Source organism: Streptomyces sp. NPDC017676 (assembly GCF_044329325.1).
In the GTDB taxonomy this organism is placed as follows: Bacteria; Actinomycetota; Actinomycetes; order Streptomycetales; family Streptomycetaceae; genus Streptomyces.
The window spans coordinates 233,178-285,681 of record NZ_JBIRJA010000013.1 but is presented as its reverse complement, the minus strand read 5'-3'; the positions used below and the strand labels follow the sequence as shown (position 1 = coordinate 285,681).

The 52,504-nt window shown below is 71.3% G+C and carries 47 protein-coding genes and 1 pseudogene; 25 read left to right on the top strand and 23 right to left on the bottom strand.

Features of this window, described 5'->3' with window-relative positions; genetic code table 11:
- From ACH4LD_RS28250 to ACH4LD_RS28235, 4 genes are all read left to right on the top strand, one after another.
- Positions 1-515 (top strand): alpha-glucosidase C-terminal domain-containing protein (locus ACH4LD_RS28250; protein ID WP_356132224.1); only part of this gene is annotated, 515 nt, incomplete at its 5' end.
- 97 nt (positions 516-612) lie between these two features.
- The gene (locus ACH4LD_RS28245; protein WP_398055975.1) at positions 613-2,007 is read left to right on the top strand and encodes a maltokinase; all 1,395 of its coding nucleotides are present in this window, start codon (positions 613-615) and stop codon (positions 2,005-2,007) included.
- Positions 2,004-4,424, top strand: coding sequence for a 1,4-alpha-glucan branching enzyme (glgB, locus tag ACH4LD_RS28240; RefSeq protein WP_398055977.1), 2,421 nt, complete (start codon positions 2,004-2,006; stop codon positions 4,422-4,424). The genes ACH4LD_RS28245 and glgB overlap by 4 nt, the downstream gene beginning before the upstream one ends.
- 67 nt (positions 4,425-4,491) lie before the next feature.
- Positions 4,492-4,983 (top strand): lipoprotein, encoded by a 492-nt coding sequence (locus ACH4LD_RS28235; protein WP_398055978.1) that lies wholly within the window; start codon positions 4,492-4,494, stop codon positions 4,981-4,983.
- A gap of 66 nt (positions 4,984-5,049) precedes the next feature.
- On the opposite strand, the gene ACH4LD_RS28230 is transcribed toward ACH4LD_RS28235, so the two are convergent.
- The 3 genes from ACH4LD_RS28230 to ACH4LD_RS28220 all read right to left on the bottom strand — a co-directional run bounded on the left by ACH4LD_RS28230 (position 5,050) and on the right by ACH4LD_RS28220 (position 10,002).
- The gene (locus ACH4LD_RS28230; RefSeq protein WP_207928531.1) at positions 5,050-7,281 is read right to left on the bottom strand and encodes an AAA family ATPase; all 2,232 of its coding nucleotides are present in this window, start codon (positions 7,279-7,281) and stop codon (positions 5,050-5,052) included.
- 170 nt (positions 7,282-7,451) lie between these two features.
- Positions 7,452-8,225: a DUF2127 domain-containing protein gene (locus ACH4LD_RS28225; protein ID WP_398055979.1), complete on the bottom strand. Its 774-nt coding sequence runs from the start codon at positions 8,223-8,225 to the stop codon at positions 7,452-7,454.
- Positions 8,226-8,328: 103 nt separating this feature from the next.
- Positions 8,329-10,002, bottom strand: a complete 1,674-nt coding sequence (locus tag ACH4LD_RS28220) for an MFS transporter (protein ID WP_398055980.1) — start codon at positions 10,000-10,002, stop codon at positions 8,329-8,331.
- 138 nt (positions 10,003-10,140) lie between these two features.
- Between ACH4LD_RS28220 and ACH4LD_RS28215 the strand changes: the two genes are divergently transcribed.
- Positions 10,141-10,755: a TetR/AcrR family transcriptional regulator gene (locus ACH4LD_RS28215; protein WP_398055982.1), complete on the top strand. Its 615-nt coding sequence runs from the start codon at positions 10,141-10,143 to the stop codon at positions 10,753-10,755.
- A 132-nt stretch (positions 10,756-10,887) separates the two neighbouring features.
- On the opposite strand, the gene ACH4LD_RS28210 is transcribed toward ACH4LD_RS28215, so the two are convergent.
- A complete protein-coding gene (locus ACH4LD_RS28210) occupies positions 10,888-12,276 on the bottom strand; it encodes a cation:dicarboxylate symporter family transporter (RefSeq protein WP_398055983.1) in 1,389 nt (462 codons plus the stop codon).
- Between the two features lie 154 nt (positions 12,277-12,430).
- Here ACH4LD_RS28210 and ACH4LD_RS28205 point away from each other — a divergent pair, with 154 nt between their 5' ends.
- Both ACH4LD_RS28205 and ACH4LD_RS28200 read left to right on the top strand, forming a co-directional pair.
- A complete protein-coding gene (locus ACH4LD_RS28205; RefSeq protein WP_398055984.1) occupies positions 12,431-14,050 on the top strand; it encodes an ATP-binding protein in 1,620 nt (539 codons plus the stop codon).
- A complete protein-coding gene (locus tag ACH4LD_RS28200; RefSeq protein ID WP_398055986.1) occupies positions 14,047-14,742 on the top strand; it encodes a response regulator in 696 nt (231 codons plus the stop codon). Before ACH4LD_RS28205 ends, ACH4LD_RS28200 begins: the two co-directional genes overlap by 4 nt.
- Here the strand turns inward: ACH4LD_RS28200 and ACH4LD_RS28195 are convergent.
- Both ACH4LD_RS28195 and ACH4LD_RS28190 read right to left on the bottom strand, forming a co-directional pair.
- Positions 14,624-16,807, bottom strand: a complete 2,184-nt coding sequence (locus tag ACH4LD_RS28195) for a tetratricopeptide repeat protein (protein WP_398055987.1) — start codon at positions 16,805-16,807, stop codon at positions 14,624-14,626. The two genes, ACH4LD_RS28200 and ACH4LD_RS28195, sit on opposite strands and share 119 nt — an antisense overlap.
- Positions 16,804-17,361: a hypothetical protein gene (locus ACH4LD_RS28190; protein ID WP_398055988.1), complete on the bottom strand. Its 558-nt coding sequence runs from the start codon at positions 17,359-17,361 to the stop codon at positions 16,804-16,806. The genes ACH4LD_RS28195 and ACH4LD_RS28190 overlap by 4 nt, the downstream gene beginning before the upstream one ends.
- Positions 17,362-17,397: 36 nt before the next feature.
- Between ACH4LD_RS28190 and ACH4LD_RS28185 the strand changes: the two genes are divergently transcribed.
- Positions 17,398-18,246, top strand: coding sequence for a nucleosidase (locus tag ACH4LD_RS28185; protein WP_398055989.1), 849 nt, complete (start codon positions 17,398-17,400; stop codon positions 18,244-18,246).
- Between the two features lie 139 nt (positions 18,247-18,385).
- A complete protein-coding gene (locus tag ACH4LD_RS28180) occupies positions 18,386-20,323 on the top strand; it encodes a tetratricopeptide repeat protein (RefSeq protein ID WP_398056182.1) in 1,938 nt (645 codons plus the stop codon).
- 10 nt (positions 20,324-20,333) lie between these two features.
- On the opposite strand, the gene ACH4LD_RS28175 is transcribed toward ACH4LD_RS28180, so the two are convergent.
- Positions 20,334-20,834 (bottom strand): ATP-binding protein, encoded by a 501-nt coding sequence (locus ACH4LD_RS28175; protein WP_398055990.1) that lies wholly within the window; start codon positions 20,832-20,834, stop codon positions 20,334-20,336.
- Positions 20,835-21,118: 284 nt separating this feature from the next.
- Here ACH4LD_RS28175 and ACH4LD_RS28170 point away from each other — a divergent pair, with 284 nt between their 5' ends.
- The 6 genes and pseudogenes from ACH4LD_RS28170 to ACH4LD_RS28145 all read left to right on the top strand — a co-directional run bounded on the left by ACH4LD_RS28170 (position 21,119) and on the right by ACH4LD_RS28145 (position 26,190).
- Positions 21,119-21,970 carry a helix-turn-helix domain-containing protein gene (locus ACH4LD_RS28170; RefSeq protein ID WP_398055992.1) on the top strand — a complete coding sequence of 284 codons (852 nt, stop codon included), beginning with the start codon at positions 21,119-21,121 and terminating at the stop codon, positions 21,968-21,970.
- A 10-nt stretch (positions 21,971-21,980) separates the two neighbouring features.
- The gene (locus ACH4LD_RS28165) at positions 21,981-22,172 is read left to right on the top strand and encodes a hypothetical protein (RefSeq protein WP_398055993.1); all 192 of its coding nucleotides are present in this window, start codon (positions 21,981-21,983) and stop codon (positions 22,170-22,172) included.
- Positions 22,173-22,279: 107 nt separating this feature from the next.
- Entirely contained in the window at positions 22,280-23,671 is a 1,392-nt protein-coding gene (locus ACH4LD_RS28160; RefSeq protein ID WP_398055994.1) for an extracellular solute-binding protein, read from the top strand.
- On the top strand, positions 23,668-24,531 hold the full coding sequence (locus ACH4LD_RS28155) for a carbohydrate ABC transporter permease (protein WP_398055995.1): 864 nt from the start codon (positions 23,668-23,670) through the stop codon (positions 24,529-24,531). Before ACH4LD_RS28160 ends, ACH4LD_RS28155 begins: the two co-directional genes overlap by 4 nt.
- Positions 24,531-25,358, top strand: a complete 828-nt coding sequence (locus tag ACH4LD_RS28150; protein ID WP_398055997.1) for a carbohydrate ABC transporter permease — start codon at positions 24,531-24,533, stop codon at positions 25,356-25,358. The genes ACH4LD_RS28155 and ACH4LD_RS28150 overlap by 1 nt, the downstream gene beginning before the upstream one ends.
- Positions 25,359-25,567: 209 nt before the next feature.
- A pseudogene (locus tag ACH4LD_RS28145) lies at positions 25,568-26,190 on the top strand (helix-turn-helix domain-containing protein).
- Here the strand turns inward: ACH4LD_RS28145 and ACH4LD_RS28140 are convergent.
- Positions 26,187-27,212, bottom strand: coding sequence for an ATP-dependent 6-phosphofructokinase (locus ACH4LD_RS28140; protein WP_398055998.1), 1,026 nt, complete (start codon positions 27,210-27,212; stop codon positions 26,187-26,189). The pseudogene ACH4LD_RS28145 and the gene ACH4LD_RS28140 sit on opposite strands and share 4 nt — an antisense overlap.
- A gap of 192 nt (positions 27,213-27,404) precedes the next feature.
- Here ACH4LD_RS28140 and pta point away from each other — a divergent pair, with 192 nt between their 5' ends.
- The 3 genes from pta (at position 27,405) to pyk (ending at position 32,227) form a co-directional block, all read left to right on the top strand.
- Positions 27,405-29,507, top strand: coding sequence for a phosphate acetyltransferase (gene pta, locus ACH4LD_RS28135; protein WP_132788701.1), 2,103 nt, complete (start codon positions 27,405-27,407; stop codon positions 29,505-29,507).
- Positions 29,504-30,715 carry an acetate kinase gene (locus ACH4LD_RS28130; protein WP_398056000.1) on the top strand — a complete coding sequence of 404 codons (1,212 nt, stop codon included), beginning with the start codon at positions 29,504-29,506 and terminating at the stop codon, positions 30,713-30,715. Before pta ends, ACH4LD_RS28130 begins: the two co-directional genes overlap by 4 nt.
- 84 nt (positions 30,716-30,799) lie before the next feature.
- On the top strand, positions 30,800-32,227 hold the full coding sequence (gene pyk / locus ACH4LD_RS28125) for a pyruvate kinase (RefSeq protein WP_132788699.1): 1,428 nt from the start codon (positions 30,800-30,802) through the stop codon (positions 32,225-32,227).
- A 97-nt stretch (positions 32,228-32,324) separates the two neighbouring features.
- Here the strand turns inward: pyk and ACH4LD_RS28120 are convergent, their stop codons facing one another.
- From ACH4LD_RS28120 to ACH4LD_RS28105, 4 genes are all read right to left on the bottom strand, one after another.
- The gene (locus ACH4LD_RS28120; RefSeq protein WP_398056001.1) at positions 32,325-33,782 is read right to left on the bottom strand and encodes a hypothetical protein; all 1,458 of its coding nucleotides are present in this window, start codon (positions 33,780-33,782) and stop codon (positions 32,325-32,327) included.
- On the bottom strand, positions 33,772-34,362 hold the full coding sequence (locus ACH4LD_RS28115) for a DUF6114 domain-containing protein (protein WP_103812638.1): 591 nt from the start codon (positions 34,360-34,362) through the stop codon (positions 33,772-33,774). Before ACH4LD_RS28115 ends, ACH4LD_RS28120 begins: the two co-directional genes overlap by 11 nt.
- Positions 34,363-34,479: 117 nt before the next feature.
- On the bottom strand, positions 34,480-35,118 hold the full coding sequence (locus tag ACH4LD_RS28110) for a DUF6230 family protein (protein WP_398056002.1): 639 nt from the start codon (positions 35,116-35,118) through the stop codon (positions 34,480-34,482).
- Positions 35,119-35,742: 624 nt separating this feature from the next.
- A complete protein-coding gene (locus tag ACH4LD_RS28105; protein ID WP_398056003.1) occupies positions 35,743-36,714 on the bottom strand; it encodes a tetratricopeptide repeat protein in 972 nt (323 codons plus the stop codon).
- Between the two features lie 208 nt (positions 36,715-36,922).
- Here ACH4LD_RS28105 and ACH4LD_RS28100 point away from each other — a divergent pair, with 208 nt between their 5' ends.
- Complete coding sequence (locus ACH4LD_RS28100; RefSeq protein WP_398056004.1) at positions 36,923-37,567, top strand: TetR/AcrR family transcriptional regulator; 645 nt, start codon at positions 36,923-36,925, stop codon at positions 37,565-37,567.
- Positions 37,568-37,714: 147 nt separating this feature from the next.
- Here ACH4LD_RS28100 and ACH4LD_RS28095 read toward each other — a convergent pair whose 3' ends face one another.
- The 8 genes from ACH4LD_RS28095 to ACH4LD_RS28060 all read right to left on the bottom strand — a co-directional run bounded on the left by ACH4LD_RS28095 (position 37,715) and on the right by ACH4LD_RS28060 (position 43,400).
- Entirely contained in the window at positions 37,715-39,415 is a 1,701-nt protein-coding gene (locus ACH4LD_RS28095) for a methylmalonyl-CoA mutase (RefSeq protein WP_398056005.1), read from the bottom strand.
- Between the two features lie 75 nt (positions 39,416-39,490).
- Positions 39,491-39,829 (bottom strand): DUF3817 domain-containing protein, encoded by a 339-nt coding sequence (locus ACH4LD_RS28090; RefSeq protein WP_356341732.1) that lies wholly within the window; start codon positions 39,827-39,829, stop codon positions 39,491-39,493.
- A gap of 42 nt (positions 39,830-39,871) precedes the next feature.
- Positions 39,872-40,381, bottom strand: coding sequence for a MarR family transcriptional regulator (locus ACH4LD_RS28085; RefSeq protein WP_132788691.1), 510 nt, complete (start codon positions 40,379-40,381; stop codon positions 39,872-39,874).
- A gap of 167 nt (positions 40,382-40,548) precedes the next feature.
- Entirely contained in the window at positions 40,549-41,199 is a 651-nt protein-coding gene (locus tag ACH4LD_RS28080) for a TetR/AcrR family transcriptional regulator (RefSeq protein ID WP_132788690.1), read from the bottom strand.
- Positions 41,196-41,876: a DUF4166 domain-containing protein gene (locus ACH4LD_RS28075; RefSeq protein WP_398056006.1), complete on the bottom strand. Its 681-nt coding sequence runs from the start codon at positions 41,874-41,876 to the stop codon at positions 41,196-41,198. The genes ACH4LD_RS28080 and ACH4LD_RS28075 overlap by 4 nt, the downstream gene beginning before the upstream one ends.
- The gene (locus ACH4LD_RS28070) at positions 41,873-42,625 is read right to left on the bottom strand and encodes a hypothetical protein (RefSeq protein ID WP_398056007.1); all 753 of its coding nucleotides are present in this window, start codon (positions 42,623-42,625) and stop codon (positions 41,873-41,875) included. Before ACH4LD_RS28070 ends, ACH4LD_RS28075 begins: the two co-directional genes overlap by 4 nt.
- A 140-nt stretch (positions 42,626-42,765) precedes the next feature.
- Positions 42,766-43,059 (bottom strand): MTH1187 family thiamine-binding protein, encoded by a 294-nt coding sequence (locus tag ACH4LD_RS28065; protein ID WP_014675047.1) that lies wholly within the window; start codon positions 43,057-43,059, stop codon positions 42,766-42,768.
- Positions 43,056-43,400: a DUF3817 domain-containing protein gene (locus tag ACH4LD_RS28060; RefSeq protein ID WP_398056009.1), complete on the bottom strand. Its 345-nt coding sequence runs from the start codon at positions 43,398-43,400 to the stop codon at positions 43,056-43,058. The genes ACH4LD_RS28065 and ACH4LD_RS28060 overlap by 4 nt, the downstream gene beginning before the upstream one ends.
- Before the next feature lie 153 nt (positions 43,401-43,553).
- Between ACH4LD_RS28060 and ACH4LD_RS28055 the strand changes: the two genes are divergently transcribed.
- The 4 genes from ACH4LD_RS28055 (at position 43,554) to ACH4LD_RS28040 (ending at position 46,213) form a co-directional block, all read left to right on the top strand.
- On the top strand, positions 43,554-44,186 hold the full coding sequence (locus ACH4LD_RS28055) for an AIM24 family protein (protein ID WP_398056183.1): 633 nt from the start codon (positions 43,554-43,556) through the stop codon (positions 44,184-44,186).
- Position 44,187: 1 nt separating this feature from the next.
- Complete coding sequence (locus tag ACH4LD_RS28050; RefSeq protein ID WP_132788686.1) at positions 44,188-44,838, top strand: AIM24 family protein; 651 nt, start codon at positions 44,188-44,190, stop codon at positions 44,836-44,838.
- Positions 44,835-45,644 carry an AIM24 family protein gene (locus ACH4LD_RS28045; protein WP_398056011.1) on the top strand — a complete coding sequence of 270 codons (810 nt, stop codon included), beginning with the start codon at positions 44,835-44,837 and terminating at the stop codon, positions 45,642-45,644. The genes ACH4LD_RS28050 and ACH4LD_RS28045 overlap by 4 nt, the downstream gene beginning before the upstream one ends.
- A gap of 92 nt (positions 45,645-45,736) precedes the next feature.
- On the top strand, positions 45,737-46,213 hold the full coding sequence (locus ACH4LD_RS28040; RefSeq protein ID WP_103812626.1) for a MarR family winged helix-turn-helix transcriptional regulator: 477 nt from the start codon (positions 45,737-45,739) through the stop codon (positions 46,211-46,213).
- Positions 46,214-46,370: 157 nt separating this feature from the next.
- On the opposite strand, the gene ACH4LD_RS28035 is transcribed toward ACH4LD_RS28040, so the two are convergent.
- From ACH4LD_RS28035 to ACH4LD_RS28025, 3 genes are all read right to left on the bottom strand, one after another.
- Positions 46,371-46,751, bottom strand: coding sequence for a hypothetical protein (locus tag ACH4LD_RS28035; protein WP_398056012.1), 381 nt, complete (start codon positions 46,749-46,751; stop codon positions 46,371-46,373).
- A gap of 27 nt (positions 46,752-46,778) precedes the next feature.
- Positions 46,779-47,735 (bottom strand): methylmalonyl Co-A mutase-associated GTPase MeaB, encoded by a 957-nt coding sequence (gene meaB, locus ACH4LD_RS28030; protein WP_398056013.1) that lies wholly within the window; start codon positions 47,733-47,735, stop codon positions 46,779-46,781.
- Between the two features lie 63 nt (positions 47,736-47,798).
- Positions 47,799-49,007 (bottom strand): acetyl-CoA C-acetyltransferase, encoded by a 1,209-nt coding sequence (locus ACH4LD_RS28025; protein ID WP_398056015.1) that lies wholly within the window; start codon positions 49,005-49,007, stop codon positions 47,799-47,801.
- 149 nt (positions 49,008-49,156) lie between these two features.
- Between ACH4LD_RS28025 and mce the strand changes: the two genes are divergently transcribed.
- Together mce and scy are read left to right on the top strand one after the other, a co-directional pair.
- Positions 49,157-49,597, top strand: a complete 441-nt coding sequence (mce, locus tag ACH4LD_RS28020) for a methylmalonyl-CoA epimerase (RefSeq protein ID WP_030656158.1) — start codon at positions 49,157-49,159, stop codon at positions 49,595-49,597.
- A gap of 206 nt (positions 49,598-49,803) precedes the next feature.
- Positions 49,804-52,504, top strand: a 2,701-nt coding sequence (scy, locus tag ACH4LD_RS28015) for a polarized growth protein Scy (protein WP_398106196.1), incomplete at its 3' end; no start/stop codon positions are given.

Sequence of the window (52,504 nt, the reverse complement as noted above, 5' to 3'; positions counted from 1 at the left end):
ACGAGATCGGCATGGGCGACAACATCTGGCTCGGCGACCGCGACGCCGTCCGCACCCCCATGCAGTGGACCCCCGACCGCAACGCCGGCTTCTCGTCCTGTGACCCGGGACGCCTGTTCCTGCCCGCGATCATGGACCCGGTCTACGGCTACCAGGTCACCAATGTCGAGGCGTCCATGGCCTCACCGTCCAGCCTGCTGCACTGGACCCGCCGCATGATCGAGATCCGCAAGCAGAACCCCGCCTTCGGTCTGGGGTCCTACACCGAGCTGCCGTCGTCGAACCCGGCGGTGCTCGCCTTCCTGCGCGAGTACGAGGACGACCTCGTGCTGTGCGTCCACAACTTCTCCCGCTTCGCCCAGCCCACGGAGCTGGACCTGAGCCGGTTCGGCGGGCGGCACCCCGTCGAGCTGTTCGGCGGGGTCCGGTTCCCGGCGATCGGCGAGCTGCCGTACCTGCTCACCCTCGCGGGACACGGCTTCTACTGGTTCCGGCTGCGCAGGGAACCCGTATAGCGCGGGCCCGGGCGGGGCGGTGCGGCGTTTCCACCGCCCCACCCGGGGCACGCATCAGTAACACCCCGACGCCCCCCGGGGAAAGGACGTGACGCCCATGGCGGAAACGGTCACCTCTTCCGGCACCACCGGTTCAGTCCTCGCCTCGCTCGACCCCCTGCTGCGCACCTGGCTGCCCCGGCAGCGCTGGTTCGCGGGCAAGGGCCGCCCGGTCACCGGGTTCACCCCCGTGTCCGTGACCGAACTGCTGCCGCCCGACGGCCGGCTGGGCCTCTACCACCTGCTGGTACGCGTCCACCAGCCCCCCGTGCCCGGCGCCCCGCCGCACCCCGGTGACTGCTACCAGCTCCTCATAGGCGTGCGCGAGGCGCTGCCGCCCCGGCTGGCGCCCGCGCTGATCGGACACGTGACCGAGGGCCCGCTCGCCGGACGCACGGTGTACGAGGCCCTGTACGACACCCGGCCCGCCGAAGTGCTCCTGGAGGCCTTGCGCACCCAGGCCCGCATCGGCGGGCTGTGCTTCGAACGGGACCCGGCGCAGGAGATCCGGCCCGGCCTCGTGCCCCGGCTGATGACCGCCGAACAGTCCAACTCCTCCGTGGTCTACGGAGATACGTTCATCCTCAAGCTGCTGCGCCGGGTGGTGCCCGGCGTCAACCCCGACCTGGAGCTCCCCCTCGCCCTGGCCCGCGAGGACTGCCCGAGGGTGCCCGCGCCGACGGCCTGGCTGCACGCCGAGGTGGCGGCGGACACCTACGTCCTGGCCGTTCTCCAGCCGTTCGTGAGCGGCGCCGCCGACGGCTGGGAGCTGGCGCTGCGCGAACTGGCCAAGGGCGAGGACTTCGCCGCCGAGGCCCGCGCGCTGGGCCGGGCCACCGCCGAGGTGCACACCGCGCTCGCCCGGGCCCTGCCGACGGTCACCCTCGGCCACGCCCAGCTGGAGGCGCTGGTCGACGGCATGACCGAGCGGCTGGCGGCGGCCGTGCAGGCGGTGCCGGCGCTGCGGCCGTACGAGCGCGGGCTGCGCTCGGCGTACCAGGCGCTCGGCACGCTCGCCGCCGAGGGCCGCACCTGGACCGCCCAGCGCGTCCACGGCGATCTGCACCTGGGCCAGTGCCTGCGCTCGCCGTCCGGCGCCTGGTCGCTCATCGACTTCGAGGGCGAACCGGCCCGGCCACTGGCCGAGCGGCGCATGCCGCAGCCGCCGGTGCGGGACATCGCGGGGATGCTCCGCTCCTTCGACTACGCGGCCCACTCGGCGACCCCGCCCGCCCCGGACTGGGCGCACACCTGCCGGGCCGCCTACTGCTCCGGGTACGCGGAGGTGGCCGGCCGCGATCCGCGTACCGACCCGGTGCTGCTGCGGGCCTACGAGACCGACAAGGCGGTCTACGAGGTCGTCTACGAGGCCCGGCACCGGCCCGACTGGCTCCCCGTGCCGCTGAACGCGGTGCGCCGCCTCGCCCTGCCCGACCAGGAGGCTCGTCCGTGACCCCCAAGGGACACAAGGAATCCAAGGCCCACAAGGAAGCCAAGGCCAAGAAGGAGTCCGCGGCCAGGAAGGAGGCCGCCGCCAGGAAGCCGCCCGCGCGGGAGGTCCCCGCGCAGGCGGCGGCCCCCGCCGCGGAGGCGCCCGCGCAGACCCCGGCCGCGGAGATCCCGGCGCAGGCCCCCGCCGTGCAGGTCCCCGGGCCGGCGCCGGCCCCCGTCGCGGAGGTCGCCGTGTCCCCGGCCGTCGACGCCGGGGACCGCGCACGGCTGCTGCACGGCACCCACCACGATCCGCACTCCGTGCTGGGCGCGCACCCGGTGCCGGGCGGGGTCGCCTTCCGCGCGTTCCGCCCGTACGCGCGGGCGGTCACCGTGGTCTCGGGCGAGCTGCGGGCGGAGCTGCACGACGACGGCGACGGCTTCTTCTCCGGCCTGCTCCCCCTCACCGAGGTCCCCGGCTACCGGCTGCTGGTGACGTACGACGGCACGGTGCACGAGACCGAGGACGCCTACCGCTTCCTGCCCACCCTCGGCGAGCTGGACCTGCACCTGATCGGCGAGGGCCGGCACGAACAGCTCTGGCAGGCGCTCGGCGCACATGTCACCACCCACCAGGGCGTCACCGGCACCCGGTTCGCGGTATGGGCGCCGAACGCGCGGGGCGTGCGGGTCACGGGCGGGTTCAACTTCTGGGACGGCACCGGTTTCCCGATGCGCTCGCTCGGCGGCACCGGGGTCTGGGAGCTGTTCGTGCCGGGCATCGGCGAGGGCGAGCTGTACAAGTTCGAGATCACCCGCCCGGACGGCTCACGCACCCAGCGGGCCGACCCGCTGGCCCGCCGTACCGAGGTCCCGCCCGCCACCTCCTCGATCGTGCACGCCTCGCACCACGAGTGGGGTGACGACGAGTGGCTGGCGCACCGGGCGGACACCCCGGTGCACGAGGCCCCCTTCTCGGTCTACGAGGTGCACCTGCCGTCCTGGCGCCCCGGGCTGACCTACCGCCAGCTCGCCGAGCAACTCCCCGCATACGTGAAGGAGATGGGCTTCACCCACGTCGAGCTGATGCCGGTCGCCGAGCATCCCTTCGGCGGTTCCTGGGGCTACCAGGTCACCGGGTTCTACGCGCCGACGGCCCGGCTCGGCACCCCCGACGACTTCAAGTACCTGGTGGACAAGCTGCACCAGGCCGGCATCGGGGTGCTGATGGACTGGGTGCCGGCGCACTTCCCGCGCGACGAGTGGGCGCTCGCTCAGTTCGACGGGCGTCCGCTGTACGAGCACCACGACCCGCTGCGGGCCGCGCACCCGGACTGGGGCACGCTGGAGTTCGACTTCGGCCGGCGCGAGGTGCGCAACTTCCTCGTCGCGAACGCCGTGTACTGGTGCGAGGAGTTCCACATCGACGGGCTGCGCGTGGACGCGGTCGCCTCGATGCTCTACCTGGACTACTCGCGCGAGCCGGGCCAGTGGACGCCGAACGAGCACGGCGGCCGGGAGAACCTGGACGCGGTGGCCTTCCTCCAGGAGATGAACGCCACCGTGTACCGGCGCTGCCCGGGCGTGGTGACCGTCGCCGAGGAGTCCACGGCCTGGGACGGAGTCACCCGGCCCACCCACCACAAGGGCCCGAGCGGCTTCGGCGGCCTCGGCTTCGGCCTGAAGTGGAACATGGGCTGGATGCACGACTCGCTCCAGTACATGAGCCACGACCCCGTGCACCGCGCGTACCACCACCACGAGATGACGTTCTCGATGGTGTACGCGTACAGCGAGAACTACGTCCTGCCGATCTCCCACGACGAGGTCGTACACGGCAAGCGGTCCCTGGTGTCGAAGATGCCCGGCGACTGGTGGCAGCAACGCGCCGACCTGCGCGCCTACCTGGCCTTCATGTGGGCCCACCCGGGCAAGCAACTCCTCTTCATGGGGCAGGAGTTCGCGCAGGGTGCCGAGTGGTCCGAGGCGCACGGCCCCGACTGGTGGCTGCTCGACCCGGCGTACGGCGCCGAGGCGGACCACCGGGGAGTGCGGGACCTGGTCCGGGACCTGAACGCGGTCTACCGGGCGACCCCGGCGCTGTGGCAGCGGGACACCGACCCGGCGGGCTTCGAGTGGATCACCGGGGACGCGGCGGACGACAACGTCTTCGCGTTCCTGCGCCACGACGCCGAGGGCACCCCGCTGCTCGCGGTCTCCCACCTGGCTCCGGTGGTCCGCCACGACTACCGCCTCGGGGTGCCGGAGGAGGTGCCGGCCTGGGTGGAGGTCCTGAACACCGACGCGGCCCGCTACGGCGGCGGCGACGTCACCCACCCGGACGTCGTCAAGCCCGAGCCCCAGCCCTGGCACGGCCGCCCGGCGAGCATCCGGCTGACCCTGCCCCCGCTGGCGACGGTGTGGCTGCGCCCGGCCTGACCCGGCCTCTGCCCTCCGCCCCGCCCCGCGCCTACGCTCGGCGCCCGGTGGGGCGGAGGTGGAGGACATGCGGCGGGTCGTGGTGGCTCTGGGCGCGGTGGCGGCCCTGACGGGCTGTGCGCAGGGCAGGGCGTGCACCCAGGCGGACATGGAGTCGGGCGTCGCCGTGCTGTGGCGGCCCGCGGACTTCGGTGAGCAGCGGGACGCGGTGACGGTACGGCTGTGCGTGGACGGCGCGTGCGAGGAGCGGGCGTCCGGCGACCCCGGGGACCCGCTCGCCAGGGTGTCGGTGCGGCTGCCGGACGACATCGGCGCGGGCCCGGTGCCGGTGCGGCTCACGGTGGCGTCCAGGAAGGACGGCCGGGTCGTCGTCCGGGACAGCACGCGGGCGCGGCTGCGCGAGCGGCACCCCAACGGCCGCTCCTGCCCGCCCACGGCCTGGACGGCGGCCTTCCGGGCGCGTCCCGGGAAGGGGCTGACGTCGGCCGAGGACATGGACCTGCGCACGACGCCCGGCGCCGCGGAGGAGCGGCACGGAAGCGATCCGTCCGGCTCTTGAGGAAAGGCGATCAGGGCCGAGCGGGGGCCCGGCGGCCGTCGCCCCGGGCCCCCTCCGTCCCCACCGTCACTCCGTGTCGGCCAGACCCGCCGGCAGCGGCCCCGTGTGCAGCACCCCGAGCCGCTGGGTGGCCCGGGTCAGGGCGACGTACAGGTCGCTCGTGCCGTAGGCGCCCGGCTCGACCACCAGCACGGAGTCGAATTCGAGGCCCTTGGACTGCCGGGGGTCGAGCAGGACGACCGTCCGCGTCAGGTCGGGCTCGGCGCCGGCCGTGACGCCGTCCAGGCGGGCGGCCAGGGCGCGGTGCAGACCGCGCGGGGCGATCACCGCGAGCCGGCCCTCGGCCGGGGTGAGTTCGGCGACCGCCTTGGCGACCGCGCCGGGCAGGTCGTCGGTCACCCGCCGCACCCAGGGGCGTTCGCCGGTGGAGCGGACGGAACTCGGCGGTGCGAAGTCCGGGTTCCCGGCGCGGACCACGGCCGCCGCCAGGTCCATGATCTCGGCGGGGGTGCGGTAGTTGACGCCCAGCCGGGTGTGCTCCCAGCGGTCCTCGACGTAGGGGGTGAGGATGTCCGCCCAGGAGCCGACGCCGGCCGCCTCCGCCGTCTGGGCGGGGTCGCCGACCAGGGTCATCGAACGGGTCGGGCTGCGCCGCATCAGCAGCCGCCAGGCCATCGGCGACAGTTCCTGCGCCTCGTCCACGATGATGTGCCCGAACGCCCAGGTGCGGTCGGCGGCGGCCCGCTCGGCGGCGCTGCGGTGGTCGGCCTCCTCGTGCCGCTCGGCGAACCGCTCCGCGTCGATGATGTGGTGCGCGGACAGCACCTCGGAGGCGTCCGGGTCGTCCTCCTCCTTGTCCTCGAACTCATAGGTCCGGGAGGCGTAGGAGACGTCCAGGACGCCCTGGGCGTACGCCACCTGCGTCTCGCGTTCGCGTTCGGCGCGGGCGCGCGCCACCCGGTCGTCCTCGCCGAGGAGCTCGGCCGCCTCGTCCAGCAGGGGTACGTCGGCGACGGTCCAGGCGCGGGTCACCGGGCGGCGGATCGCGTCGGCGTCCTCCTTCGGCAGGTAGCCGTCGGGCTCGGCGAGGAAGTCGGCGACCAGCCGCTGCGGGGTGATCCGGGGCCAGAGCCGGTCGATGGCGTCCCAGACCTCGGGGTTCTCGGCGATTTCGTCGCGGATCTGGGTGATGTCGGAGGCGTCGAGCAGGCTGCTGCCGTCGTAGGGGTCGGTGCCCACGCGCTCGGCGTACAGCTCGGTGAGCGTGTTGAGGATGTGCCCCTCGAAGTACTCGCGGGCGGCGTTGTGGGGCAGCTTGGCGGCGCGGGTGCGCTCGCGGGCGACGTTCACCAGGCCGTCGTCCAGCATGAGCACCTCACGGTCGTGCTCGATCGCGATGACCGGGTCGGGCAGGGCCTGCCGGTCGCGTACGACGGCGGCGAGCACGTCGGCCATGCCGGCGCGGCCCTTGACGGCGGCGGCCTCGGGCGGGTCGGCGGCGGTGGCCTTCACGCCGGGGAACAGCTCGCCGACCGTGGCCAGCAGCACCCCGGTCTCGCCGAGGGAGGGCAGCACCTCGCCGATGTAGCCGAGGAAGGCCGGGTTCGGGCCGACGATGAGGACGGCGCGGCGGGCCAGCAGCTCGCGGTGCTCGTACAGCAGGTAGGCCGCGCGGTGCAGGGCGACCGCGGTCTTGCCGGTGCCGGGGCCGCCCTCCACGACCAGCACACCCCGGTGCGGCGCCCGGATGATGCGGTCCTGGTCGGCCTGGATGGTCTGCACGATGTCGCTCATCCGGCCGGTGCGGGCCGAGTTCAGCGCGGCCAGCAGGACGGCGTCGCCATTGTGGTCCTCGTGCCCGGTGCGGGTGGCGTCGCCGAGGTCGAGGATCTCGTCGTGCAGGGAGGTGACGGTCCGGCCTTCGGAGGCGATGTGCCGGCGGCGGCGCAGGCCCATCGGGGTGTGGCCGGTGGCCAGGTAGAAGGGACGGGCGACGTCGGCCCGCCAGTCGATGAGGACGGGCGTGCGCTCGGCGTCGTCCTCGCGCAGCCCGATCCGGCCGATGTGGTGCTTGGTGCCGTCGGCGAGGTCGATCCGGCCGAAGCAGAGCGAGCCGTCCACGGCGTTCAGCGCGGCGAGCAGTCCGGAGCGCTCGGCGACCAGGATGTCCCGCTCCAGCCGGGCCTGCATGGGCTTGTCGCCCTGGGCGAGCGCGTCGGCGACGGAGGTCTCGGCCTCGCCGCGCAGCACGTCCACGCGCGCGTACAGTCCGTCGATGAATTCCTGTTCGTGCCGGATTTCATCGTCTGGAAAGTCGGTGTTTGACAATTCCGCTCCCGCCCGGATATACTGTGTTCAGTGAATTACTCCGTGACTCTTCCTCAATGAAGTCACGAATCATTGAATATACGCACAGCAATCCCCCGAGCGCAATTGCTCAGGGGATTTTTTGATGGGCGGGACCGGGTCTACAGCGGTGCCGACACCACGCCCGCCGACTCCTCCACCTCCATCAGCGAGGCGCTGTGCCGTTCCTCCTCGAACTTCCGCCGCCCGCCGCGCAGACCGAAGAGCCGCTTGGTCAGGGCGATGTAAAGGACCGCGAGGATGTTCAGCACCAGCGTGGCGATCTTCAGCCAGCTGATGTGCTCGGTGAGTTCGTAGATCTCCAGCGGGAGGAAGGCGGCCGTCGCGACCACCGTCAGATACTCCGCCCAGCGCTTGGCGTACCAGAGACCGACGGCCTCGATCAGCTCGATGAGCGCGTAGGCCAGCAGAAGTCCGGCGACCAGCAGGAGGGTGGAGTGCCGGTAGCCGAACGCCTTCTGGACGGAACCGATGACCGGCGAGTGGTCCAGGTCGTAGTGGAAGTGCCGGAAGACCGGCCGGAAGACGTCCAGGTACTCGTCGAACAGGCGGCGCACCGCGTCCTGGCTGTTGCTGAACTTCCACACCGCGATCGCGACCAGCACGATGAACACCCCGCGCAGGGCCCGCTCGACGGCGAGGAAGCGCAGGACGAACAGGTCCCGGAGCACCGTGCCGCGCGGCACCAGCGGCGCGTCGGCGGCCGGACCCGAGCCGTGCGGCTCGCCGAGCACGAAGTCACCGCAGCGCAGGCACCGCCAGACGTCCCCGAGCGCGGTCCGCGCGTGCAGCCGGACGCGCAGCCGGGGGTCGTCCGGCGCGTAGGTCACATGGCCCTTGCGCGCGCAGGTCCGCCGGTCCCAGTCGATCTTCATCCCCCATGCCTCCGCACTCGTATGGACACCAACCGTACGGACGTCGTACACGAACGTGCCGTTCCGGTCGGCCCGGAACGGCACGGACGAGGGGAGCGGTCGGTCACTCGGCCGCGCTGTCCACCAGCTCCCTCTCCTCGGTCGCGGTCTGCGGCGCGCCGGCCTCGCGGCGCGGCAGCAGGACGGCCACCAGGACGGTGCCGACACCCAGGATCACCGCGCCGACCAGGCTCGTGCGGGCGACCGCGTCGGAGAAGGCGGAGCCCACCGCGTCGGCCATCTGCCGGGCGCCGGCGGCCAGCTCACCGGCCTGCTGCTTGAGCTGCGCGGCCTGCTGCGGGTCGCTCGCCTGCTGGGCCCGCGCGGCGGCCTGCTGCGCCTTCTCGCCGATGCCCTGCGCGACGGCGTACCCGGCGCCGACCGAGTCCTGTGCGGTGTCCAGGGCGCTCGCCGGGAGCTTGCTGCCGGCGGTGGCGTCGCTCAGATGGTCGCCGTAGGAGGTGGCGAGCAGGGAGCCGAGGATCGCGATGCCGAGCGAGCCGCCCAGCTCCAGCGAGGTGTCGTTGACAGCGCCGCCGACGCCCAGCTCGGACTCCGGGAACGCGCCCATGATGGCGTCGGTGCAGGGCGAGAGGGCGAGGCCGATGGCGAGGCCCAGGATGACGAGGGGCGCCACGAAGTCTCCGTACGTGGAGCCCGCGTCCACCCGGGTGAGCAGGGCGAGGGCGGTCGTACCGCCGACCATGCCCGCGCTGACGGTCCACTTCATGCCGACGCGCGGGGTGAGCCAGCCGGTCAGCGCGGAGCCGACGAAGACGGCGCCGGCGAGCGGGAGCATGCGCACACCGGTCTCCAGGGCGTCGTAGCCGAGGACGAACTGGAGGTGCTGGGTGAGGTAGTAGAAGGCGCCGAAGACGGCCAGGAAGAACAGGGCGACGGCGAGGTTGGAGCCGGCGAAGCGGCGGCCGGTGAAGCGGCGCACGTCCAGGATCGGGCGCGGGTGGCGCAGCTCCCACAGCACGAAGGCGACCAGACCCACACCGGCGGTCACCGCCGCGGCGACGGCCTTGGTGCCCCAGCCGAAGTGCGGACCCTCGATGATCATGTAGACGAGCGCGCCGGTCCACAGCACCGACAGCAGCCCGCCGACGTAGTCGACGCGGTCGTGGTGGCCGGCCCGGGACGGCGGCACGAGGACGAGGGCGGCGACGATCGCGACGGCCGCGACGGGCACGTTGATCAGGAAGGTCGAGGACCAGCCGTGGTCGCGCAGCAGGGCGCCGGCGACGACCGGTCCGGCGGCGATGGCGAGCCCCGCGGTGGCGGTCCACAGGGTGATCGCCTTGGCCCGCTCGGCGCGGGGGAAGGTCGCGGCCAGCAGGGACAGCGTGGCCGGCATGATCAGCGCCGCGCCGACGCCCATCACGGCCCGCGCCGCGATGACGGTGGCCGCGCTGTCGGCGAGGTACCCGAAGACGCCGCCGCCGCCGAACACCACCAGGCCGAGGACGAGCGCGCCGCGCCGGCTGTACTTGTCGCCGATGGCGCCGAGCAGCAGCATCAGCGCGGCGTAGGGGACGGTGTAGCCGTCGATCACCCATTGCAGGTCGGCGCTGGAGAGCCCGAGGTCCCGGGTCATGTCGGGTGCCGCGACCGTGAGGGCGGTGTTCGCCATCACGATGATCAACAGGCTGAGGCAGAGCACCAGCAGCGCCCACCACCTCCGGGCGTAGGGGCGGTCCGTCCTTCCGACCGGTTCGGTCATGACGAGTCGCATGGCAGGGGTCGCCTTCCTCGGGTACGCGACAGGACTTGCACAATGGCGTGCAATTGCACAACCATGTGCAATGTACGTCGATGCACAACGCTGTGCAAGTCGACCGGAAGACGCCCGGCAAACCTCCGGGGAGGCACAATGACCGCCATGACCACGGGTAACACCAGCCGCGCCGACGCCAACCGGCGCCGCATCCTCGACGTCGCCCTCGCCGAGCTGCTGCGCGACCCCGACGCCTCCATGGACCAGATCGCGCGCGCGGCAGGAGTCGTACGACGGACGGTCTACGGCCACTTCCCCAGCCGGGAGGCGCTGATCGGCACCCTGGTCGACGGAGCGGTGCAGGCGCTGGCGGACGCGGACGCCCGGGCCCGTGCCGGAGTGACCGACCCGGCGGAGGCCGTGGCCCGCTCGGTGCTCGCCCTGTGGCCGGTCGCCGACCGCTACCGGCTGCTGATCGCCCTGGCCCAGCGCACGGTCACCGTGCAGGGCATCCGCGAACGCCTCGCGCCGCTGCGCGAGAACAAGATCCGCCTCCTCCAGCGCGGCCTGGACGAAGGCGCCTTCAGCTCCCCGCTGCCCGCGCCGGCCCTGGCGTACGTGCACGAGCAGATGCTGTTCGCGGTGATGGAGGCGGTGAACGACGGGCTCCTGACAGCGGAAGAGGCGGGCCGCTCCGCCACGGTCGCCGTCCTGACCGCGGCGGGCGTACCCGCCTCACGGGCCACCGAGCTGGTGGCCGAGGTGTCGTAGCAATGGGGTGTCCGGGCGGAAAGAGGAAAGCCGGGCGGCTGAGGCACGGGGGAGCCTCAGCCGCCCGGCGGCGGCACCCGAACGCCCGGCCCGGGTTCAGGCGGGGCCGGACGTCCGGAACTACAGGGTGGATCAGGCCTTGGCGAGTTCCTTCTCGCCGTCCTCCCGAGGCTCGGGAACCTCCTTCACCTCGGACCCGCCCTCATCCAACAGGGTGGTCTCGTCGAACGGCAGCTCCCCGGCCAGCACCCGCCGCACCCGGACCTTGTCGATCTCCTTGGTCCACGTGCCGACCAGCACCGTCGCGACCGCGTTGCCCGCGAAGTTCGTCAGCGCCCGCGCCTCGCTCATGAAGCGGTCGATGCCGACGATCAGCCCGACCCCGTCCACCAGCGCCGGCTTGTGCGACTGCAGACCGCCGGCCAGGGTGGCGAGGCCCGCACCGCTGACACCGGCCGCGCCCTTCGAGGCCAGCAGCAGGAACAGCAGCAGCGGGATCTGCTCGCCGATCGACATCGGCGTACCCAGCGCGTCCGCGATGTACAGCGACGCCATGGTCATGTAGATCATCGTGCCGTCGAGGTTGAACGAGTACCCGGTCGGCACGGTGATGCCGACGACCGGCCGGCTGACGCCCAGGTGCTCCATCTTCGCGATCAGCCGCGGCAGCGCGGACTCCGACGAAGAGGTCGACAGGATCAGCAGGAACTCCCGGGCGAGGTACTTGAACAGGGAGAAGACGTTCAGGCCCGCGACGACCCGGAGCAGCGCGCCGAGCACGATGAAGACGAACAGGAAGCAGGTGACGTAGAAGCCGAGCATCAGCACGGCGAGGCTCTTGAGCGCGTCGATGCCGGCCGAACCGACCACCGCCGCGATGGCACCGAAGGCACCGATCGGCGCCGCCCACATCACCATGGACAGGATGCGGAAGACGAGCCGCTGGATGTGCTCGATGCCGCGCAGCACCGGCTGTCCGGCCGAGCCCATGGCCTGGAGCGCGAACCCGGCGAGCAGGGCCACCAGCAGCGTCTGGAGCACCTGGCCCTCGGTGAACGCGGAGACGAACGTGGTCGGGATGATCGACAGCACGAAGTCGACGGGCGGCAGCGCGTCCGGCGACACCTGGTCGTGCCCGGTCGCCTTGATGGCGTTGGTGATGTGCAGCCCGTCACCGGGGTGCAGCACATTGCCGACGACGAGCCCGATGGCGAGCGCGACGAGCGACATCACGAGGAAGTAGCCGAGGGCGATACCGCCGACGGCGCCGACCTTGGCGGCCTTCCGTACCGATCCGATGCCGAGCACGATCGTGCAGAAGATGATCGGCGAGATCATCATCTTGATCAGGTTCACGAACCCGGTGCCCAGCGGCTTCAGCTCCACCGCGGCATCGGGCCAGATCAGGCCCACGCCGATGCCGAGCGCGACCGCCACGATGACGGCGATGTACAGGTAATGGGTCCGGTCCCGCTTCACGCGGGGTGCGGCAGGTGCCGTATCGGGGGTGCTGGCGGCCACGACTGCCCTCCTTGACGTCTTCGTCGGCGAACAACCGGCGTGCGGCTCACGTCCGGGCGTTTCTGGGGAATGCCGTGACTATCTCCCGGCCTGTGAGGGCGGTCACCCTTCCGTTCATTTAGTTCACGCTTAACCGGAGAGGCACACTGCTGACATGCGCGTACCCACCCTCCCGCGGCCCCGGAGCCTGGCCGGCCAGCTGTTCGCCATGCAGGCCGTGCTGATAGCGGTGGTGGTGGCCGGGTACGCGCTGTTCACCTACGTCAGCGACCAGCGGCAGGCCGAGGACGCCGCCGCCCGGCAGGCCACGGCGGTGGCCCGGTCGATCGCCGACTCCCCTTCGGTCCGCGAGGCGATCCGCACCCCCGACCCCACGGCCCGGCTGGAGCCGTACGCCCTCCAGGTCATGCGGGACGCCAACGTCGACTTCGTGACGATCATGAACCCGTCCGGCATCCGCTGGACCCACCCCGATCAGAACCAGATCGGCAAACGCTTCCTCGGCAACATCGGCCCGGCCCAGCACGGCCGTACCTTCACCGAGACCTACACCGGCACGCTCGGCGCGTCCGTCCGCGCGGTGACCCCCATCTCGGACAACGGCCGGATCGTCGGCCTGGTGAGCGCCGGCATCAAGGTGGAGACGATCAGCGCCCGGGTCCAGGACCAGGTCACGGCCCTGCTCGGGGTGGCGGGCGTGGCGCTGCTGCTGGGCGCGGTCGGCACGTACGTGATCAACGCCCGGCTGCGCCGCCACACCCACGGCATGAACGCCACCGAGCTGAGCCGGATGCACGACTACCACCAGGCGGCGCTGCACGCCGTCCGCGAGGGGCTGCTGATGCTGGACGGCCGGTACCGGGTGGCGCTGATCAACGACGGCGGCCGGGACCTGCTGGGCGTGGGCCCGGAGGAGGACGTGGTCGGCCGCTCGGTGGCCGACCTGGGTCTGCCCGCCCCGCTGACGGGCGCCCTGCTGTCCTCGGAGCCCCGGGTGGACGAGGTGCACCTGACGGCGTCCCGGGTGCTGGTCGTGAACACGTCCCCGGTGTCGGGCGGTGAACAGCGGGGCACGGTCGTGACGCTCCGCGACGTCACCGAACTCCAGTCGCTGATGGGTGAGCTGGACTCGGAACGGGGCTTCACCCAGGCGCTGCGCTCACAGGCGCACGAGGCGGCGAACCGCCTGCACACGGTCGTCTCCCTGATCGAGCTGGGCCGGGCCGAGGAGGCCGTGGAGTTCGCCACGGCCGAACTGGAGCTGGCGCAGGCCCTGACCGACCAGGTGGTGGCGGCGGTCGGCGAGCCGGTGCTGGCCGCGCTGCTGCTGGGCAAGACCGCGCAGGCGAACGAGCGGGGCGTGGAGCTGGTGGTCTCGCCGGACAGCCGGCTGGACGACGGTCTGCTCCCTCAGAGCCTGTCCGCCCGCGACCTGGTGACCATCCTCGGCAACCTGATCGACAACGCGGTGGACGCGGCGCAGGGCAGCGCGCGGGCCCGGGTGACGGTGACGGCGTACGCTACGGCCGCCGAAGTGGTGCTCCGCGTCTCGGACACCGGCCCGGGGGTCGACCCCGCCCACGCCGACCTGGTGTTCCAGCGGGGGTTCTCCACCAAGCCGGCCGAACCCGGGGGGCGGGGACTCGGGCTGGCCCTGGTCCGGCAGGCGGTGAACCGCCACGACGGCACGTTGACGGTGGCCGAGGCGGAGGAGAGCGGAGCGGTGTTCGAGGTGCGGTTGCCGTTGCGCACGTCCACGGGCGGCGCCCGATGACGCACGAGGAGCAGCCCATCCGTGTCCTCGTCGTCGAGGACGACCCGGTGGCCGCCGACGCGCACGTGATGTACGTCGGCCGGGTACCGGGCTTCGTCGCGGTCGGGAAGGCGCACACGGGGGCGGAGGCACGGCGCCTGCTGGACCGCACGCCGGTGGACCTCCTGCTGCTGGACCTGCACCTACCCGACGTCCACGGCCTGCAACTGGCCCGGTCCCTGCGGGCGGCCGGGCATCACGCGGACGTGATAGCGGTGACGTCCGCGCGCGACCTGGCGGTGGTACGGGAGGGGGTCTCCCTGGGCGTCGTCCAGTACGTCCTGAAACCGTTCACCTTCGCGACGTTGAGGGATCGGCTGGTCCGTTACGCCGAGTTCCACGCGGCGGTGGGCGAGGCGAGCGGCCAGGACGAGGTCGACCGCGCCCTGGCGGCCCTGCGCGCCCCGACACCGGCGGCCCTGCCGAAGGGTCTGAGCGGGCCGACGCTGGAACGGGTGACGTCCGCGCTCCGCGAGGCGTCTGCGGAGGGCCTCACGGCGGCCGGCGTGGCCGAGGCGGTGGGCATCTCCCGGATCACCGCCCGGCGGTACCTGGAGCACCTGGTGGACGCGGGAAGGGCCGGCCGGAGCCCGCTGTACGGGCAGGTGGGTCGGCCGGAGCTGGTGTACCGGTGGGTGTCTCAGGGACGGTGAGGGCGGCTGCGGCTGCGCGGGCTTGGGCGGCTTTGTCGGAAGCGTTGCCGCGGAGGTACGCGTTGGCAGCCGAGAGCCAACAGCTCTCCGCGTCGACGGGCTCGTCGGCGGCCATATGAGCGAGGGCGAGATTGTGGAGACTCTTGCCCACCCCGTACCAGTTCTCGTTCTCCCGGAAGATGGTCATCGCCTCGCTGAAGGCCTCGAACGCCTCTTGGACTCGGCCGGTCTCCAGTAACGCGAGTCCGAGGTTGTTTGATGCGTTGCCCTCACGCAGGCGGTCTTTCGTCGCCCGATGCAGGTGACGGGCCAGGACCAGGGCATCAATCGATTCCTGCATGAGACCCACTGCCCACAGGGCGACGCCAAGGTTGCTCCACGCCGTGCCTTCATGAGTGAGATCGTCACCGATCACGAACAACTCGCAAGCACGAGCGTGAGCGTCGATCGCCTCCCATGAGCGACCCGCGTCCTGCAGGTCCAGTCCGAGGTTGCCCCAAGCAATGGCCTCGCGATGCGGGTCCCCATCGGCCTGATGCAGATCGCGGGCCCGCAGATGGGCGTTGATCGCCTCTGGTAACCGACCCACTTTCCGCAGCGCCAGCCCAAGGCTGTTCCATGCATTGCCCTCCACCAAGGCATCACCGCTGCGGCGTGCGGTCTTCAATGCTGCAGTGGCCACGTCAACCCAGTCGTCGAAGTACCGTCGCCAGTCCAGGTATTCCACCAGGCACTCGCCCAGTCGAGCCGCGGTTTGAGCGAACCTCTCGTGGTGTCCCCACTGCACCGCAACCACCAGTCCCGTACGCTCGCTGTCCAGCCAAGCCAACGCTTCGGCCCGGGTGGCGAAGCGCGTCGGCTCAGGTTTCCCGGGGAGCCACTTCAACCGATCATCCGCCGCTTCCGCCCACCGGTGGTAGTGGATCAGCACCCGCTCCCGCGCAGCATCCCGCGCCTCTGGGTCCTTAGCCAGCTCGCCAAGCCCGAACGCACGTACCAAGTCGTGCATCCGCCAACACCCACAGCCCTTTCCCCGCTCCACCAGGTGCGCTCGGACCAGAGCCTTGAGCCCCGCTGCGGGTGGCTCCGTCCCTCCAACCAGCACGGCGGCAACCTCCTCGGTCACCTCGGGTCCCGGCGCGAGGGCGAGCAGGCTGAGCAGGCGTGCGTGCTCGGCCGGGAGTCTCCGGTACGAGAGGTTGAAAGCGGCTCGCAGGTTGCGGTGACCGTCGTCCAGGGCGTCGAGCCGCTTGCATGACGTACCCAACTCGTCGGCGAGTTCCGCGACCGACTTGCCGGGATCCTCCGCCAACAGGCTCACTGCGATCTGCAAAGCCAGTGGCAGGTACCCGCACAGCCCAGCCAGCCGTGACGCCGCCTCCGCCTCCTCGACAACCCGGTTGTCCTCGGGGTCGGCGATACGCAGGGCCCGGTCGAGGAGTTCATACGCCGCCTCCGGCGTCAACTGATCCAACGGCACCAGCCGCGCCCCCAGCTGAGCCAGCCGATCCCGCGAGGTGACCAGCACCCGGTGCCGCGAGCCCCCCGGCAGCAACGGCCGCACCTGCTCCGGCGACGACGCGTTGTCGGCGAGGACCAGCACCGCCTCCCGCTCGGCCAGCACCGACCGGTACAACCCCGCCCGTTCGTCCGCTGTGGCCGGAATGTGCTCCGGCTCCACGCCCAGCGCCCGCAGCAGCGACTGCAACGCCTGGTCCGCCGTGACGGGAGCGTCGTCGTAGCCGTGCAGGTCGACGAAGAGCACGCCGCCCGGAAACCACCCGGCCTCCCGCGCCGCGTACGCCGCCCGCACCGCCAGCGCCGTTTTGCCGATGCCGCCGAGCCCGGAGACGGCGGTGACGAGGACGGCCTGTTCACCACCCGGGCCCGAGGGATCGAGCGCGGCCCTCAGCTGGCCCAGCTCCTCGTCCCGGCCCGTGAATCCAGCGGCCGGCGGTGGCAACGCGTCCAGGGCCGTTGGCGCCGGTGCCTGCTGCCGGTACTCCGCCTTGCCGATAACCGGCCCCCGGAAATCCCCGCCCCGGAAGTCGACGACATCGCTCACCCGGTCCCGCCCCCAGCCCCGAACGGCACGGCGTACCGCACCACGCACACCCCCAGCCCCACGACCGCGACCGCCTCCAGCACGGACACGACCACCAGCCCGACCGAGGCGCCACCACCCGCCCAGTACACGACGAGCGCGCCCGATGGCACGACGCAGAAGGCCAGCAGGTCCACGACGCACTGCGTGACCTTTCGGGAGACGCGCCGGGAGTCTCCCCGGTGCGCGGCCTCCCACCTGAAGACCTCGCCGCCCTCCGCCTGGGCCAGTGCGGCGAGCCGGGGCCCCAAGTCTCCCCGCACGTACGCCCCGATCGCCGAGATCTTGTGATCGTTGACGAGGTACGTCCAACCGAGGACCACGCACACCGGCGGCAGCGCCAGCAGCATCGCCGGCTGCTTGGCCTGGGCCGCCGCCGCGATGACGGCCGCCACCACGGTCAGGGTGACGTACAGCAGGTTGTCCCGGAAGCCGATCCGTGTCTTCTGCTCGTCCTTGACGGCCTGGTACTCGGTGAGCAGCAACTGCCCCACGGTGACGTCTCGTTCCGGCACGTAAGCCCCTTCCCCCGGCAGTACCGGCAGTACCTTATGAGTGTGCCGGAGACTCAGCCCACTGTTCTCGTCCTCACCGCGCTGCCCCTGGAATACGCGGCTGTGCGGGCGTACCTCCCGGAGCGGGACGAACGCGTCCACCCCAAGGGGACCCGCGTCGAGACGGGCCGGCTGCCGAACAGTTCCTGGCACCTGGCGATCAGCGAGCTCGGAGTGGGGGCCGAACGTGCCGCCGCGCTCACGGCCCAGCTCATCGACTGGCTGCACCCCGAGGCCGTCTTGTTCGTGGGGATCGCGGGGAGCCTGAAGGACGACATCGAGATCGGCGATGTCGTGGTGGGCACCCAGGTCTACGAGATCCACGGCGGCAAGCAGGCCCACGACGGTTTCAAGGTCCGCCCGAGGGCCCTGCCCGGCTCCCACGCGCTGGAGCAGGCTGCGCGTTCCGCGGCCCGGGACCTGCCGGACGTGAGGGTGCACTTCGCGCCGATCGCGACCGGTGACGTGGTACTGGCCGACTCCAGGTCCGACGTCGCCCGGCACATCGAGGCCCACTACAACGACGCGGGCGCCATCGAGATGGAGGGCTCCGGAGCGGCCCAGGCGGCACACCTGAGCGGACAGGTGGACGCCCTCGTCGTGCGGGGCGTCAGCGACCGCGCGGACCGCAACAAGCGCCGGGCCGACGCGGGCGGCTCGCAGCAGCGGGCGGCCGCGCAGGCGGCGACCGTGGCGGTGGCGATGCTGCGCAAGCACCAGCCACGCCGGACCGGGCGCGCCGACTCCGAGGAGGGACCCCAAGGGGGGTACCGGGGCGACCACATCGACTTCCGGGGCGGGACCTTCTACGGGCCCGTCATCGGCAAGCAGGCCGGAAGCCGGTAAGGGCACGGTCCACGGCCCGGTCCCGCGCGCGACCGCCACCCTCCCGCCGCGCCCCCTCGGCTTCACCGGCCGGTCGGCGGAACTGGACCGCCTGCTCCCCCACCTCGCGCCCGGCGAGGAGGACACGACCGCGCTTCCCCTGCTCATCTTCGCCGTCACCGGCATGGGAGGCATCGGCAAGACGGCGCTGGCGGTGGAGGCGGCGCACCGGGCGTGCGCGAAGGGCTGGTTCCCGGGCGGGACGCTCTTCGTGGATCTTCGTGGGTACGACGACGACCCGGTCACGGCCGATCAGGCGATCCTGGCCCTGCTCGACGCGCTCGGCGTACGGGACCGGGACCTGCCGCCGACGACCGAGCGCCAGTACGACGCGTACCGCGCACTCCTCGCCGAACGGCGGAACCGGACACTTCTGATCCTGGACAACGCGTCGGACCCGTCCCAGTACGTGCCGCTGCTGCCCGGCACGGACCGGCACCGGGTGCTCATCACCTCCCGGGACCGCCCCGACGCCCTACCGGTACGGCTGATCGACCTTGAGACGCTCGATCCGGATGACTCGGTCGCCTTGGTGACGCACGCCCTGCACAGCACCGACGAACGCGACGAACGCCCGGCACGCGAGCCTGCCGCACTGCGTGAACTGACGGACCTGTGCGGACACTTGCCCCTGGCACTGCAGATCGCCGCAGGAATGCTGCGTCGGCGCCGCCATCGGGACGTAGCGTCCGTGGTCACGGAGATCCGGGATGCCGGAGACACGACCGCTGCCCTCGACCACGGCAGTCCCGGAGCGGACCTCTACGGGCGCTCACTCGTGCTGCGCCCTGTACTGGAGACCTCCTACCGCCGACTGCCACCCGACCAGGCTCGGCTGCTGCGCCTGCTCTGTCTGGCTCCGAGCGCAGAGACCGGAACGGAGGCGGTCGCGGCCCTCGCGGACCTGAGCACGCAGTCCGTGCTGTCACTGCTTGATGACCTGGCCGCCACACATCTCGTCGCGCCGGTTCGGGGCGGCGTCGGGACGGCTTCTGTGGTGCGGTGGCGATTGCATGACTTGGTGCGGGGGTTCGGGGCAAGTGTGGTGGCCGGGGATGCGGGGTTGCGGGAGGAGGGGGAGACGGCGCGGGAACGGGTGCTGGAGTTCTACTGGCGGTGGGCGGATGCGGCCGACGACCGGTTGCGGTGGCTGCCGGGGATGGTGGAGCCGGAGCGCTTCAAGGAGCGGGGGCAGGCGCTGGCGTGGCTGGACGGGGAGCGCGCGAGCCTGGTGGCTGCGGTGGAGTGGGGGCGGGAGGAGCGGTTCGCGCGCGCGGCGGTACGGCTGGCCCAGTGTCTGGGGGAGTACCTGCTCTGGCGGCGACATTTCGATGACTGGATCACGGTTGCGGAGGCGGCGCGGGACGCCGCTCGCCTCGCTGGGGACAGGCTGGGCGAGGCCATCGCGTGGGACCACCTAGGCCTCGCCCTGACGTCGGCGAACCGGGTGGAAGAGGCGATCGACGCCCACACCCGCGCCCGCGACCTTTACCAGGCTGCCGGGAGCCGCATCAGCGAGGCAAGCGCGTGGAGCAACCTGGGAAACGCCCTGTGGAATGGCGACCGGACGGAAGAGGCCATCGATGCCTTCGCCCGGGCCCGCGAGCTGTTCCAGGCAGCCGGGGACAGCCACGGCGAGGCCAGCGCATTGGACGGCCTCGGCCTCGCCCTGACGTCGGCGAACCGGGTGGAAGAGGCGATCGACGCCCACACCCGCGCCCGCGACCTCTACCGGACCGCCGGGAACCGCCACGGCGAGGCCATCTCCTGGAACAATCTCGGCATCGCCCTGCAGGTGGCGGGCCGACTGGAAGACGCGATCGAGGCGTACGGCATGTCCCTGGAACGTCGCCAGAGATTCGAGGACTGGTACGGCGAAGGACAGACCCTCTACAGCCTGGCCATCGCCCACGAGGCAGCCCACCGCCCCGCCGAAGCCCACACCGCCTACCTTCAGTCCGCCGAGGCCTTCACCCGCGCCAACGCTCCCGACCGAGCCGCCCAAGCCCGCGCCTCGGCCGCCGAACTCCCGGACTGACAGCTCCACCTCACCCCACCCCCACATACCCCCCAGCCCCCCGCCAAGGAACCACCGCCCACATCCGCGTCCCACCTCCAGGCTCCCGCGCCTCCCCGAACCCCCACTCCCCCTCACACGCCCGCACCACGCACCCGAGCACCCGCAGCGCCGCCCGCCTCCGCGAGTCGCAGGCCGCCGTCAGCCGGGGATGGGTGTGCCGGGGGTGTCCGTCGTAGACGATCACGCGTACGTCGCCGTCCCGGTACCGCAGGGACAGGTACACCTCGCTGTCCGGGGTGAACTTCCAGGCGCAGCCGACCAGTTCGGCCACCACCTGGACCACCGCGTCCGTCATGTCGGCCAGCCCGTGCGTACGCAGGACGACCCGGGCAGCGGCACGGGCGACGCGGGGGCTGGTCGGTCCGGCGGGCAGTGTGAGGCTGTAGGCGAGCGCGGCGGGGGACGGCGGCGGTGCCTGCGGTTCGCCGGTGGAGAGGGGACAGGCCGAGACGGTGACGGGTGCGGACACGGTGACTCCTCCAACAGGTGCAGGTGAGGGTGGTTTGCGCATGAGCCGACGGCTCGACCGGCGCCCGGTGGCCTGTCTCCCTGGCGCGGGCCCACCCCTCCCAGGGGAGGAGAACGCGGGCAGGCTCGCGCGATGCGCTTCCGGCGGTGCCGGGTCGTAAGCGGCTCGTCACCGACTGTAAGGCATTTTAGGAGTACGTGTACTACTCTTCGCCGAAGTCTGTTGGACCGATCAGTCACGCCAGCGGCAGACTGTCCCCGTCACACGGCCGAACGGGAGGACGGATGCCACCGAGGAGCGCTCCGACGGAGCGTCAGCGCCGGCTCGGTGCCGAGTTGCGCAGGTTGCGGGTCGCGGCCGGGATCACCACAGAGCAAGCCGCCGCACTTCTGGGCGTCCCGCGCACGAACGTGCCGAACATGGAATCGGGGCGTTCCGGCATCAGCGCCGAACGCGTCCGAACCCTCGCGGACAACTACGGGTGCGCCGACCAGGCTCTGGTCGAGGCCCTCGCCTCCATGGCCACGGGGCGACAGAAGGGCTGGTGGGAGGCATACCGGGGCCAACTCCGAGACGCCTTCCTGGACATCGCCGAGATGGAGTGGCACGCCACACGCCTACGCATCGCCGTCACCGTGCACCTGCCGGGGCTGCTCCAGACCGACGACCATGCCCGAGCCGTCTTCGAGGCAGTGATCCCACGCCTTCCCTCGGACGAGGTCGACATCCGCGTCGCCCACCGGATCGACCGACAGCAGGTGCTCGACCGCCCGAGCCCTCCGGTGCTCGACGTGATTCTCCACGAGGCCGCCCTCCGCATGGAGTTCGGCGGTGCCGCAGTCGCGCGGCGCCAGCTGGAGCACCTGCTGCTCATGTCCGAGCGCGAGACCGTGACGTTGCGGGTCATCCCGTTCAAGGCGGGTGGCTTCCCGGGGGCTGGGCAGTCCGTCGTCTACGCCGAAGCGGCTGTCCCCCGCCTCGACACCGTGGAACTCGACAGCACGCACGGCCCGGAGTTCATCGACTCGGAGGTCCAACTCGGCAAGTACCGAGCCCAACTGGACGCAGCCTGCACCGTGGCGCTCACGCCGGAAGACTCCCGCGACTTCATCCACACCTTGGCCCACGACCTCTAGGAGAGCCGCCATGACCGACGTCAACTGGGAAGAACCCTTCTGCGGAGAGGGCGCCAACTGCTTCCGCATAGGCACCGACCCCGAAGGCAACGCCTACATCGCCCTCTCCGGCCAGGAGGACCGCGCACTCGTCGACTCCCGCGAAGCCCTCCGCGCGCTCATCCGGGAGATCAAGGCCGGCAAGGCGGACCATCTCCTGTAGCCCGCCGGGGATCAATCCCGCGCAGACACATTGACCTGACTAGACCACTCCTCTTACCTTCACACGGCAGTCATCTCCGCGCCACCCCCACGTGTGCTCAGGAGGTCATGCCCGTGCGTCCCACCGCCGCCCACTCCCGCCGCCTCCCCCTCTCCCTCCTCCTCACCGCCGCTCTCGCCGCCACCGCCCTCACCGCCTGCGGCAGCGGTTCCGGCAGCAGCCCGGACACGGTCAAGGTGTCGTACAAGCAGTCCACCGACAACTCCGTCAAGGTGATGGACACCTACCTCGCCGGGATCAAGAAGCAGTTCGAGCGCGAACACCCCGGCAAGAAGGTCGAGTTCGTGCCGATCAAGGCCCCGGACTCGGAGTACTACACCAAGCTCCAGCAGATGCTGCGCTCCCCGCGCACCGCCCCGGACCTGGTCTACGAGGACACCTTCCTCATCAACTCCGACATCACCAGCGGGTACCTGAAGCCGCTCGACCCCTACCTCGCCAAGTGGCCGGACTGGGGACAGTTCATCGACACCGCGAAGGCGGCGGCCAAGGGGCAGGACGGGAAGACGTACGGCGTCCCGGACGGGACCGACACCCGCGGCCTCTGGTTCGACAGGCGGGTGTTCAAGAAGGCCGGACTGCCGTCGGACTGGCAGCCGAAGACCTGGGACGACGTCCTCGCGGCCGCCCGGACCATCAAGCGGAAGGTGCCCGGCGTCATCCCGCTCAACGTCTACACCGGCAAACCGGCCGGCGAGCGGGCCACCATGCAGGGCTTCGAGATGCTCCTGTACGGCACGGGCGACGGCACCCAGGACCCGCTGTACGACAGCGGCAGCAAGAAGTGGATCACCGGGTCGCAGGGCTTCGAGGATTCGCTGGAGTTCGTCGAGACCGTCTACCGGGACAAGCTCGGCCCCGACGTCTCCGACGCCCTCGACCCGAACTTCAACACCACCGTCAACGGCGAACTGCTCCCCCAGGGCAAACTCGGCATCGCCCTCGACGGCTCGTGGCTGCCGCAGGCCTGGCTGCCGGGCAGCGGGCACGAGTGGCCGGACTGGTCCCGGCAGTTGGGACTCGCGGCCATGCCGACGCAACACGGGCAGGCGCCCGGCAAGGTGAGCATGTCCGGCGGCTGGACCTGGTCCATCCCGGCCAAGGCGGCCAACCCCGACCTCGCCTTCGAGTTCGTCCGGACGATGCAGACGAAGGACAACGCCCGCAAGTGGTACATCGCCAACTCCGGCATCGCCGTCCGCAAGGACGTCGCCGCCGATCCGAAGTACGCCGGTGCCCAGCCCGGCATCAAGTTCTTCACCGACCTGGTGGCGAGCACCCACTACCGGCCCGCGTACCCGGCGTACCCGAAGGTGTCGACCGCCGTGCAGGAGGCCATGGAGGCGGTCACGACCGGTGACCTGTCCGTGGAGAAGGCGGCGGGCGAGTACGACGCCACGGTCAAGGACGTCACCGGCGGCCAAGTGGTCTGGAAGTGAGGCGCCGGAACCCGGCCCTCCGGGTCCTCCCGGTCGCCCCCGCCCTGGTCCTGCTGCTCCTGTTCCTCGCCGGGCCGATCGCCTACTGCGTCTGGATCGCCTTCACCGACCTCCAGCTCACCGGCCAGGCCCACTCCTCCTTCGTGGGCCTCCAGAACTTCCGCCGGGCCTTCCAGGACGACGCGTTCCTGAACGCCGTCTGGCTCACCCTGGTGTTCACGGTGCTGTCCTCGCTCGTCGGGCAGAACACCCTCGGACTGGCCCTCGCCACGCTGATGAAGCGGGCGTCGAAGCCCGTCCGCACCCTCACCGGCGGGGTCGTCGTCACCGCGTGGGTGCTGCCGGAGGTCGTCGCCGGGTTCCTGCTCTACGCGTTCTTCCGGCGCGAGGGCACCCTGAACGCGATCCTGGACTGGCTGCACCTGCCCCGCCAGAACTGGCTGTTCACGCTGCCCATCCTCGCGGTGTCCTTCGCCAACGTCTGGCGCGGGACGGCGTTCTCCATGCTGGTGTACTCCGCCGCCCTGGACGAGATCCCCGCCGAGATCACGGAGGCCGCCGAGGTGGACGGGGCCGGCGGCTGGCGGCGGCTGTGGCACATCACGCTGCCGATGATCCGGCGCTCCATCGGCACCAACCTCATGCTCAACACCCTCCAGACGCTCTCCGTCTTCGGGCTGATCTGGGTGATGACCCGGGGCGGGCCCGGCGACCGGAGCCAGACGCTGCCGCTGTTCATGTACGAGCAGGCGTTCCAGAACAGCATGATCGGGTACGGCACAGCGGTCGCCCTGCTCCTGCTGGTCGTCGGCTCCCTGTTCTCCGTCGTCTATCTGCGGCTGCTGCGGACGGAGGTCTGATGGCCCGCAACCGTGCCTCGCGGCGGCTCGCCGCCGATGTCTCGCTGCTGGCGGTGGCCGCCGCCTTCGCGCTGCCCCTCGCCTGGGTGCTGCTGTCCGCCGTGGACCCGCACGCCGGCCTGCGGGTCAGGGTCCCCGACGGCCTCACCCTGGCCAACTTCGACGCCATCCTCACCCCGGACATCACCTACACCCCGCTGCTCAACAGCCTGATCCTGTGCGGGGGCGCCACGGCGCTGACCGTCGGCTGCGCCGCCCTCGCCGCGTACCCGCTGTCCCGGTTCCGGTCCCGGCTGAACCGGCCGTTCCTGCTGACGATCCTGTTCGCGACGAGCCTGCCCATCACGGCGATCATGGTGCCGGTGTACGCCCTGTTCGTCCGGGTGAACCTCATCGACACCCTCCAGGGCACCATCCTCTTCTTCGCCGCCTCCCAACTCCCCCTCGCCATCTGGTTGATGAAGAACTTCATGGACGGCGTGCCGACGGAGCTGGAGGAGGCGGCCTGGACGGACGGGGCCTCGGCCGCGCAGTCCCTCGTCCGGATCGTGCTGCCGCTGATGGGGCCGGGGCTCGCCGTCGTGACCGTGTTCTCGTTCGTGATGATGTGGGGGAACTTCTTCGTCCCGTTCATGCTGCTGCTCACCCCGGAACAGATGCCGGCCTCGGTGAGCATCAACGACTTCTTCGGCAACCGGGGCATGGTGGCGTACGGCCAGCTCGCCGCGTTCTCGGTGATCTACTCGACGCCGGTGATCCTGCTGTACGTCCTGGTGGCCCGGCGGCTGGGCGGCGGCTTCGCCCTCGGTGGCGCGGTCAAGGGGTGAGCTTGGACGGCGGTCGAGCGGTGGACCGGCGGGGTGTTCCGCCCGTTGCCCGCCGAACGGCCGGAACTGTGCGTTCCGACAATCCGTGGTCCTGGCTGAACGGACCGTAGCCACCCCGTCCCCGCACCCCTAGCTTGTGCCGGGTGCGCCAACCCTCAGCTTCTCGGTTCAACGCCCCGGCGGCCCGCCGGCTGCGTGTCGCGCTCGGCATGGGCCCCGAGCACGTCGCCTACGGCATGCGGGCCTCGTACGGGCTGCCGTATGTCACACCCGATCTGGTGATCGCCTGGGAACGCGGTGCCGTCAGCCCGGGCCATGCCGAACTGACCGCTCTCGCGGGCGTGCTGTGGTGTTCTCCGGGCGAACTGCTCGCCCGCCCGCGGACCCTGGGCGAGCATCGCCTCGCCCGTGCCGTCGCGCCCGAGGACGTCGCCCGTGCCGTCGGCATGGACGTGCGCTCGTACCTGCGCATGGAGGAGAGCGGGCGGTGGCGGGGCGACGAGCGCCAGTCGGCCGCGCTCGCCCAGGTCCTCGGACTCGCCCTGCCCGACCTCGTCGCCGTCACCGGCCGCGAGGCACCCCTCGCCGACCTGCTGCACAGCGCGGTGACCACCCGCTGGCGGGCCTATGTGCGGCCGGTGCGCAAGCGGGTCCCCTGGACCCGGACGTCCTCGAAGGCACGCTCCAAGAGCTCCACGAGGACTACCAGGGGCACATGGCCGCCACCCTCAGCTGGGGTGGCGGCGGCAGGAGCGCCAGCGAGTCCGGGCGGGAGTTCCTGGACCGGATCGTGGAGAACTTCTGGACGGCGGTGGAGAAGCGGACCGCCTAGAAGACCGACTCCGCCTCGTCCATCCGGTCCTTCGGCACGGTCTTCAGCTCGGTGACGGCCTCCGCGAGCGGCACCATCACGATGTCGGTGCCGCGCAGTGCGGTCATCCTGCCGAAGTCGCCCCGGTGGGCGGCCTCGACGGCCTGCCAGCCGAAGCGGGTGGCGAGGACACGGTCGTACGCGGTGGGGACGCCGCCACGCTGGACGTGACCGAGGATGACCGGCTTGGCCTCCTTGCCCAGGCGCCGCTCCAGCTCGTACGCCAGCGCGGTACCGATGCCCTGGAAGCGCTCGTGGCCGAACTGGTCGATCTCGCCCTTGCTGTAGTCCATGGTGCCCTCGGCGGGGTGGGCGCCCTCGGCGACGCAGATGACGGCGAACTTCTTGCCGCGGGCGAACCGCTCCTCGACCATCTTCACCAGGTCGGCGGGGTCGAAGGGCCGCTCGGGCAGGCAGATGCCGTGGGCGCCGGCGGCCATGCCGGACTCCAGGGCGATCCAGCCTGCGTGCCGGCCCATGACCTCGACCACCATCACCCGCTGGTGGGACTCGGCCGTGGTCTTCAGGCGGTCCATCGCCTCGGTGGCCACGCCGACGGCCGTGTCGAAGCCGAAGGTGCGGTCGGTGGAGGAGATGTCGTTGTCGATGGTCTTGGGCACGCCGACGACCGGGAGGCCGGCGTCGGAGAGCATCCGGGCGGCGGTCAGGGTGCCCTCGCCGCCGATCGGGATCAGCGCGTCGATGCCGAACTCCTCGACCATGTCGGCGGCGCCCTCGCAGGCCTCGCGCAGCCGGTCGCGCTCCAGCCGGGAGGATCCGAGGATGGTGCCGCCGCGGGCCAGGATGCCGCTGACCGCGTCCAGGTCGAGGGTGCGGTAGTGGCGGTCGAGCAGACCCCGGTAGCCGTCCTCGAAACCGATGACCTCGTCGCCGTACTGCGCCACCGCCCGGTGCACGACCGACCGGATCACGGCGTTCAGGCCGGGGCAGTCGCCGCCTGCGGTGAGAACTCCGATGCGCATCGTGCTGTGTCTCCTGCTCGCTGTCGGTGCCGGTGAGCCGCTGTCGATTCTTTCACGTCCACCGGGCCAGTGAGATCCTGACGGGCGCCTTATCCTTCGAGAGGGGTATTGTCAAGAGGGTTCTGCTCACCTCGGTGAGCGATTTTTATGCCGCAGAGGCGACGAAAGCGACATGAGGAACGGAGTGGACACGTGACGCGCAGCGTGTACGTGACCGGGATCGACCGCGGTGACGGACGCCAGGTCGTGGAGCTGGGGGTCATGGAACTCCTGACCCGGCAGGTCGACCGGGTGGGCGTGTTCCGTCCGCTCGTCCACGACGGCCCGGATCGCCTGTTCGAGCTACTGCGGTCCCGGTACCGCCTCGCGCAGGACCCGGCGACCGTCTACGGCATGGACTACCACCAGGCGTCCGCGCTCCAGGCCGAGCAGGGCACCGACGAGCTGGTCTCCGCCCTGGTGGACCGCTTCCACCTGGTGGCCCGGGACTACGACGTGGTCCTCGTCCTCGGCACCGACTACGCCGGCACCCAGCTCCCGGACGAGCTGTCGCTGAACGCCCGGCTCGCCAACGAGTTCGGCGCCTCGGTCATCCCGGTGGTCGGGGGCCGCAAGCAGTCCGCCGAGTCCGTGCTGGCCGAGACCCGCAACGCCTACCGCGCCTACGACGGCCTCGGCTGCGACGTGCTCGCCATGGTCGCCAACCGGGTGGCCCGCGAGGACCGCGACGAGATCGCCGAGCGGCTCGCCGACCGGCTGCCGGTGCCGACGTACGTGGTCCCCGACGAGCCGGCCCTGTCCGCCCCGACGGTCGCTCAGATCGCCCAGGCTCTCGGCGCGAAGGTGCTCCTCGGTGACGACTCCGGACTCGCCCGGGACGCCCTCGGCTTCGTCTTCGGCGGCGCGATGCTGCCGAACCTCCTCGGCGCCCTGACCCCGGGCTGCCTGGTCATCACCCCGGGCGACCGCGCCGACCTGGTCGTCGGCTCGCTCGCCGCGCACAGCGCCGGCACCCCGCCGATAGCCGGTGTGCTGCTCACCCTGAACGAGGTGCCGAGCGAGGAGATCCTCACCCTCGCCGCCCGCCTCGCCCCCGGCACCCCGGTGCTCTCGGTGCCCGGCAACAGCTTCCCCACCGCCGAGCAGCTGTTCTCCCTGGAGGGCAAGCTGAACGCGGCCACCCCGCGCAAGGCGGAGACCGCGCTCGGCCTGTTCGAGCGGTACACCGACACCACCGACCTCGCCCGCCGGGTCTCGGCGCCGAGCAGCGACCGGGTCACCCCGATGATGTTCGAGCACAAGCTGCTGGAGCAGGCCCGCTCCGACAAGCGGCGGGTCGTGCTGCCGGAGGGCACCGAGGAGCGGGTGCTGCACGCGGCCGAGGTGCTGCTGCGCCGGGGCGTGTGCGACCTGACCCTGCTGGGCCCGGTCGACCAGATCCGCAAGAAGGCCGCCGACCTCGGCATCGACCTCGGCGACACCCAGTTGATCGACCCGGCCACCTCCGAGCTGCGCGACTCCTTCGCCGAGAAGTACGCGGCCCTGCGCGCCCACAAGGGCGTCACGGTCGAGCTGGCCTACGACGTCGTGTCGGACGTCAACTACTTCGGCACCCTGATGGTCCAGGAGGGCCTGGCCGACGGCATGGTGTCCGGCTCGGTGCACTCCACGGCGGCCACCATCCGGCCCGCCTTCGAGATCATCAAGACCAAGCCGGACGCCTCGATCGTCTCGTCCGTGTTCTTCATGTGCCTGGCCGACAAGGTGCTGGTCTACGGCGACTGCGCGGTCAACCCGGACCCGGACGCCGAGCAGCTCGCGGACATCGCCATCCAGTCGGCGACCACGGCCGCGCGGTTCGGCGTGGAGCCCCGGATCGCGATGCTGTCGTACTCGACCGGTACGTCCGGGTCGGGCGCCGACGTCGACAAGGTGCGCGAGGCCACCGAGCTGGCCCGCTCGCGCCGGCCCGACCTGAAGATCGAGGGCCCGATCCAGTACGACGCGGCCGTCGAGCCGTCCGTCGCCGCGACCAAGCTGCCCGGCTCCGAGGTCGCCGGGCAGGCCAGCGTGCTGATCTTCCCCGACCTCAACACCGGCAACAACACCTACAAGGCCGTGCAGCGCTCGGCCGGCGCGATCGCCGTCGGCCCGGTGCTCCAGGGTCTGCGCAAGCCGGTCAACGACCTGTCCCGGGGCGCGCTCGTCCAGGACATCGTCAACACCGTCGCCATCACGGCGATCCAGGCCCAGAGCCCCGCCCAGACCCCCAGCGAGAAGGCGTCCCAGCAGTGACCTCCCCCACCCGTGTCCTCGTCCTCAACTCCGGCTCCTCGTCCGTGAAGTACCAGCTGCTGGACATGCGGGACAGCAGCCGGCTCGCGGTGGGCCTGGTCGAGCGGATCGGCGAGCAGACCTCCCGGATCGAGCACACCTGCGTCACCGGCGGCGACACCCGTGAGCACACCGGGCCGATCGCCGACCACGACGCCGCCCTCAAGGCGGTCGCCGAGGAGCTGACCCGGGACGGCCTGGGCCTGGACTCGCCCGAGCTGGCCGCGATCGGCCACCGGGTGGTGCACGGCGGGATGTTCTTCACCGAGCCCACCGTCATCGACGACGAGGTGCTCACCGAGATCGAGCGGCTGATCCCGGTCGCCCCGCTGCACAACCCGGCCAACCTCACCGGCATCCGCACCGCGCGGGCGCTGCGCCCGGACCTGCCGCAGGTCGCCGTCTTCGACACCGCGTTCCACACGACGATGCCGGAGCCGGCGGCGCGCTACGCGATCGACCCGAAGATCGCCGACCGCCACCGCATCCGCCGCTACGGCTTCCACGGCACCTCGCACGCGTACGTCTCCCGGGAGACCGCGCGGCTGCTGGGCAAGGACCCGTCCGAGGTCAACGTGATCGTGCTGCACCTGGGCAACGGCGCCTCCGCCTCCGCGGTGCGGCAGGGCCGCTGCGTGGACACCTCCATGGGACTGACCCCCTTGGAGGGGCTGGTGATGGGTACGCGATCCGGTGATCTGGATCCGGCCGTCATCTTCCATTTGGCCCGGGTTGGGGATATGTCCATGGACGAGATCGACACTCTTCTCAACAAGAGGAGCGGTCTGTTCGGTCTGTGCGGGGACAACGACATGCGGGAGATCCGCCGCCGGATCGACGAGGGCGACGAAGAGGCCGCGCTCGCCTTCGACATTTACATTCACCGGATCAAGAAGTACATCGGTGCCTATTACGCCGTGCTCGGCACGGTGGACGCGGTGGCCTTCACCGCCGGGGTCGGCGAGAACGCGGCACCGGTGCGGGAGGCGGCGATCGCGGGGCTGACGGGCCTGGGCCTGGCGGTCGACCCGGAGCGGAACGCCGTGCGCGGCGGCGGACCGCGGCTGATTTCGCCGGAGTCCGCCCGGGTGGCGGTCGCGGTGGTGCCGACGGATGAAGAACTGGAGATCGCGACGCAGACCTACGCACTGGTCGGAAAGAACAACTGAATGGCACCTGAGCGGTGCGGCACTCATTTGTATCTTCCGCCAGACGGAATATTCCGTAGCGAAACAAACCGATAGGATCGCCCCATGCGCCGTTCGAAAATCGTCTGTACTCTCGGCCCCGCGGTCGACTCCCACGAGATGCTCGTCGCCATGATCGAGGCGGGCATGAACGTGGCCCGGTTCAACTTCAGCCACGGCACCCACGCCGAGCACCAGGCGCGGTACGACCGCGTCCGGGCCGCCTCCAAGGAGACCGGCCGTCCCATCGGCGTCCTCGCCGACCTTCAGGGCCCGAAGATCCGTCTGGAGACCTTCGCCGAGGGTCCGGTCGAGCTGGAGCGCGGTGACGAGTTCGTCATCACGACCGAGGACGTGCCGGGTGACAAGCACATCTGCGGTACGACGTACAAGGGGCTGCCGGGCGACGTCTCGCGCGGCGACCAGGTCCTGATCAACGACGGCAACGTCGAGCTGAAGGTCCTGGACGTCGAGGGCCCGCGGGTGAAGACGATCGTCATCGAGGGCGGTGTCGTCTCCGACCACAAGGGCATCAACCTGCCCGGCACGGCCGTCAACGTGCCCGCGCTGAGCGAGAAGGACGTCGAGGACCTGCGCTTCGCCCTCCGCATGGGCTGCGACCTGGTCGCGCTGTCCTTCGTCCGGGACGCCAAGGACATCCACGACGTCCACCGCGTCATGGACGAGGAGGGCCGCCGCGTCCCCGTCATCGCCAAGGTGGAGAAGCCGCAGGCGGTGGAGAACATGGAGGACGTCGTGATGGCGTTCGACGGCGTGATGGTCGCCCGCGGTGACCTCGCCGTCGAGTACCCGCTCGAAAAGGTCCCCATGGTGCAGAAGCGCCTGATCGAGCTGTGCCGGCGCAACGCCAAGCCCGTGATCGTCGCGACCCAGATGATGGAGTCGATGATCACCAACTCGCGTCCGACCCGCGCCGAGGCCTCCGACGTCGCCAACGCGATCCTGGACGGCGCCGACGCGGTCATGCTGTCGGCCGAGTCCAGCGTGGGCGCGTACCCGGTCGAGACGGTCAAGACCATGTCGAAGATCGTCACCGCGGCCGAGCAGGAGCTTCTCTCCAAGGGGCTCCAGCCCCTCGTCCCCGGCAAGAAGCCGCGCACGCAGGGTGGTTCGGTGGCCCGTGCCGCCGCCGAGATCGCCGACTTCCTCGGCGGCAAGGGCCTGGTCGCCTTCACGCAGTCCGGTGACACCGCGCGCCGGCTCTCCCGCTACCGCGCGATCCAGCCGATCATCGCCTTCACCACCGACGAGGGCACCCGCAACCAGCTCACCCTGAGCTGGGGCGTGGAGTCGCACGTCGTGCCGTTCGTGAACACCACCGACGAGATGGTCGACCTGGTGGACCAGGAGATCGCGCGGCTCGGCCGGTTCGAGACGGGCGACACCCTCATCATCACCGCCGGCTCGCCCCCCGGGGTCCCCGGCACCACCAACATGCTCCGCGTCCACCACCTGGGCACCCAGAGCAAGTGACCCGTCCGGCAAGGGTCTTGTGAGGTGCCGAGGGCGCCCCCCGCGACGGGGGGCGCCCTCGGTGTTGTGCGGCTCCCGAACTGGCTTGTACGACCGCTCAGTCGGTCGTGTACACGTGCATGCCGGGCACGTGCAGGTTGCCGCCGAACTGAGCCGCCTGGACCACCTTGACGTTGGTGAAGTAGATCAGCGGGATGTTCAGCGGCGGCGGGCTGTCGGGGCTGAAGGTCACCGGGATCAGCCCGAACAGGTTGCCGGAGATGCTCTCGGTGTACATCACCGTGTCGCCGCCGGTGATGGTGGACGTCGAGCCCTTGGCCGCCTGGACGTGGTACGTCTTGTTCGCCTGCTTGTCCTTCACCGTCTGGTGCAGGTCGCCGATGTCGGTGCCGCCGGAGATGACGTACTTCAGCACCTTCTTGGTGGTGCCGTTCGCCGTCTTCACCTCGACGATCCCCTGGTAGTCGGCGCCCTTGAGGAGCAGGGAGCTGGCGTTCAGGTACCAGGGGTCGTCCGCCACCAGCACCTTGTTGTCGACGCCGCCCACGTCGTCCGTGGCCACCGGGCAGTCGTCGGCGGAGGCGGACTCGCTCGCGGACGGGTCCGGCGTGTCCGCCCCGGTCGCGTCACCGGCCGCCTTCGTGGCGTCCCCGGCCGTCCTGGAGACGGTGCCGGTGGTGCCGTCGACGGTGTCCTTGACCGTGTCCGTGGCCTTCTTCACCGTGTCCTTGACGGTGTCGGAGGTGCCGCCGGACTCCTTGCCTCCGCCGGACTCCTTGCCGCCGCCCGACTCCTTGCCGCCGCCGGACGAGGTGTCCGTGGACGGGGTGTCCGTGGCGGACGACTGGGACGCGGACGGCGTCGGGGCCGGCGTCTGCGACGACGTACCGGAGTCCTTGCCGCCGCCGGTGAGGAGGTCACCGAGCGTGTCGCCGATGGTGTCGAGGAGGGTGCCGCCACCGCTCTGGGTCTGCGACTGCGTCGGCGTGGTCGTGCCGGCGCCGGCGGAACCCGAACCCGAGTCCGACGAACCGGAGCCCGAGGAACCGGAGCCCGAAGAACCGGAGCCCGAGGAACCGGAGCCCGAGCCGGAGTCGGAGGACCCCGAGGTCGCGGTCGGCTCGGGCGTGTCCCTGCCGTCGGAACCTGAATCCGACGAAGAGGTGCCGCCCGACTCCTGCGTCTTCCCGCTCCCGGTGGTCTCCGACGGCGACGGCGCGGCCGTCGTGCTCTGGGACGGGGACGGCGACGGTGAGGCCGAGGGGTCCTTGGAGCCGTCGTCCAGCGCCTTCACACAGTCCTTGTACTCGTCGGCCGTCAGGCTCTTCGCCGACGTCGACGGGGCCGGGCTGCCGTTGTTGTCGGCGAGGGCGAGCGTGGAGGTGAAGCCCATGCCCATGAGCACCGCCGTGGGCATGGCCACCGAGGCTATCGCCTTGCCGGCCGGCATGTGGAACCTGGTGAACAGCGGCTTTCTGGGGGCCGCGTGGCGGGGCCCGGTTCTCGCGCGGGACCCGTCCACGTCGGTCCCGCGGGTCACCTCGTCAGCCGGCACTGTGCCTCCCGTTCGCCCCGTTGGCCGGGCTCGTTCCTGACAGGTCGTTCTCCCACGGCGCCTTGTACGGCCCGGCCGGGCCCGCGTCGGCCGCCGGGGCCGTGCCCTGGTGCGGCAGCGGAGCCGTGTCGGGGGTACCGCCCTCGTCCGGGGTGGCCTCGGCCGGCGGCTGCTCCTGCGGAGGCGTGCCCGGCGCCCAGGCCACGGCCAGCGCTCCGCCGACCAGGGCGAGCAGGAAGCCCATGACGAAGCCGCCGAAGTTGGACACGGGGATGGACACCAGCGCGAGCAGGATCGCGGCGACGCCCGCGAAGGTCCGTACGTGCTTCTGGAACCAGAGGCTGATGCCCAGGACGATGAGCAGCACACCGATGATCAGGGACCCGGCTCCCGCGGTGGTCGCCATGGCCAGCGTCAGGTGTCCGAGCTGGAGGTGGGCGTACGGGAAGTACATGATCGGAAAGCCGCCGAGCATGACGAACAGACCGGCCCAGAACGGCCGCGTACCCCGCCAGGCGCGGAACTGCAGCCTCCGGCGGGTGAACTGGCCGGGTGCGGCGGCAGGAGTCTCGGCGCTCATGGAAAACAGCTCCCTGGTGCGGCGTTGCTGTGGTGGTGATGTGTGCCGCGCGTGAGGACGCGGCCGGAGTGTTGACGGGCGGGGGCGCCACCGGCTCCCCCGCCCGTCAGCGAGTGCTTAGTAGCACTCCTTGACACCCGTCGACAGCGACATCTTCAGGCCGCTGAGCTTGAAGGTTCCGGCGGTGGTCGCCCACGCCGTCTGCTTCACGTCGGACAGCGTGGCCTTGTCGGCCTGCTGGGCGAACCCGTACGGGTTGGACTGCTCGCCGCCGCCCTTCATGCCCGGACCCTTGGAGGCGTCCTTGGCGGCCACACCGATGTCGATGTTCTCGAACGTCGCGTCGGCGTTGAGGTCGGCGACGTCGATGTAGATGTTGTCGGCCTGGACCTTCTCGGCGCCCGCGCCACCGGCCCGCAGGATCAGGCTGACGTTGCCGAAGATCGGCACGTCGGGCGTGACCACGGACTGGCACAGGTTGGTGATCTCGGCGTGCTTGAACGCCGAGACGGCCACCGGGTGCGCCGTCTTCTTGCCGTCCAGCGTGTAGCCGCTGTCGATGGCGCCGTACTGCGAGAAGCCGGTGCCGACGAGCTGGTCGGCGGACACCTTGAACGACTGGCCGGACACGCTGAACGAGGCCGCGAGAGCGCCCTGCGCGAGGGCGACACCTATACACGCCGTGGCGGCCACGCTGGGCACCATGACCACAGCGAACCGCTTCCATCTGGTCCCGCCACGCACCTGGGACTCCATATTTCCTCCTTCTCGGACGTACATCTCCTGGCCCGGGCTCGCCCCGAATCAGCGGCTCAGCCGGGCAGGGATGGGAGAAGTGCTACGTCCTCGGGAAGGAGAGCGCCCGCGCTCGGAGGCGCGAACCGCGCCCGAATCACCGGCGATCACCCCCGAGCGACAACCACTGGTCGCGCCTGACACGCATCACGCACAACCCTGCTGGGCAGGCTTCGCCGGCCGGCGAAGACCCCCCTGCCCTAGACCCGGCGCCACTGCCGCCGGCTCTGCTCGGTGGGGACCCAGAGTCTCCCGGTGACCCGACCGGCTGCCGGGGTACGGGAATGGACCGAGCGTCGCCGATCGTGGTGCATTCTCGGCCTGGACACAAGGGGGTTCGTTACTGGCTAGTAACGGGGGGATAACCGGAGGACGACCGACCGGTCTCGGAGGGCGACGCTCGGTGGCATCGAAGGGCAGAGCAAAGCCGTTGATCCCTGGACGAATCCAGACAGACCAACGGCCTCGATTTACTCGGAGTAACAGCGGCCGCGATTACCAAGATTTGGCAAAGTGCGGCCGCCGTGATGTCCCGTCGGCAAACCTTTCACCCCGGCATCACAAGCCGTGGCGTTTAGCGACTGGTCAGAACAGGGCGCGCGCGAGCGCCCTGCGTGCGCCCACCACGCGCGGGTCCTCCTGGCCCACGACCTCGAACAGCTCCAGCAACCGGAGCCGTACCGCCTCCCGGTCGTCGCCCGCCGTGCGCTGCACGGTCTCGATGAGCCGCCCGAAGGCGTCCTCGACGTGCCCGCCCACCAGGTCCAGGTCGGCGGCGGCGATCTGCGCCTGCGGGTCCTTCGGCTTCTCGGCCGCCTCCTGACGCACCTTCTGCGGGTCCATGCCCTGCACCCGCTGGAGCAACTCGGCCTGTGCCAGGCCCAGTTTGGCCTCCGGATGCGCCGGGTCGTCGGCCAGCACGTTCTTGTACGCCTGGACGGCCCCGCCGAGGTCGCCGGCGTCCAGCGCCTGCGCGGCGGCGTTCAGCGCGGCGTCGTACGGCCCCTCGGTCGACGCGGCCCGCGGGGCACCGCCCGGCTCCGCGTCCGGGTCGACGGTCAGACCGGTCAGCCCGAAACGCTGCTCGGCGACCTCCACCAACTGGTCCAGGGTCTGCCGGATCTGCTGCTCGCCGGCCACCCCCTGGAAGAGCGGCAGCGCCTGGCCCGCCACGACGGCGAACACGGCCGGGATGCCCTGGATCCCGAACTGCTGCATCAGCATCTGGTTGGCGTCGACATCGATCTTGGCGAGGAGGAAGCGCCCGTTGTACTCGACGGCCAGCCGCTCCAGGACCGGGCTCAGCTGCTTGCAGGGCTGACACCACTCGGCCCAGAAGTCGATGACGACCGGGACTTCGGCGGAGCGCTGCAGGACGTCCCGCTCGAAACCCGCCTCATCGACGTCGATGACGAGATCGGCCGGGGAGACGGCCCCCGTCCCGCCCTGCCGGGCCGCTTCGGCGCGCGCCTGCTCCGCCTTGGCCTTGGCCTCCTGGGCCGCCTTCACCGCGGCGAGATCGACGACACCGCTCATGGACATGTTCCGTGGCTGCATGCGTCTATCCTCCCCCGATCCCGCGTCTGATGGAAAAATCGATGTGCGGCGCCGGGTCCCCACCCCACGCCTGGTGGTCGTCGCTCGCGTACGTCCCTCGCGAGCTTTCGCTACGACCCGTAGCGTAATGCCATGAGGGCACCGCGCGACACCACACCCCGGTGATCTCCCTCACGACCGCACAGATCCCGCCGGTTATGGTCGGGGGATGCAGAGCCGCACTCCCGCCAGCCGTACCGGACGCCCGCGCAGCGCCGCCGCGGACACCGCGATCCTGGCCGCGACCCGGGAGGCCCTGGTCGAACTCGGCTGGTCGAAACTCACCCTGGGAGACGTCGCCACGCGGGCCGGGGTTGCGAAGACGACGCTCTACCGCCGTTGGGCCGGCAAGAACGAGCTGGTCGTGGACGCGGTGGCGGAGCTCTTCGACGAGCTGGAACTCCCCGACCGCGGCAGCCTCGCCGCCGACATCGAGGGCGTCGTCCTCCAGTTCGCGGCCATCCTGGCCCGACCGGAGGCCAAGAGCGGCCTGATGGCGGTGGTCGCCGAGGCCACCCGCGACGACGCCCTGCGCGAACGCATCCGCGCCTCCATCGTGGACCGCCAGATGCGGCTGGTCCTGGCGGGCCGCGCCCGGGCCCAGCGCCGCGGCGAACTCCCCCCGGAACCGGACCCCGGGGAAGCCACCCGCACGGTGGACCTCATCTTCGACGTGGTCGCGGGCGCGGTGGTCCACCGCACCCTGGTCAGCGGCAAACCGGCGGACGAGAACTGGGTCCGCAGCTTCACACGCCTACTGCTCCAGGGCCTCACGTCCCAGCCGACCGAGCAGGAGTCGACGGCACCTTCCTGACCGGCCGAACGCGAGTCGCCGGCCACCTCACGGCCGGCCGAGCAGGCGGCGACGGCCATCTCACGGCCGGCCGAGTCGGGTGGTGGGTGGGCACAGGCCGGGGGTGCAGGGGGCGGAGCCCCCTGGGGGCCGGCCCGGCCGAGGGCACTAGAAGCCGGCCGGCTCCGTGTACACCCCCCACTCGTCCCGCAGCACCCCGCAGATCTCCCCCAGCGTCGCCTCGGCCCGCACGGCGTCCAGCATCGGCTCGATCATGTTGGCCCCGGACCGGGCCGCGGCGAGCATCGCGTCCAGCGCCCCCCGCACAGCCGCCTCGTCCCGCGCCGCCTTCCGCTCGGCGAGCACCCGCACCTGCTCCCGCTCCACCTCATGACTGACCCGCAGGATCTCCAGGTCCCCGGTGACGGACCCGGTGTGGACGTTGACGCCGACGACCTTCTTGTCCCCCTTCTCCAGCGCCTGCTGGTAGCGGAACGCGGACTCCGCGATCTCCCCGGTGAACCACCCGTCCTCGATCCCGCGCAGGATGCCGGACGTGATGGGCCCGATCGGGTGTCGCCCGTCCGGGTGAGCCCGCAGCCCCCGCTCCTTGATCTGCTCGAAGATCTTCTCCGCGTCCGCCTCGATCCGGTCCGTCAGCTGCTCGACGTACCAGGAGCCGCCCAGCGGGTCGGCCACATTGGCGACGCCGGTCTCCTCCATCAGCACCTGCTGCGTGCGCAGCGCGATCTCCGCGGCCTGCTCGGAGGGCAGGGCGAGGGTCTCGTCGAGCGCGTTGGTGTGCAGCGAGTTGGTCCCGCCGAGCACGGCCGCCAGCGCCTCCACCGCCGTACGCACCACGTTGTTGTACGGCTGCTGCGCGGTCAGCGAGACACCCGCGGTCTGCGTGTGGAACCGCAGCCACTGCGCCTTCTCGGACTTCGCGCCGTACACGTCCCGCATCCACCGCGCCCAGATCCGGCGCGCCGCCCGGAACTTGGCGATCTCCTCGAAGAAGTCGACGTGCGCGTCGAAGAAGAAGGACAGGCCGGGCGCGAAGACGTCGACGTCGAGACCGCGGCTGAGCCCCAGCTCGACGTACCCGAACCCGTCCGCCAGCGTGTACGCCAGTTCCTGCGCGGCCGTGGATCCGGCCTCCCGGATGTGGTACCCGGAGACGGAGAGCGGCTTGTACGCCGGGATGCCGGCCGCGCAGTGCTCCATCAGGTCGCCGATCAGCCGCAGATGGGGCTCGGGCTGGAAGAGCCACTCCTTCTGGGCGATGTACTCCTTGAAGATGTCGGTCTGGAGGGTCCCGTTGAGCACCCCCGGATCGACGCCCTGCCGCTCGGCGGCGACCAGGTACATGCAGAAGACCGGTACGGCGGGCCCGCTGATGGTCATGGAGGTCGTCACGTCCCCCAGCGGGATGTCCTTGAACAGCACCTCCATGTCGGCGGCCGAGTCGATGGCGACCCCGCAGTGGCCGACCTCGCCGAGGGAGCGGGGATCGTCGGAGTCCCGCCCCATGAGCGTGGGCATGTCGAAGGCGACGGACAGACCCCCGCCTCCGGCGGCGAGGATCATCTTGTACCGCTCGTTGGTCTGCTCGGCGTTGCCGAACCCGGCGAACTGCCGGATCGTCCAGGTGCGGCCGCGGTAGCCGGTCGGATGGAGCCCGCGCGTGAAGGGGTACTCCCCGGGCCAGCCGATCCGCTCGAATCCCTCGTACGTGTCGCCCGGCCGGGGCCCGTACACGGGCTCCACGGGGTCGCCGGAGAGCGTGGTGAAGTCCGCGTCGCGCTTGCGCGCGGCGTCGTAGCGGGCCTGCCAGCGGCGGCGGCCCTCCTCGATGGCGTGAGCGTCCATACCCTCGAATTTACTTGGACGTCCTAGTAAATGTCGATGGCAGACCGCCGCACGGCATCCGTACGGCGGTACCCGCTACGCCTTGGCGACGGCCGGGGCCTCGTCGGCGACCCGGGACTCCAGCTCGCGGCTGATCTTCCGCTCGACGAAGAACGCGGCGGTCGGGATCGTCCCCGCCAGCAGCACCCAGAGCTGACGGCCGACCGGCATCTTGGCCTTGGAGCCCAGGTCGAACGCGAAGATCAGGTAGACGACGTACAGCCAGCCGTGGGCGATGGCGACGACCCGGGTGAAGTCGGCGGCACCGTCGACGTCCAGCCCGTACTTCGCGATCATGCTCAGGCAGAGCAGCACCAGCAGTACGCCGGTGGTGTAGGCCATGACGCGGTAGCGGGTCAGCACGCTTTTTTTCATGGAGCGAGCGTAACCACCCGTTCCGGGAGATCTTGCCCCGGGTCACTGCTCCTCGAAGTCGTGTGCCGCGATCCGCAACGGTCGCAGCAGCGCGAAGATCTCCTGGCACTCCTCGGCGTCGTACGCCCCGAGCCCGAAGTCCATGGCCATCAGGTCGCGGGTGGCCGCGTCGACCACCTCGCGCCCCTTGTCGGTGATGACGGCCAGCGTGCCGCGCCCGTCGTTGGGGTTGGGCCGCTTGGCGACCAGCCCGGACCTCACCAGCCGGTCCACCGTGTTCGTCACGGACGTGGGATGCACCATCAACCGCTCGCCGATCTTGGACATCGGCAGCTCACCGGCCTTGGAGAAGGTGAGCAGCACCAGCGCCTCGTACCGGGCGAACGTCAGCCCGTACGGCTTGACCACCGCGTCCACCTCGGAGAGCAGGATCTGCTGGGCCCGCATGATCGAGGTGATCGCGGCCATGGACGGCACCTTGCCCCACCGCTGCTTCCAGAGTTCGTCGGCGCGGGCGATGGGGTCGAACGGGAGGCTGAGAGGCTTCGGCACGTCATCAGACCCTACCGGCCGGTCATATGCCGGTCAGCTCCGTCTCGCCTTTCGGTCCCCGGCCGCTCACGAACGTGTGCCGGCGGCCCGGCGCGGGTCGCCGGACCAGGGGCTCGGCAGGCGGTCGCGCCCGCGCGCCCGCCCGCGGATCCCGGCCGTCCGGGCGGTCAGCCGCGCCCCCGCCGCCGCAGATGGTGCCGGACGGCCCGCTGGGCGACCGGGCCCAGGGACTCCACCGCGGCCACGAGCGCGCCGAGCTGTTCCAGGGCGTCCAGCGCCGCGTGCGCCCCGGCCTCGTCCACCCCCTCGTACAGCTCGATGCCGACGAACGACGCGGCCACCGCCCGCGCCAGACCGGCCGGGTCGGCGAACTCACCGAAGGGGGTCGTCGCCAGCACGCGCCGGAGCACCTGCTCGATCTCGGTGATCCACAGCCGCAGCCCGTCGGCCGTCGCGGGACCCAGTGCCGCGTGCGTCGGAGCGCCGGCCAGCAGCTGGCCGAGCAGGGCCACATGGCCGCCGGCCCGCTCGTGCTCGTGGATCTCGCGGCCGACGGCGAGCAGCTCGGACAGCGAGTCCACCGCGGCGAGGCGCTCGCGGTACCGGGCCACGGCCTTCTCCGCGCCGTACCGGCAGGCCGCGGCGAGCAGTTCGTCCACCGATCCGAAGTGGTAGAAGACCAGCGCCTGGTTGACCCCGGCCGCCGCCGCCACCGTACGGGCCGACGTCTTGGCGATGCCCTGCTCGGTGAGCGTCCGCAGCGCGCCCTCCAGCAGCTTGGTCTTGGTCTCCTGCGCCTTCGCGGTCTCCGGGCTCACGCGCGCGCCTCCTCCCGCACCGGGCGCAGTCCGGGCCGCACGCCATGGGCGCGGACGTCGGTGTACGACACCGTGAAGGAGCCCTCGTAACCGAAGAGCGGGCCGAACCAGCGGTTCACCACGCGCACACGGACGCGGAAGCGGCCGGCCGTCTCGTCGTACGACTCCCGTACCTCGGCCGTCGCGCCGATGAGTTCGGGGACGCGGACGTCCACCGGGCCCTCCCGGAACCGGTGCGCTCCGGAGCGGATGAGCAGGGAGGCGTCGGGCTCGGCGTGGAAGTGCAGGTCGGTCGCGAGGTGCTGGTGGGTGCCGAGGTAGTCGAGGACCCGGTCGCCCCCGGGGCCGAGCACCATCTGGGCGTCGAAACGGCGGGCGCGGCCGGGCAGGTGGAAGGTGCGCACGAAGCTCACCGTCTCACGCCCGAAGCTGTCCCTGTAGGGCACGTTCTCGATCACGAAGGGCACGTTCCGGCCGGCCCTCGGGACCAGGATGTTCCGGGTGGCGCCCAGGGTGAGGAACGGTTTCACGAAGGCCGGTCCGTGCCAGATCCGGTCCATCACGCCCCGGCCGGTGCAGGCCTCGCCGCCGGCCAGGCCCACCGAGAAGCGGCGCCGCAGGGCGGGGTGCAGGCGCTGGAACGCCGGTCCCATGGCGGTCTGGAAGATCGAGGTCATCCGTGCTTCTCCAGGGTGCGCAGGAGGCGGGGCGCGCGGGTGCGGGTGGCGGGGGCGCGCAGGCAGCGGCGGGCGGCCGGGGTGCCGGCGAGCGGTGCCTTGAACAGGGCCAGCCAGACGCCGAGCAGGAGCAGGAGCGGGCAGAGGTAGGCCAGCGAGTCCGCGAAGGGGCCGGACGGGCCGGGGAGCGAGCCCCGTCCCAGTCCGGTCAGACACAGGGCGAGGAGGACCGCCCGGACCGTCAGTTCCGCCAGCCAGCGGTACAGGGCCCGCTCGGGGGTGATGCCCCGCTCCAGCCAGAGTCGGAGCCGGTCGAAGGACCAGGCGGTGGCCCAGCCCATGAGCGGGCGGAGCAGCAGGCGGTCGGCGAGGGCGCCGGGGGCTCCCCAGCGGGGGCGGTAGTCGTAGCCGGTGAGGAAGCGGACGCCATGGGCGTCGGGGACGTAGCGCCAGTAGCCGCTGCCCTCCGCGATCAGGGAGAGCGGGTGCGGGGAGGAGAAGCGCAGGGCGGAGGTCCGGCTGCCGTCGGGGCGCTCCTTCTCGCCGGCGGCCACGCCGGTGCCGGAGACCGTGAGGAACGGCAGCACGCGCGTGGCGTACCGGAACCGCTGCGGCTCGCCCTCCGCGCGCGGGAGGTACTCGATCTCGGTGAAGCGCAGGTCCCAGCGCTGGTGGCGGGCGGGGTCCTGGGTACGGGCCCATAGCTCGTCGAGGTCGGCGCGAATGTGCGTCTCTATGTAGAGACCCATGTGTTCCCCCACGTGAGCCCGGAGTTTGAGCGACTGCTCAAATCGTCTGCGCCGAAAGTACACCGTTTTGAGCGGTCGCTCAAAGAGCTGGCACGAGAAAACCCCGGCCCTGGGACCGGGGTTTCGGCCAACGGGCCGCTCTACTGGGCGAGGTGCCGTTCGACGGTCTCCACCTTCGACGTGAGCCCGTCGGTCACGCCGGGGCGGATGTCGGCCTTGAGGACGAGCGAGACCCGCGGGGCACGCGCCTCGACGGCGGCGACGGCCCGCTTGACGACGTCCATGACCTCGTCCCACTCGCCCTCGATCGAGGTGAACATGGCGTCGGTGCGGTTGGGCAGGCCCGACTCGCGGACCACGCGCACGGCGTCGGCGACGTACTCCCCCACGTCCTCACCGACGCCGAGGGGCGTCACGGAGAAGGCGACGATCATGCGTTCACGACCCCTTCCTTGCGGGCACGGGCGGCGATGACGGCGTCCTCGGCCTCGCGGCGCAGCTTGCGCTCGGCGAAGAAGCCGCCGGTCGGCAGCACCGAGAGGACGAAGTAGAGGGCCGCCGTCTTCAGCGACCACTTGGCGCGGTTCCAGGCGTCCGCCCAGAAGATCACGTACAGGATGAAGAGGACGCCGTGGACCCCGCCCATCACGGGGACCGCGTTGAAGTCCGTGGTCCGCTTCAGCACCGAGCACAGGAGCAGGATCAGAAAGGACACGGCCTCCGGGGCCGAGACCAGTCGGAGACGGCGGAGGGCGGTGGCGGTCTTGATGTCCACGGGTCACCTTCGGTGGGAGAGTCGTTTGTGAACGCACGCACAAGCGTTCCCCCATTGTGGCAAACCGCGCCCTTAGGGGTCCGCTCAGGGTGGGTCTCCACCCATGGGCCCTGTTCCGTCCACCCGCCCGGCCGCTACTTTCACAGCGTGGCGATGTTCCGGCTCCAGGGGAGCAAGGTCCTCGCCGTCGACATGACCGGGGACGCCGTGAAGGCGAAGAACGGCTCGATGGTCGCGTACGACGGGCGGATGGCCTTCAAGAAGCTGAGCGGTGGCGGCGAGGGGCTGCGCGGGATGGTGACCCGGCGGCTCACCGGTGAGCAGATGACGGTGATGGAGGTGAAGGGACACGGGACCTGCTGGTTCGCGGACCGGGCGTCCGAGATCAACCTGGTGAGCCTCCAGGGCGACAAGCTCTACGTCGAGGCGGGCAACCTGCTGGCCACGGACGCGGGGCTCAGAACGGGCACGACGTTCACGGGCCTGCGCGGGGCCTCGCAGGGCAACGGCCTGTTCACGACGACCGTGGAAGGCCACGGCCAGGCGGCCATCGTCTCGGACGGCCCGGCGGTCGTGCTGCGGGTCACGCCGCAGTACCCGCTGACCGTCGACCCGGGCGCCTATGTGGCCCATCAGGGCAACGTCCGGCAGTCGTTCCAGTCCGGTGTGACGTTCCGCACGCTCCTCGGGGAGGGCGGCGGCGAGGCCTTCCAGATCCGCTTCGAGGGCGACGGCCTGGTGTACGTGCAGCCGAGCGAGCGGAACACGATCGCGGGGGACCTGTGAGATGACCTTCCGAGAGATCAACTCCAAGATGGTCGAGGCGACGGTGGCGCCGGGGCAGCGGCTGTTCAGTCAGCGCGGCGCGATGCTCGCCTACAAGGGGGACGTGTCCTTCACGCCCAACGTCCAGGGCGGCCAGGGCGGGCTCATGTCGATGATCGGGCGCCGCGTGGCCGGCGAGGCGACCCCGCTGATGACCGTGGAGGGCAGCGGCACGGTCTTCTTCGGACACGGCGGCCACCACGTCCATGTGATCACCCTCACCGGCGACACGCTCTACGTCGAGGCCGACCGGCTGCTCGCCTTCGAGGGCACGCTGCGGCAGGGGACGATGTTCATGGGCTCCCAGGGCGGCGTCATGGGCATGGTGCGCGGGCAGGTCACGGGCCAGGGCCTGTTCACGACGACCCTCCAGGGACAGGGCGCGGTGGCCGTGATGGCGCACGGCGGCGTCTTCGAGATCCCGGTCACCCCGCAGCGCCCGGTCCATGTCGACCCCCAGGCCTACGTCGCCCACCACGGCGACGTCCGCAACAAGCTGTCCACCGCGCTCGGCTGGCGCGACATGGTGGGCCGGGGCTCCGGCGAGGCCTTCCAGCTGGAGCTGAGCGGCAACGGCACGGTGTACGTCCAGGCCTCGGAGGAGAAGCTGTGAGCACCTACGGAACTCCGGGCGCCGGGCCGGTCGTGCACGACCCGGTGACGCTGCCCGCCGACGACAACGTGAACAAGTACACCTTCTGTGTGGAGCTCAAGGGCGGGCAGTGGTTCCTGCAGAAGGGGAAGATGATCGCCTACTACGGGACGATCGAGTTCAACGGCATCGGGCACGGGCGACTCGACCGACTTGTCCGTACGTCGTTCCATTCGCCACTGCACGCGAGCGACTGGGTCGTGGCCGAGGGCTCCGGCAAGATGCTGCTGGCCGACCGGGCCTTCGACGTCAACTCCTACGACCTGGACGACGGGAACTTGACCATTCGCGCGGGCAACCTGCTCGCTTTTCAGCCAAGTCTCGCGCTCAAGCAGTCGATCGTGCCGGGTTTTCTGACCCTTATCGGAACCGGAAAGTTTGTGGCGGCATCTAACGGGCCGGTGGTGTTCATGGAACCTCCGATCCGGGTCGACCCCCAGGCGCTCGTCGGGTGGGCCGACTGCCCGTCCCCGTGCCATCACTACGACCACGGGTACATGGCGGGTGTACTGGGCGGTCTGCGTGCGATGACGGGCCTCGGCGGGGTCTCCGGGGAGGAGCACCAGTTCGAGTTCGTGGGCGCCGGGACGGTCCTTTTGCAGTCGACGGAGACCCTTATGGCCGAGGCGGCCACGGGGGCGGTTCCTCCCGAACCGGGAGTGCCCGGCGGTGGCGGAACGGCGCCAAGCGGACACGGTTCGCAACCATCGGGCGTACCGCGCCTTCCCGGACAGCTGGGGGACCTCCAGCGTCGCTTCGGGCTGTGAGCGGTAGTCTGCGGAGTGTGACGTCGAACGCGTGCGCACTGTCACACCACCCGAAGTAGTTCGTCATTCAACTTCTTAGGTAGACTTCATTCATGGAGACCGAGACGGCCACGCGCTGGCTGACCGATGCGGAGCAGTGCGCTTGGCGCACCCACCTGGAGGTCAACAGGCTGTTGACGTACCAGCTCGAAAAGGATCTGCAGCCGTTCGGCCTGACAATGAACGACTACGAGATCCTGGTGAACCTGTCCGAGTCGGAAGACGTGCGGATGCGGATGAGCGACCTCGCCTCCGCGACGATGCAGTCCAAGAGCCGGCTCTCGCACCAGATCACGCGTATGGAGAACGCGAACCTGGTGCGCCGCGAGAACTGTGACACGGACCGGCGAGGACTCTTCGCCGTGCTCACGGATCACGGCATGGAGACGATGAAGAAGGTCGCGCCGCACCATGTCGCATCGGTGCGCCGGCACTTCATCGATCTGCTGTCGCCGGACGCGCTGATGGAACTGGACAAGGCACTGAAGCCCATCGCCGAGCATCTAAGGGGGCAGCGGGGACGCCCCTGAGCCGGACTCGTCGGCTCGGGGTGCGGTAGCCGGGCGGGGGTGGGCACGCTCACCGGCGCCGGCCAGGCGCAGCGCCCATCCGTACCGTCCCCGCACAGGGGCTGCGGCAGTCGGCCGATCGCCAACCCGGCCGCCGCCCCCGCCGAGCTTCCCGCGTTCACCGCCATGTCCACCATGCCCCGGTCCGCGTACGGGCGCCCTCCAGGGCCGATTCGTCGGCCCCGGAGGCCGTCGTCAGGGCCGGGGCGATGAACGCTCCCGCGCAGGCCATGGCCGCCGCGAGAGCCCCCAGGACGGACGCCAGGCCCGCGGTCGCGAGCACGACGGTGCCGGGGACGGCGTAGGACCCGGTGGCGTGCGTGACGGACGGCAGCGCCGCGAGCGAGACCATGCCGTAGGACAGGCGGGCCGTCAGGGCTGCGGTGGAGGTGCGGCGCGCATGCGGAACGCGCAGGACGGCGGCGTACGAGGGCCGCGAAAGGCGTGTGAACCCGGGATCGCGGGGCCGGCCGGCCCGTCCCGCACGGAACGCGTCCACCCCGCCTCTGGTGATCCGCCCGCCCCCTCAGCCCTCCGTGAGCCCCGCGACCAGTTCGTCCGCCGCGCGGTACGGGTCCAGTTCGCCGGTGACGATGCGTTCGGCGAGGGCGCTGAGGCGGCGGTCGCCGTGCAGGTCGCCGATGCGTTCGCGCAGGGCCGTGACCGCGATGGTCTCCACCTCGCGGGCCGCGCGGGCCTTCCGGCGCTCCGCGAGGATCCCGCGCTCCTCCATCCAGGCGCGGTGCTTCTCCAGGGCCTCCACGACCTCCTCGACGCCCTCCGCGCGCGCCGCGACCGTCTTCACGATCGGCGGACGCCAGTCGCCGGGGCCCCGGGCCTCGCCCAGGCCCAGCATGTGGTTCAGCTCGCGGGCGGTGGCGTCGGCGCCGTCCCGGTCGGCCTTGTTGACGACGTACACGTCGCCGATCTCCAGGATTCCGGCTTTCGCCGCCTGGATGCCGTCGCCCATGCCGGGCGCCAGGAGGACCACGCTGGTGTCCGCCTGGGAGGCGATCTCCACCTCCGACTGGCCCACACCGACCGTCTCGACCAGGATCACGTCGCAGCCGGCCGCGTCCAGCACCCGGATGGCCTGCGGGGCCGCCCAGGCCAGGCCGCCGAGGTGGCCGCGGGTCGCCATGGAGCGGATGTAGACGCCGGGGTCGGAGGCGTGCTCCGACATCCGGACCCGGTCGCCGAGCAGGGCGCCGCCGGAGAACGGCGACGAGGGGTCGACGGCCAGGACGCCGACCCGCTTGCCCTGCTTGCGGTACGCGGTGACGAGCGCGGAGGTGGAGGTGGACTTGCCGACGCCCGGCGAGCCCGTCAGGCCGACCACGTACGCGTTGCCCGTCAGGGGGGCCAGCGCCGCCATGACCTCCCTCAGCTGCGGGGACGCCCCCTCCACGAGGGAGATCAGCCGGGCCACGGCCCGCGGCCGGCCTTCCCTGGCCTGGGCCACCAGAGAGGAGACGTCCTGCATCACAGCTCCGTTCAGTTCACCACGTACCGGACACCGGCGTACCGGAAACAGACCCTCGGGGTCTCAGGCCTTCGGTACCCGCACGATCAGCGCGTCACCCTGGCCCCCGCCGCCGCACAGCGCCGCCGCGCCGACGCCGCCACCGCGCCGCTTGAGCTCCAGCGCCAAGTGGAGCACGAGCCGGGCGCCGGACATACCGATCGGGTGACCCAGCGCGATCGCGCCGCCGTTGACGTTCACCTTTTCCGTGGACACGCCGAGGTCCTTCATTGACTGCACGGCGACGGCGGCGAAGGCCTCGTTGATCTCGATGAGGTCCAGGTCGGAGACCTCCAGACCCTCCTTCTTCAGGGCGTGCTGGATGGCGTTCGACGGCTGGGACTGCAGCGAGTTGTCCGGGCCGGCCACATTGCCGTGCGCGCCGATCTCGGCGAGCCAGCTCAGGCCCAGCTCCTCCGCCTTGGCCTTGCTCATCACGACCACGGCCGCCGCGCCGTCCGAGATCTGCGAGGAGGAGCCGGCGGTGATCGTGCCGTCCTTGGCGAAGGCCGGGCGCAGCTTGGCCAGGGACTCGACGGTGGTGTCGCCGCGGATGCCCTCGTCCTTGCTGAACAGCACCGGCTCGCCCTTGCGCTGCGGGATCTCCACGGGGGTGATCTCGGCCTCGAACAGGCCGTTCTTCTGGGCGGCGGCGGCCCGCTGGTGGGACAGGGCGGCGATCTCGTCCTGCTCGGCGCGGCCGATGCCGAGGCGGGTGTTGTGCTTCTCGGTGGACTCGCCCATCGGGATGTTCTCCCACGGGTCGGTCAGGCCGTCGTAGGCCATCGCGTCGAGCATCTGCACCGCGCCGTACTTGTACCCTTCGCGGGTCTTGGGCAGCAGGTGCGGGGCGTTGGTCATGGACTCCTGGCCGCCCGCCACGACGATGTCGAATTCACCCGCGCGGATCAGCTGGTCGGCGAGGGCGATGGCGTCGAGGCCGGAGAGGCACACCTTGTTGACGGTCAGCGCCGGGACGTTCATCGGGATGCCGGCCTTGACGGCGGCCTGGCGGGCCGGGATCTGGCCGGCGCCGGCCTGGAGCACCTGGCCCATGATGACGTACTGCACCTGGTCGCCACCGATCCCCGCACGGTCGAGGGCGGCCTTGATCGCGAAGCCGCCCAGGTCGGCTCCGGAGAAGGACTTCAGCGAGCCCAGCAGCCGCCCCATGGGCGTCCGCGCGCCCGCGACGATCACCGAGCTGGTCGTTCCAGAAGATCCAGAAGACATGAGGTGCGATCCCCTTCCAGCTGCACACAGCCGAGGAGTGAACGAGGGTTTACTTCGAATGTACTGAGCGGTTGGACATGGCGTCACCGGCCCGCCGGTGTGATCGCGCGCACGTTGCGTAACCATCCGGGGAGCGCTGCACTGAATCCATGCTGACGCGAATCGACCACATCGGGATCGCCTGCCACGACCTCGACGCGACCGTCGAGTTCTACCGGGCCACGTACGGCTTCGAGGTGTTCCACACCGAGGTCAACGAGGAGCAGGGCGTGCGGGAGGCCATGCTCAAGATCAACGAGACCTCGGACGGCGGCGCCTCCTACCTCCAGCTGCTGGAACCGACCCGCGAGGACTCGGCGGTCGGCAAGTGGCTCGCGAAGAACGGGGAGGGCGTCCACCACATCGCCTTCGGCACGGCGGACGTCGACGGGGACGCCGCGGACATCCGCGGAAAGGGCGTCCGGGTGCTGTACGACGAGCCGCGACGGGGCTCCATGGGGTCGCGGATCACCTTCCTTCACCCCAAGGATTGCCATGGCGTTCTGACAGAACTGGTCACTTCGGCCCCTGTTGAGTCACCTGAGCACTGACCCCCGTACATAAGGGCCGGTAGGGTTGGGGGCGGTCGTCCCTGAAACGGGGACGGCCGCATGCCGGGGTCCGGGTTTCGGGGGACGAGCGTCGGGGCAACAGCCCGTGCTCCGCCGTCTGTCTGACACCATTCCCCGGGGGCCCCGTTCGGCGGATGGACGGAGCTCGTTGGAGAAGCTGACCAGGGGACGGATGGGACCGCGCAGTGCGGGGCTACGAGAGCCAGGAGCGAGAGCCGGCGGCTGACGTCGACCACCTCTCTCGGTTCGAGGCCGAGATGAAACGGCTGAGGACCGAGCGCGAGAAGGCGATCCAGCACGCCGAGGACCTCGGCTACCAGGTCGAGGTGCTGCGCGCCAAGCTGCACGAGGCGCGGCGCACCCTCATGACCCGGCCCGCCTACGACGCGGGTGACATCGGGTACCAGGCCGAACAGTTGCTCCGCAACGCCCAGATGCAGGCCGAGCAGCTGCGCCAGGACGCCGAGCGGGAGCTGAGCCAGGCCCGTGCGCAGACCCAGCGCATCCTCCAGGAGCACGCCGAGCAGGCCGCGCGGCTCCAGGCCGAGCTGCACCAGGAGGCGGTGACCCGGCGCCAGCAGCTCGACCAGGAGCTGGCCGAGCGCAGGGCGACCGTCGAGTCGCACGTCAACGAGAACGTGGCCTGGGCCGAGCAGCTGCGCGCCCGCACCGAGCAGCAGGCCCGCCGGCTGCTGGAGGAGTCCCGCGCGGAGGCCGAGCAGGCGATGGCCGCCGCCCGCGCGGAGGCCGAACGGCTGACCCGGGAGGCCCGGGAGCGGCTCCAGAGCGAGGCCGAGTCGGCGCGCGCGGAGGCCGAGCAGATCCTGCGCCGGGCCCGCACGGACGCCGAGCGGCTGCTGAACGCGGCCTCCACGCAGGCGCAGGAGGCCACCGAGCACGCCGAGCAGCTGCGGACGGCCACGGTCACCGAGTCGGACGCGGCGCGCCGGCAGGCCGCCGAGCTGAGCCGGGCCGCCGAGGAGCGGATGACGGCGGCCGAGGAGGCGCTGCGCAAGGCGCAGGCCGAGGCCGAGAAGGTGGTCACGGAGGCGAAGGAGGCCGCCGCCAAGGCCCTCGCCACCGCCGAGGCCGCCAACGAGACGCGGACGCGCACCGCCAAGGAGCAGGTGGCCCGGCTGGTCGAGGAGGCCACCAAGGAGGCCGAGCACACCAAGTCCGAGGCCGAGCAGCTGGTCGCGGACGCCCGCGCCGAGGCCGAGAAGATCGTCGCCGAGGCCGCCGAGAAGGCCCGCTCGATCACCGCCGAGGAGACGGCCACCCAGCTGTCCAAGGCCGCCAAGACCGCCGAGGACGTGCTCAACAAGGCGTCCGAGAACGCCCAGAAGACCACCAGGGCCGCCGCCGAGGAGGCCGAGCGGATCCGTTCGGAGGCCGAGGCCGAGGCGGACCGGCTGCGCGCCGAGGCGCACGACATCGCCGAGCAGCTCAAGGGCGCGGCGAAGGACGACACCAAGGAGTACCGCGCCAAGACGGTCGAGCTCCAGGAGGAGGCCCGCCGGCTGCGCGGCGAGGCCGAGCAGCTGCGCGCCGACGCGGTCGCCGAGGGCGAGTCGATCCGTGCCGAGGCCCGCCGGGAGGCGGTGGCGCAGATCGAGGAGGCGGCCAGGTCCGCCGAGGAGCTGCTGGCCAAGGCCAAGGCGGACGCCGACGAGCTGCGGCAGACCGCGACCGCCGACAGCGAGAAGGTCCGCACCGAGGCCATCGAGCGGGCCACCGGTCTGCGCCGGCAGGCCGAGGAGACCCTGGAGCGCACCCGCAAGGAGGCCGAGCGGCTGCGTGCCGAGGCCGCCGAGCAGGCCGAGACGGTCCGGTCGGACGCCGAGAAGGCCGCGCGGGACCTGCGCGAGGAGACCGAGAAGGCCGTCGAGTCCCGTCGCGCCGAGGCCGCCGAGGAGTTGAGCCGGCTTCAGACCGAGGCACAGGAGCGGCTGGCGTCGGCCGAGCAGGCGCTGACGGACGCCCGCGCCGAGGCGGCCCGGATCCGCCGGGAGGCCGCCGAGGAGACCGAGCGGCTGCGCGCGGAGTCCGCCGAGCGGATCCGCACGCTCCAGCAGCAGGCCGAGGCCGAGGCCGAGCGGCTGCGGGACGAGGCCGCGTCCGACGCGTCCGCCTCCCGGGCCGAGGGCGAGGCCATCGCCGTACGGCTGCGGTCCGAGGCGGCCGCCGAGGCCGAGCGGCTGAAGGCGGAGGCCCAGGACACCGCCGACCGGGTGCGCGCGGAGGCGCAGGCCGCCGCCGAGCGCCTCGGCACCGAGGCGTCCGAGACGCTGGCCGCCGCGCAGGAGGAGGCCGCCCGGCGCCGCCGCGAGGCCGAGGAGCTCCTCGGCGCCGCCCGCGAGGAGGCCGACCAGGAGCGGCAGCGGGCCCGCGAGCAGAGCGAGGAGCTGCTGGCCTCCGCGCGCAAGCGCGTGGAGGAGGCGCAGGCCGAGGCCACCCGGCTGGTGGAGGAGGCCGACCGGCGCGCCACCGAGATGGTCGCCGCCGCCGAGCAGCACGCGCAGCAGGTGCGGGACTCCGTCGCCGGACTGCACGAGCAGGCGCAGGAGGAGATCGCCGGGCTGCGTTCGGCCGCCGAGCACGCGGCGGACCGTACCCGCCGGGAGGCCGAGGAGGAGGCGGACCGGGTCCGCGCCGACGCCTACGCCGAGCGGGAGCGGGCCAGTGAGGACGCCTCGCGGATCCGTCGCGAGGCGAACGAGGAGTCGGAGGCCGCGAAGGCGCTGGCCGAGCGGACGATGGCGGAGGCCGTCGCGGAGGCCGAGCGGCTGCGCGCGGACGCGGGCGAGTACGCCCAGCGGGTGCGCACCGAGGCGTCGGACGCGCTGGCCGAGGCCGACCAGGCGGCGGCCCGCACCCGTGCGGACG

Excerpts from the sequence above, each read along its gene's own strand:
- ACH4LD_RS28245 (WP_398055975.1), top strand. The coding sequence starts at position 613 with ATGGCGGAAACGGTCACCTCTTCCGGCACCACCGGTTCAGTCCTCGCC.
- ACH4LD_RS28235 (WP_398055978.1), top strand. The coding sequence starts at position 4,492 with ATGCGGCGGGTCGTGGTGGCTCTGGGCGCGGTGGCGGCCCTGACGGGC.
- ACH4LD_RS28225 (WP_398055979.1), bottom strand. The coding sequence starts at position 8,225 with ATGAAGATCGACTGGGACCGGCGGACCTGCGCGCGCAAGGGCCATGTG.
- ACH4LD_RS28220 (WP_398055980.1), bottom strand. The coding sequence starts at position 10,002 with ATGCGACTCGTCATGACCGAACCGGTCGGAAGGACGGACCGCCCCTAC.
- ACH4LD_RS28215 (WP_398055982.1), top strand. The coding sequence starts at position 10,141 with ATGACCGCCATGACCACGGGTAACACCAGCCGCGCCGACGCCAACCGG.
- ACH4LD_RS28205 (WP_398055984.1), top strand. The coding sequence starts at position 12,431 with ATGCGCGTACCCACCCTCCCGCGGCCCCGGAGCCTGGCCGGCCAGCTG.
- ACH4LD_RS28200 (WP_398055986.1), top strand. The coding sequence starts at position 14,047 with ATGACGCACGAGGAGCAGCCCATCCGTGTCCTCGTCGTCGAGGACGAC.
- ACH4LD_RS28185 (WP_398055989.1), top strand. The coding sequence starts at position 17,398 with ATGAGTGTGCCGGAGACTCAGCCCACTGTTCTCGTCCTCACCGCGCTG.
- ACH4LD_RS28170 (WP_398055992.1), top strand. The coding sequence starts at position 21,119 with ATGCCACCGAGGAGCGCTCCGACGGAGCGTCAGCGCCGGCTCGGTGCC.
- ACH4LD_RS28165 (WP_398055993.1), top strand. The coding sequence starts at position 21,981 with ATGACCGACGTCAACTGGGAAGAACCCTTCTGCGGAGAGGGCGCCAAC.
- ACH4LD_RS28160 (WP_398055994.1), top strand. The coding sequence starts at position 22,280 with ATGCCCGTGCGTCCCACCGCCGCCCACTCCCGCCGCCTCCCCCTCTCC.
- ACH4LD_RS28150 (WP_398055997.1), top strand. The coding sequence starts at position 24,531 with ATGGCCCGCAACCGTGCCTCGCGGCGGCTCGCCGCCGATGTCTCGCTG.
- ACH4LD_RS28140 (WP_398055998.1), bottom strand. The coding sequence starts at position 27,212 with ATGCGCATCGGAGTTCTCACCGCAGGCGGCGACTGCCCCGGCCTGAAC.
- pyk (WP_132788699.1), top strand. The coding sequence starts at position 30,800 with ATGCGCCGTTCGAAAATCGTCTGTACTCTCGGCCCCGCGGTCGACTCC.
- ACH4LD_RS28115 (WP_103812638.1), bottom strand. The coding sequence starts at position 34,362 with ATGAGCGCCGAGACTCCTGCCGCCGCACCCGGCCAGTTCACCCGCCGG.
- ACH4LD_RS28110 (WP_398056002.1), bottom strand. The coding sequence starts at position 35,118 with ATGGAGTCCCAGGTGCGTGGCGGGACCAGATGGAAGCGGTTCGCTGTG.
- ACH4LD_RS28105 (WP_398056003.1), bottom strand. The coding sequence starts at position 36,714 with ATGCAGCCACGGAACATGTCCATGAGCGGTGTCGTCGATCTCGCCGCG.
- ACH4LD_RS28100 (WP_398056004.1), top strand. The coding sequence starts at position 36,923 with ATGCAGAGCCGCACTCCCGCCAGCCGTACCGGACGCCCGCGCAGCGCC.
- ACH4LD_RS28095 (WP_398056005.1), bottom strand. The coding sequence starts at position 39,415 with ATGGACGCTCACGCCATCGAGGAGGGCCGCCGCCGCTGGCAGGCCCGC.
- ACH4LD_RS28090 (WP_356341732.1), bottom strand. The coding sequence starts at position 39,829 with ATGAAAAAAAGCGTGCTGACCCGCTACCGCGTCATGGCCTACACCACC.
- ACH4LD_RS28075 (WP_398056006.1), bottom strand. The coding sequence starts at position 41,876 with ATGACCTCGATCTTCCAGACCGCCATGGGACCGGCGTTCCAGCGCCTG.
- ACH4LD_RS28070 (WP_398056007.1), bottom strand. The coding sequence starts at position 42,625 with ATGGGTCTCTACATAGAGACGCACATTCGCGCCGACCTCGACGAGCTA.
- ACH4LD_RS28065 (WP_014675047.1), bottom strand. The coding sequence starts at position 43,059 with ATGATCGTCGCCTTCTCCGTGACGCCCCTCGGCGTCGGTGAGGACGTG.
- ACH4LD_RS28055 (WP_398056183.1), top strand. The coding sequence starts at position 43,554 with ATGTTCCGGCTCCAGGGGAGCAAGGTCCTCGCCGTCGACATGACCGGG.
- ACH4LD_RS28050 (WP_132788686.1), top strand. The coding sequence starts at position 44,188 with ATGACCTTCCGAGAGATCAACTCCAAGATGGTCGAGGCGACGGTGGCG.
- ACH4LD_RS28040 (WP_103812626.1), top strand. The coding sequence starts at position 45,737 with ATGGAGACCGAGACGGCCACGCGCTGGCTGACCGATGCGGAGCAGTGC.
- meaB (WP_398056013.1), bottom strand. The coding sequence starts at position 47,735 with ATGCAGGACGTCTCCTCTCTGGTGGCCCAGGCCAGGGAAGGCCGGCCG.
- ACH4LD_RS28025 (WP_398056015.1), bottom strand. The coding sequence starts at position 49,007 with ATGTCTTCTGGATCTTCTGGAACGACCAGCTCGGTGATCGTCGCGGGC.
- mce (WP_030656158.1), top strand. The coding sequence starts at position 49,157 with ATGCTGACGCGAATCGACCACATCGGGATCGCCTGCCACGACCTCGAC.